General features: G+C 71.6%; 53 protein-coding genes. 5 read left to right on the top strand and 48 right to left on the bottom strand.

Annotated elements, in window-relative coordinates; genetic code table 11:
- Window positions 1–20 precede the first annotated feature (20 nt).
- The 13 genes from metK to pyrR all read right to left on the bottom strand — a co-directional run bounded on the left by metK (window position 21) and on the right by pyrR (window position 14,349).
- Entirely contained in the window at window positions 21–1,229 is a 1,209-nt protein-coding gene (gene metK / locus ABTY59_RS27445) for a methionine adenosyltransferase (protein WP_352021714.1), read from the bottom strand.
- A 266-nt stretch (window positions 1,230–1,495) separates the two neighbouring features.
- Window positions 1,496–2,707: a bifunctional phosphopantothenoylcysteine decarboxylase/phosphopantothenate--cysteine ligase CoaBC gene (gene coaBC / locus ABTY59_RS27440; protein WP_352021713.1), complete on the bottom strand. Its 1,212-nt coding sequence runs from the start codon at window positions 2,705–2,707 to the stop codon at window positions 1,496–1,498.
- Between the two features lie 108 nt (window positions 2,708–2,815).
- Window positions 2,816–3,088, bottom strand: coding sequence for a DNA-directed RNA polymerase subunit omega (gene rpoZ / locus ABTY59_RS27435; RefSeq protein ID WP_046907460.1), 273 nt, complete (start codon window positions 3,086–3,088; stop codon window positions 2,816–2,818).
- A gap of 28 nt (window positions 3,089–3,116) precedes the next feature.
- Window positions 3,117–3,680, bottom strand: a complete 564-nt coding sequence (gene gmk, locus ABTY59_RS27430) for a guanylate kinase (RefSeq protein ID WP_352021712.1) — start codon at window positions 3,678–3,680, stop codon at window positions 3,117–3,119.
- 73 nt (window positions 3,681–3,753) lie between these two features.
- A complete protein-coding gene (locus ABTY59_RS27425; RefSeq protein ID WP_030204477.1) occupies window positions 3,754–4,077 on the bottom strand; it encodes an integration host factor in 324 nt (107 codons plus the stop codon).
- Window positions 4,078–4,374: 297 nt separating this feature from the next.
- Window positions 4,375–5,211: an orotidine-5'-phosphate decarboxylase gene (gene pyrF, locus ABTY59_RS27420; RefSeq protein WP_352021711.1), complete on the bottom strand. Its 837-nt coding sequence runs from the start codon at window positions 5,209–5,211 to the stop codon at window positions 4,375–4,377.
- On the bottom strand, window positions 5,208–6,317 hold the full coding sequence (locus ABTY59_RS27415; RefSeq protein ID WP_352021710.1) for a quinone-dependent dihydroorotate dehydrogenase: 1,110 nt from the start codon (window positions 6,315–6,317) through the stop codon (window positions 5,208–5,210). The genes pyrF and ABTY59_RS27415 overlap by 4 nt, the downstream gene beginning before the upstream one ends.
- A gap of 77 nt (window positions 6,318–6,394) precedes the next feature.
- Window positions 6,395–9,703 (bottom strand): carbamoyl-phosphate synthase large subunit, encoded by a 3,309-nt coding sequence (carB, locus tag ABTY59_RS27410; protein ID WP_352021709.1) that lies wholly within the window; start codon window positions 9,701–9,703, stop codon window positions 6,395–6,397.
- Window positions 9,696–10,853, bottom strand: a complete 1,158-nt coding sequence (carA, locus tag ABTY59_RS27405; protein ID WP_352021708.1) for a glutamine-hydrolyzing carbamoyl-phosphate synthase small subunit — start codon at window positions 10,851–10,853, stop codon at window positions 9,696–9,698. The genes carB and carA overlap by 8 nt, the downstream gene beginning before the upstream one ends.
- Window positions 10,850–11,431 (bottom strand): PH-like domain-containing protein, encoded by a 582-nt coding sequence (locus ABTY59_RS27400; RefSeq protein WP_352021707.1) that lies wholly within the window; start codon window positions 11,429–11,431, stop codon window positions 10,850–10,852. The genes carA and ABTY59_RS27400 overlap by 4 nt, the downstream gene beginning before the upstream one ends.
- Window positions 11,428–12,714: a dihydroorotase gene (locus ABTY59_RS27395; protein WP_352021706.1), complete on the bottom strand. Its 1,287-nt coding sequence runs from the start codon at window positions 12,712–12,714 to the stop codon at window positions 11,428–11,430. The genes ABTY59_RS27400 and ABTY59_RS27395 overlap by 4 nt, the downstream gene beginning before the upstream one ends.
- Before the next feature lie 2 nt (window positions 12,715–12,716).
- Window positions 12,717–13,697: an aspartate carbamoyltransferase catalytic subunit gene (locus ABTY59_RS27390; RefSeq protein WP_352021705.1), complete on the bottom strand. Its 981-nt coding sequence runs from the start codon at window positions 13,695–13,697 to the stop codon at window positions 12,717–12,719.
- An 85-nt stretch (window positions 13,698–13,782) separates the two neighbouring features.
- The gene (gene pyrR, locus ABTY59_RS27385) at window positions 13,783–14,349 is read right to left on the bottom strand and encodes a bifunctional pyr operon transcriptional regulator/uracil phosphoribosyltransferase PyrR (RefSeq protein WP_352021704.1); all 567 of its coding nucleotides are present in this window, start codon (window positions 14,347–14,349) and stop codon (window positions 13,783–13,785) included.
- 245 nt (window positions 14,350–14,594) lie between these two features.
- On the opposite strand from pyrR, the gene bldD reads away from it, so the two are divergent.
- Complete coding sequence (gene bldD / locus ABTY59_RS27380; RefSeq protein ID WP_017242229.1) at window positions 14,595–15,095, top strand: transcriptional regulator BldD; 501 nt, start codon at window positions 14,595–14,597, stop codon at window positions 15,093–15,095.
- Between the two features lie 152 nt (window positions 15,096–15,247).
- Here bldD and nusB read toward each other — a convergent pair whose 3' ends face one another.
- From nusB to ABTY59_RS27310, 14 genes are all read right to left on the bottom strand, one after another.
- Complete coding sequence (gene nusB, locus ABTY59_RS27375) at window positions 15,248–15,685, bottom strand: transcription antitermination factor NusB (protein WP_352021703.1); 438 nt, start codon at window positions 15,683–15,685, stop codon at window positions 15,248–15,250.
- Window positions 15,686–15,687: 2 nt separating this feature from the next.
- Window positions 15,688–16,254: an elongation factor P gene (gene efp / locus ABTY59_RS27370; protein WP_352021702.1), complete on the bottom strand. Its 567-nt coding sequence runs from the start codon at window positions 16,252–16,254 to the stop codon at window positions 15,688–15,690.
- Between the two features lie 46 nt (window positions 16,255–16,300).
- Window positions 16,301–17,413, bottom strand: coding sequence for an aminopeptidase P family protein (locus ABTY59_RS27365; RefSeq protein WP_352021701.1), 1,113 nt, complete (start codon window positions 17,411–17,413; stop codon window positions 16,301–16,303).
- 60 nt (window positions 17,414–17,473) lie between these two features.
- Window positions 17,474–18,511, bottom strand: a complete 1,038-nt coding sequence (locus ABTY59_RS27360) for an AAA family ATPase (protein ID WP_352021700.1) — start codon at window positions 18,509–18,511, stop codon at window positions 17,474–17,476.
- A gap of 172 nt (window positions 18,512–18,683) precedes the next feature.
- Window positions 18,684–19,130 (bottom strand): type II 3-dehydroquinate dehydratase, encoded by a 447-nt coding sequence (gene aroQ, locus ABTY59_RS27355; RefSeq protein ID WP_352021699.1) that lies wholly within the window; start codon window positions 19,128–19,130, stop codon window positions 18,684–18,686.
- Complete coding sequence (gene aroB, locus ABTY59_RS27350) at window positions 19,127–20,224, bottom strand: 3-dehydroquinate synthase (protein WP_352021698.1); 1,098 nt, start codon at window positions 20,222–20,224, stop codon at window positions 19,127–19,129. Before aroB ends, aroQ begins: the two co-directional genes overlap by 4 nt.
- Window positions 20,221–20,739 carry a shikimate kinase gene (locus tag ABTY59_RS27345; RefSeq protein ID WP_352021697.1) on the bottom strand — a complete coding sequence of 173 codons (519 nt, stop codon included), beginning with the start codon at window positions 20,737–20,739 and terminating at the stop codon, window positions 20,221–20,223. Before ABTY59_RS27345 ends, aroB begins: the two co-directional genes overlap by 4 nt.
- Window positions 20,736–21,920, bottom strand: coding sequence for a chorismate synthase (gene aroC / locus ABTY59_RS27340; RefSeq protein WP_352021696.1), 1,185 nt, complete (start codon window positions 21,918–21,920; stop codon window positions 20,736–20,738). Before aroC ends, ABTY59_RS27345 begins: the two co-directional genes overlap by 4 nt.
- A gap of 236 nt (window positions 21,921–22,156) precedes the next feature.
- Window positions 22,157–22,999 (bottom strand): shikimate dehydrogenase, encoded by an 843-nt coding sequence (locus tag ABTY59_RS27335; protein ID WP_352021695.1) that lies wholly within the window; start codon window positions 22,997–22,999, stop codon window positions 22,157–22,159.
- Window positions 22,980–24,740 (bottom strand): endolytic transglycosylase MltG, encoded by a 1,761-nt coding sequence (gene mltG, locus ABTY59_RS27330; protein ID WP_352021694.1) that lies wholly within the window; start codon window positions 24,738–24,740, stop codon window positions 22,980–22,982. The genes ABTY59_RS27335 and mltG overlap by 20 nt, the downstream gene beginning before the upstream one ends.
- Before the next feature lie 102 nt (window positions 24,741–24,842).
- Window positions 24,843–25,307 (bottom strand): Holliday junction resolvase RuvX, encoded by a 465-nt coding sequence (gene ruvX / locus ABTY59_RS27325; RefSeq protein ID WP_030693079.1) that lies wholly within the window; start codon window positions 25,305–25,307, stop codon window positions 24,843–24,845.
- Between the two features lie 2 nt (window positions 25,308–25,309).
- Window positions 25,310–27,979 carry an alanine--tRNA ligase gene (alaS, locus tag ABTY59_RS27320; protein ID WP_352021693.1) on the bottom strand — a complete coding sequence of 890 codons (2,670 nt, stop codon included), beginning with the start codon at window positions 27,977–27,979 and terminating at the stop codon, window positions 25,310–25,312.
- A complete protein-coding gene (locus tag ABTY59_RS27315) occupies window positions 27,979–28,332 on the bottom strand; it encodes a hypothetical protein (protein WP_352021692.1) in 354 nt (117 codons plus the stop codon). Before ABTY59_RS27315 ends, alaS begins: the two co-directional genes overlap by 1 nt.
- A gap of 6 nt (window positions 28,333–28,338) precedes the next feature.
- Window positions 28,339–28,776: a DUF948 domain-containing protein gene (locus ABTY59_RS27310; RefSeq protein WP_352021691.1), complete on the bottom strand. Its 438-nt coding sequence runs from the start codon at window positions 28,774–28,776 to the stop codon at window positions 28,339–28,341.
- Between the two features lie 157 nt (window positions 28,777–28,933).
- On the opposite strand from ABTY59_RS27310, the gene ABTY59_RS27305 reads away from it, so the two are divergent.
- Window positions 28,934–31,246, top strand: coding sequence for an ATP-binding protein (locus tag ABTY59_RS27305; protein WP_352021690.1), 2,313 nt, complete (start codon window positions 28,934–28,936; stop codon window positions 31,244–31,246).
- A 34-nt stretch (window positions 31,247–31,280) separates the two neighbouring features.
- Here ABTY59_RS27305 and rpsD read toward each other — a convergent pair whose 3' ends face one another.
- The 5 genes from rpsD to ABTY59_RS27280 form a co-directional block, all read right to left on the bottom strand.
- On the bottom strand, window positions 31,281–31,895 hold the full coding sequence (rpsD, locus tag ABTY59_RS27300; protein WP_015032311.1) for a 30S ribosomal protein S4: 615 nt from the start codon (window positions 31,893–31,895) through the stop codon (window positions 31,281–31,283).
- A gap of 339 nt (window positions 31,896–32,234) precedes the next feature.
- Window positions 32,235–33,590, bottom strand: a complete 1,356-nt coding sequence (locus tag ABTY59_RS27295; RefSeq protein ID WP_352021689.1) for a replication-associated recombination protein A — start codon at window positions 33,588–33,590, stop codon at window positions 32,235–32,237.
- Between the two features lie 42 nt (window positions 33,591–33,632).
- Window positions 33,633–34,259 (bottom strand): vitamin K epoxide reductase family protein, encoded by a 627-nt coding sequence (locus tag ABTY59_RS27290; RefSeq protein ID WP_352021688.1) that lies wholly within the window; start codon window positions 34,257–34,259, stop codon window positions 33,633–33,635.
- 132 nt (window positions 34,260–34,391) lie between these two features.
- The gene (hisS, locus tag ABTY59_RS27285) at window positions 34,392–35,654 is read right to left on the bottom strand and encodes a histidine--tRNA ligase (protein ID WP_352021687.1); all 1,263 of its coding nucleotides are present in this window, start codon (window positions 35,652–35,654) and stop codon (window positions 34,392–34,394) included.
- Between the two features lie 8 nt (window positions 35,655–35,662).
- Entirely contained in the window at window positions 35,663–36,370 is a 708-nt protein-coding gene (locus ABTY59_RS27280) for an MBL fold metallo-hydrolase (RefSeq protein WP_352021686.1), read from the bottom strand.
- Window positions 36,371–36,534: 164 nt separating this feature from the next.
- Here ABTY59_RS27280 and ABTY59_RS27275 point away from each other — a divergent pair, with 164 nt between their 5' ends.
- Together ABTY59_RS27275 and ABTY59_RS27270 are read left to right on the top strand one after the other, a co-directional pair.
- A complete protein-coding gene (locus tag ABTY59_RS27275; RefSeq protein WP_352021685.1) occupies window positions 36,535–37,329 on the top strand; it encodes a peptidylprolyl isomerase in 795 nt (264 codons plus the stop codon).
- A gap of 199 nt (window positions 37,330–37,528) precedes the next feature.
- Window positions 37,529–38,758 carry a DUF349 domain-containing protein gene (locus tag ABTY59_RS27270; protein ID WP_352021684.1) on the top strand — a complete coding sequence of 410 codons (1,230 nt, stop codon included), beginning with the start codon at window positions 37,529–37,531 and terminating at the stop codon, window positions 38,756–38,758.
- A 69-nt stretch (window positions 38,759–38,827) separates the two neighbouring features.
- Here ABTY59_RS27270 and ABTY59_RS27265 read toward each other — a convergent pair whose 3' ends face one another.
- From ABTY59_RS27265 to pgsA, 16 genes are all read right to left on the bottom strand, one after another.
- On the bottom strand, window positions 38,828–41,290 hold the full coding sequence (locus ABTY59_RS27265) for a RelA/SpoT family protein (RefSeq protein WP_352021683.1): 2,463 nt from the start codon (window positions 41,288–41,290) through the stop codon (window positions 38,828–38,830).
- Between the two features lie 202 nt (window positions 41,291–41,492).
- On the bottom strand, window positions 41,493–42,044 hold the full coding sequence (locus ABTY59_RS27260; protein WP_352021682.1) for an adenine phosphoribosyltransferase: 552 nt from the start codon (window positions 42,042–42,044) through the stop codon (window positions 41,493–41,495).
- A complete protein-coding gene (gene secF / locus ABTY59_RS27255) occupies window positions 42,041–43,108 on the bottom strand; it encodes a protein translocase subunit SecF (protein WP_352021681.1) in 1,068 nt (355 codons plus the stop codon). Before secF ends, ABTY59_RS27260 begins: the two co-directional genes overlap by 4 nt.
- Window position 43,109: 1 nt before the next feature.
- Window positions 43,110–44,864: a protein translocase subunit SecD gene (gene secD / locus ABTY59_RS27250; protein WP_352021680.1), complete on the bottom strand. Its 1,755-nt coding sequence runs from the start codon at window positions 44,862–44,864 to the stop codon at window positions 43,110–43,112.
- Between the two features lie 144 nt (window positions 44,865–45,008).
- Complete coding sequence (yajC, locus tag ABTY59_RS27245) at window positions 45,009–45,488, bottom strand: preprotein translocase subunit YajC (protein WP_352021679.1); 480 nt, start codon at window positions 45,486–45,488, stop codon at window positions 45,009–45,011.
- A 165-nt stretch (window positions 45,489–45,653) separates the two neighbouring features.
- A complete protein-coding gene (gene ruvB / locus ABTY59_RS27240) occupies window positions 45,654–46,745 on the bottom strand; it encodes a Holliday junction branch migration DNA helicase RuvB (RefSeq protein WP_352021678.1) in 1,092 nt (363 codons plus the stop codon).
- Window positions 46,746–46,774: 29 nt separating this feature from the next.
- Window positions 46,775–47,407 carry a Holliday junction branch migration protein RuvA gene (gene ruvA, locus ABTY59_RS27235; protein ID WP_352021677.1) on the bottom strand — a complete coding sequence of 211 codons (633 nt, stop codon included), beginning with the start codon at window positions 47,405–47,407 and terminating at the stop codon, window positions 46,775–46,777.
- Window positions 47,404–47,955 carry a crossover junction endodeoxyribonuclease RuvC gene (gene ruvC, locus ABTY59_RS27230; protein WP_352021676.1) on the bottom strand — a complete coding sequence of 184 codons (552 nt, stop codon included), beginning with the start codon at window positions 47,953–47,955 and terminating at the stop codon, window positions 47,404–47,406. Before ruvC ends, ruvA begins: the two co-directional genes overlap by 4 nt.
- 108 nt (window positions 47,956–48,063) lie before the next feature.
- On the bottom strand, window positions 48,064–48,816 hold the full coding sequence (locus tag ABTY59_RS27225) for a YebC/PmpR family DNA-binding transcriptional regulator (RefSeq protein ID WP_352021675.1): 753 nt from the start codon (window positions 48,814–48,816) through the stop codon (window positions 48,064–48,066).
- Between the two features lie 63 nt (window positions 48,817–48,879).
- Window positions 48,880–49,467 (bottom strand): pyridoxal 5'-phosphate synthase glutaminase subunit PdxT, encoded by a 588-nt coding sequence (gene pdxT, locus ABTY59_RS27220; protein WP_352021674.1) that lies wholly within the window; start codon window positions 49,465–49,467, stop codon window positions 48,880–48,882.
- 6 nt (window positions 49,468–49,473) lie between these two features.
- A complete protein-coding gene (gene pdxS, locus ABTY59_RS27215) occupies window positions 49,474–50,388 on the bottom strand; it encodes a pyridoxal 5'-phosphate synthase lyase subunit PdxS (protein ID WP_184932491.1) in 915 nt (304 codons plus the stop codon).
- Between the two features lie 114 nt (window positions 50,389–50,502).
- On the bottom strand, window positions 50,503–51,045 hold the full coding sequence (locus tag ABTY59_RS27210; RefSeq protein WP_352021673.1) for a hypothetical protein: 543 nt from the start codon (window positions 51,043–51,045) through the stop codon (window positions 50,503–50,505).
- Window positions 51,046–51,056: 11 nt separating this feature from the next.
- Window positions 51,057–51,692: an N-acyl homoserine lactonase family protein gene (locus ABTY59_RS27205; RefSeq protein WP_352021672.1), complete on the bottom strand. Its 636-nt coding sequence runs from the start codon at window positions 51,690–51,692 to the stop codon at window positions 51,057–51,059.
- A gap of 73 nt (window positions 51,693–51,765) precedes the next feature.
- Window positions 51,766–52,920, bottom strand: coding sequence for a glycosyltransferase family 4 protein (locus tag ABTY59_RS27200; protein ID WP_352021671.1), 1,155 nt, complete (start codon window positions 52,918–52,920; stop codon window positions 51,766–51,768).
- Window positions 52,917–53,831, bottom strand: coding sequence for a phosphatidylinositol mannoside acyltransferase (locus tag ABTY59_RS27195; protein WP_352021670.1), 915 nt, complete (start codon window positions 53,829–53,831; stop codon window positions 52,917–52,919). Before ABTY59_RS27195 ends, ABTY59_RS27200 begins: the two co-directional genes overlap by 4 nt.
- Window positions 53,828–54,490: a phosphatidylinositol phosphate synthase gene (gene pgsA, locus ABTY59_RS27190; RefSeq protein WP_352021669.1), complete on the bottom strand. Its 663-nt coding sequence runs from the start codon at window positions 54,488–54,490 to the stop codon at window positions 53,828–53,830. Before pgsA ends, ABTY59_RS27195 begins: the two co-directional genes overlap by 4 nt.
- 269 nt (window positions 54,491–54,759) lie before the next feature.
- On the opposite strand from pgsA, the gene ABTY59_RS27185 reads away from it, so the two are divergent.
- Complete coding sequence (locus ABTY59_RS27185; RefSeq protein WP_352021668.1) at window positions 54,760–56,976, top strand: elongation factor G-like protein EF-G2; 2,217 nt, start codon at window positions 54,760–54,762, stop codon at window positions 56,974–56,976.
- Window positions 56,977–57,114: the final 138 nt, after the last annotated feature.

Here is a 57,114-nt window from a genome sequence, read left to right as displayed (position 1 = left end):
CCGTCGCCTGGGGCCTGGGACTACAGGCCGGCGGCCTGCTTCAGGGCGTCCACGCGGTCCGTGCGCTCCCAGGTGAAGTCCGGCAGCTCACGGCCGAAGTGGCCGTACGCGGCGGTCTGGGAGTAGATCGGGCGGAGCAGGTCGAGGTCGCGGATGATCGCGGCCGGGCGGAGGTCGAAGACCTCGGCGATGGCGTTCTCGATCTTCTCGTTCTCGACGGTGTTCGTGCCGAAGGTCTCGACGAAGAGACCGACGGGCTCGGCCTTGCCGATCGCGTAGGCGACCTGGACCTCGCAGCGCGCGGCGAGGCCGGCGGCGACGACGTTCTTGGCGACCCAGCGCATGGCGTAGGCGGCCGAGCGGTCGACCTTGGACGGGTCCTTGCCGGAGAAGGCGCCGCCGCCGTGACGGGCCATGCCGCCGTACGTGTCGATGATGATCTTGCGGCCGGTGAGGCCGGCGTCGCCCATCGGGCCGCCGATCTCGAAGCGGCCGGTCGGGTTGACCAGCAGGCGGTAGCCGTCGGTGTCGAGCTTGATGCCGTCCTCGACGAGCTGCTTCAGGACGTGCTCGACGACGAACTCGCGGATGTCGGGCGCGAGCAGCGACTCGAGGTCGATGTCCGAGGCGTGCTGCGAGGAGACGACGACCGTGTCGAGGCGGACGGCCTTGTCGCCGTCGTACTCGATGGTGACCTGGGTCTTGCCGTCGGGGCGCAGGTACGGGATGGTCCCGTTCTTGCGGACCTCGGTGAGGCGGCGGGAGAGGCGGTGCGCGATGTGGATCGGCAGCGGCATCAGCTCGGGGGTCTCGTCCGACGCGTAGCCGAACATCAGGCCCTGGTCGCCGGCGCCCTGCTTGTCGAGCTCGTCCTCGTCGCCCTCGACCCGGGACTCGTACGCGGTGTCCACGCCCTGGGCGATGTCCGGGGACTGCGATCCGATGGACACCGACACGCCGCAGGAGGCGCCGTCGAAGCCCTTCTTGGAGGAGTCGTAACCGATCTCCAGGATCTTGTTCCGGACGAGGGTGGGGATGTCCGCCCACGCCTTGGTGGTGACCTCACCGGCGACGTGCACCAGGCCGGTGGTGATCAGCGTCTCGACGGCGACGCGCGAGGTGGGGTCCTCGCGCAGCAGGGCGTCGAGAATGGTGTCGCTGATCTGGTCAGCGATCTTGTCGGGGTGGCCCTCGGTGACGGACTCCGAGGTGAACAGACGACGGGACACAACGCTCCCTGGGGTTGCAGCGGCTGCTGGCTACTCGTGACGCGGACCGGCAGGGGGCTGCGCCCCGCGACGTTCCACGAACAGTCTATCGGTCGTGGTCGGACAATGGACCAGGTGTCTCGCCTGGCGAATGCCAGTGGACCGCCGGAACCGGCCGCCGGCAAGGCGGGGCTGCCCACTCGGGTGGGGCGCAAATCACTCCCGAGGCGGCGTTTCGCGTGTCCGAGGAGTGAGATCGCGCCACCGTACCCGGCGGTCCTGATGCGTCAGGTCGTGGTGCGCAGCCGCGGCAGGACCAGGTCCCAGACCGTCTCGGCGAGCGCTTCCTTCGGCCCGTACGGCACGGGGGTCTCGGCGCCGTCCGAGGCGAGGACGACGGCCTCGTTCTCCTCCGACCCGAAGGTCTTGCGCTCCCCCACCTCGTTGACGACGAGCAGGTCGCAGCCCTTCCGGCGGAGCTTCGCCCGCCCGTTGGCGAGCACGTCGTCGGTCTCGGCGGCGAACCCGACGACCACCTGGCCGGGCAGGGCGCGGTCGGCGGCCAGCTCGGCGAGGACGTCGGGGTTGCGGACGAGTTCGATGGTGGGCGCGCCCCCGTCGTCCGTCTTCTTGATCTTTCCGGGGGCGTAGGCGGCCGGGCGGAAGTCGGCGACGGCGGCGGCCATCACGACGGCGTCGGCGTCGGCGGCGGCCTTGAGCACGGCCTCGCGGAGCTGGACCGCGGTGCCGACGTGGACCACGTCGACCCCGGCCGGGTCGGCGATGCCGGTGTTCGCCTCGACGAGGGTGACCCGGGCGCCCCGGGCGGCGGCGGCCTTCGCGAGGGCGTAGCCCTGCTTCCCGGAGGATCGGTTGCCGAGGTAGCGGACGGGGTCGAGGGGCTCGCGGGTGCCGCCGGCGCTCACGACCACATGGCGGCCGGCGAGGTCGGGGGCGGCCGTGCCGCGCGCCAGGATCCTCTTGCAGATCTCGAAGATCTCCGCCGGGTCCGGGAAGCGGCCCTTGCCGGTGTCGACGCCGGTGAGGCGGCCGACGGCCGGCTCGATGACGACGGCGCCGCGGCGGCGCAGGGTGGCCACGTTCTCCTGGGTCGCCGGGTGCTCCCACATCTCGGTGTGCATCGCGGGGGCGAAGACGACCGGACAGCGCGCGGTGAGCAGCGTGTTGGTGAGGAGGTCGTCGGCGAGGCCGTGGGCTGCCTTGGCGAGCATGTCGGCGGTGGCGGGCGCGACGACGACGAGGGCGGCGGCCTGGCCGATCCGCACGTGCGGGACCTCGTGGACGGAGTCCCAGACCTCGGTGGAGACCGGGTTCCCGGAGAGCGCGGACCAGGTCGCCGCGCCGACGAAGTGCAGTGCCGAGTCGGTGGGCACGACGCGCACGTCGTGGCCCGACTCGGTGAGCCGGCGGAGCAGCTCGCACGCCTTGTAGGCGGCGATGCCGCCGCTCACGCCCAGGACGACCTTCGGCTCGGACACGACTTCCACGACTCCCCGCGCTCGGATGCGTACGACTCCATGAGACACCACAGGCCCGGCGGATGTTCCGCCGGGCCTGTGGTGACAAGCATTACAACGTGGGTTGCTCTACTGCGCGGGGTCCGCGATCTTCTCCGAGGTCAGCAGGCCCGCGTTGATCTCGCGCAGCGCGATCGAGAGCGGCTTCTCGTGGACGTGGGTGTCGACCAGCGGACCCACGTACTCCAGCAGGCCCTCGCCGAGCTGGGAGTAGTACGCGTTGATCTGACGCGCGCGCTTGGCCGCGTAGATCACGAGGCTGTACTTCGAGTCCGTGGCCTCGAGCAGCTCGTCGATCGGCGGGTTGATGATGCCCTCGGGCGCGGTGATGGAAGAGGACACGCTCTACCTTCCGAAGATGGAAAAAAGATCAGACAACGTGCATCAACGTTAGCAGCTCGCGTGCGACGTCCTCGACGGAGGTGTTGACGAGGGTGGTGTCGAACTCCGACTCGGCGGCCAGCTCGACCTTCGCGGCCGCGAGACGGCGCTCGATGACCTCGGGCGACTCGGTGCCGCGGCCGGTGAGCCGGCGGACCAGCTCGTCCCAGCTCGGCGGGGCGAGGAAGACCAGCTGGGACTCCGGCATGGAGTCCTTGACCTGGCGGGCGCCCTGGAGGTCGATCTCCAGGAGCACGGGCTCGCCCGCGTCCAGCCGCTCGAGGACGGCGCCGCGCGGGGTGCCGTAGCGGTTGCCCGCGAACTCGGCCCACTCGAGGAGCTCACCGTTGGCGATCAGCTTGTCGAACTCGTCGTCCGTGACGAAGAAGTAGTGGACGCCGTGCTTCTCGCCGGGGCGGGGCTTGCGTGTCGTCGCCGACACCGAGAGCCAGACCTCGGGGTGGACCTTGCGCATATGAGCGACGACCGTGCTCTTGCCGACCCCTGAGGGGCCGGAGAGCACGGTCAGCCGCGGACGTACCTCTGCTGCCATGCAGCGATTATTCCAGCTTTACCGGCATGCCCGGGACGCGTGCCCCGGATCGGAAGCCGGACCGGCACCCGGATCAGGCGCCGGTGCTGCCGAACTCGCGCTCCAGGGAGGCGATCTGGTTGGAGCCGAGACCGCGCACCCGGCGGCTCTCGGAGATGCCGAGCCGCTCCATGATCTGCTTGGCACGGACCTTGCCGACGCCGGGCAGGGACTCAAGGAGCGCGGAGACCTTCATCTTGCCGATGACGTCGTTCTCCTGGCCCGTCTTGATGACCTCGTGGAGGGAAGCGCCGGAGTGCTTGAGTCGATTCTTGACCTCGGCCCGCTCCCGGCGAGCCGCGGCGGCCTTTTCGAGCGCGGCTGCGCGCTGTTCAGGGGTAAGGGGCGGAAGAGCCACGCCTACGTCACCTCGGATGTCGATCTGTCGGATACGGACCGGTGAGGAACCTGGACGCCCCACACCAGTGGAGCAACGATCAACGGAGTGGCCGTTGAACGCCTGCTCTGCCCCGGAGACTAGCGGCCGATCCCGCTCCAGTCAGCGAGAACAGAGGAAAAGTCCTGGTCAGCATCGACCGACCAGGACTTTTCCGGCATAACGACCCGGTTTTGAGCCAAGATTTCGTCAAGTGGTGAGACGGCTCACCTTCGGGCGGCCCCGCCCCTCCGACCTGCGGATTGTCCGGGAGACCCGTCAGCCGGCGACGGCGGCGCGGATCTCGTCCGCGTACCGGTGAGCCGAGTCCCGCAGGGCGGCCACGTCCGGGCCGTTCCTGAGGACCCCGCGGCTGACGTTCGGGACGACGTTGCCGACCGCCGGGCCGAAGACGGCCGGGAGGTCGGCGGGGGTCGCGCCCTGGGCTCCGATGCCGGGGGCGAGGAGCGGCCCGTTGATGTCCAGGTCGAAGGAGGACAGGTCGCCGAGGGTGGCACCGACGACCGCGCCGAACGAGCCCATCGGGGTCTCCCCCGCGTTCTCCTCGGCGAGGTGGGCGAGCATCGTCGCGCCGATCGTGCGGCCGTCCTCGCGGACCGCGCGCTGGACCTCCGCACCCTCCGGGTTGGAGGTGAGGGCCAGCACGAAGAGGCCGGCGCCGGACTCCCGCGCCAGGTCGACGGCCGGCTTCAGGGCGCCGTAGCCGAGGTACGGGGAGACCGTCAGCGCGTCGGAGAAGAGCGGGGAGTCCTTGCGCAGGAAGGTCTCCGCGTAGGCGGCCATCGTGGACCCGATGTCGCCGCGCTTGGCGTCCATCACGACCAGGCCGCCCGCCGCCCGCAGATCGGCGGTGGCGCGCTCCAGGACGGCGATGCCGCGCGAGCCGAAGCGCTCGAAGAAGGCCGACTGCGGCTTGAAGACGGCCACGGTCTCGGCGAGGGCCTCGACGACGGTGAAGGTGAAGCGCTCCAGACCGGCGATGTCGTCGGCCAGGCCCCAGGAGTCGAGCAGGGCGGCGTGCGGGTCGATGCCGACGCAGAGCGGACCGCGCTCGTCCATGGCGGAGCGCAGGCGGGTGCCGAAGGAGAGAGTCACGAGGAGGCCTTTCGGTTGTCGGCGCCGACCGCCTCGGCGAGGGTGGCGTACGGGGAGGCCGCGAGGCGCGCGGCGAGGCCCTTGTGGATCGCGCGGGCGTAGAACGGCCCCTCGTAGATGAAGGCGCTGTAGCCCTGGATCAGGGTGGCGCCGGCGAGGATGCGCTGCCAGGCGTCCTCGGCGTTCTCGATGCCGCCGACGCCCACCAGGACCAGGCGGTCGCCCACGCGCGCGTGGAGGCGGCGCAGGACGGCCAGGGAGCGCTCCTTGACGGGTGCGCCGGACAGGCCGCCGGTCTCCTTGATCAGGGCGGGGTCCGACTTCAGGCCGAGGCCCTCGCGCGCGATGGTGGTGTTCGTGGCGATGATGCCGTCGAGGCCGAGCTCCAGGGCCAGGTCGGCGACCGCGTCGACGTCCTCGTCGGCCAGGTCGGGGGCGATCTTGACCAGGAGGGGGACCCGGCGGCCCGTCACCGCGCGGTCGGCGGCCTCGCGGACGGCCGTGAGGAGCGGGCGCAGGGACTCGGTGGCCTGGAGGTTGCGCAGGCCGGGGGTGTTCGGGGAGGAGACGTTGACGACGAGGTAGTCGGCGTGGGCGGCGAGGCGCTCGGTGGACTTCACGTAGTCGGCGGCGGCCTCGGCCTCGGGGACGACCTTGGTCTTGCCGATGTTGACGCCGACGGTGGTCCGGAAGACCGCCCTGCGGGCGCCCAGACGGGCGGCGACGGCGGCGGAGCCCTCGTTGTTGAAGCCCATGCGGTTGATCAGGGCGCGGTCCGGGACGAGCCGGAAGAGCCGCTTCTTGGGGTTGCCGGGCTGGGCCTCGCCGGTGACGGTGCCGATCTCGACGTGGTCGAAGCCGAGCATCGACATGCCGTCGACGGCGACGGCGTTCTTGTCGAAGCCGGCGGCGAGCCCGAAGGGGCCGTGCATCCGCAGGCCCAGGGCCTCGGTGCGCAGCTCCTCGTACCGGGGCGCGAGGACGGCGGCGACGAAGGTGCGGAGCACGGGGATGCGGGCGGCGAGGCGGATCCAGCGGAAGGCCAGGTAGTGGGCCTGCTCGGGGTCCATCCGCTTGAAGACCAGGGTGAAGAAGAACTTGTACATGTGTCTGTCGTCCAGGTGTGCTCATGACGAGGGGGACACCGCAGGTCCTGCCGGTGTCCCCCTCCTCGTACGGGCTGCTAGTCGCGGGCCGCGGTCAGGTGCTCCGCGTGCTCCTGGAGCGAGCGGACCCCCACGTCGCCGCGGTTGAGCGCGTCGATGCCCTGGACGGCCGCGGCGAGCGCCTGGACCGTGGTGAGGCACGGGACGCTGCGCGCCACCGCGGCCGTACGGATCTCGTAGCCGTCGAGGCGGCCGCCGGTGCCGTACGGGGTGTTGACGATCAGGTCGACCTGGCCGTCGTGGATGAGCTGGACGATGGTCTTCTCGCCGTCCGGGCCCTCGCCCTCGCTGAGCTTGCGGACGACCGTGGCGTTGATGCCGTTGCGCTTGAGGACCTCGGCGGTGCCGGAGGTGGCGAGCAGCTCGAAGCCGTGGGCGACGAGCTCGCGGGCCGGGAAGATCATCGAGCGCTTGTCGCGGTTGGCGACCGAGATGAACGCGCGGCCCTTGGTGGGCAGCGGGCCGTAGGCGCCGGCCTGCGACTTGGCGTAGGCCGTGCCGAAGACCGCGTCGATGCCCATGACCTCGCCGGTGGAGCGCATCTCCGGGCCGAGGACGGTGTCGACGCCGCGGCCGTGCACGTCGCGGAAGCGCGACCACGGCATGACGGCCTCCTTGACGGAGATCGGCGCGTCGAGCGGCAGGGTGCCGCCGTCGCCGTTCCTCGGCAGCAGGCCCTCGGCGCGCAGCTCGGCGATGGTGGCGCCCAGGGAGATGCGGGCGGCGGCCTTCGCGAGCGGCACGGCGGTCGCCTTCGAGGTGAAGGGGACGGTCCGGGAGGCGCGCGGGTTGGCCTCCAGGACGTAGAGGATGTCACCGGCCATGGCGAACTGGATGTTGATCAGGCCGCGGACGCCGACGCCCTTGGCGATGGCCTCCGTGGAGGCGCGCAGGCGCTTGATGTCGAAGCCGCCGAGGGTGATCGGGGGCAGGGCGCAGGCCGAGTCGCCGGAGTGGATGCCGGCCTCCTCGATGTGCTCCATGACGCCGCCGAGGTAGAGCTCCTCGCCGTCGTAGAGCGCGTCGACGTCGATCTCGATGGCGTCGTCGAGGAAGCGGTCGACCAGGACCGGCCGGGTGGGGCTGATCTCGGTGGACTCGGCGATGTACGACTCCAGGCGGGCCTCGTCGTACACGATCTCCATGCCGCGGCCGCCGAGCACGTACGACGGGCGTACGAGGACGGGGTAGCCGATCTCGTCGGCGATGGCCTTGGCGCCGGCGAAGGTGGTCGCGGTGCCGTGCTTCGGCGCGGGGAGCCCGGCCTCGGCGAGGACGCGGCCGAAGGCGCCGCGGTCCTCGGCGGCGTGGATGGCCTCCGGCGAGGTGCCGACGACGGGCACGCCGTTGTCCTTGAGCGCCTGCGACAGGCCCAGCGGGGTCTGGCCGCCGAGCTGGACGACGACACCGGCGACGGGTCCGGCGAGGGTCTCGGCGTGGACGATCTCCAGCACGTCTTCGAGCGTCAGCGGCTCGAAGTACAGGCGGTCGGAGGTGTCGTAGTCCGTGGAGACGGTCTCCGGGTTGCAGTTGACCATCACGGTCTCGTAGCCGGCGTCGCTCAGGGCGAAGGAGGCGTGGACGCAGGAGTAGTCGAACTCGATGCCCTGGCCGATGCGGTTCGGGCCGGAGCCCAGGATGATCACCGCGGGCTTCTCGCGCGGGGCGACCTCGCTCTCCTCGTCGTACGAGGAGTAGAAGTACGGGGTCTTGGCGGCGAACTCGGCGGCGCAGGTGTCGACCGTCTTGTAGACCGGGCGGACGCCGAGGGCGTGCCGGACCTCGCGGACGACGTCCTCGCGCAGGCCGCGGATCTCGGCGATCTGGGCGTCGGAGAAGCCGTGGCGCTTGGCCTCGGCGAGGATCTCGGGTTCGAGCTTCTCGGCGGCGGCCAGCTCGTCGGCGATCTCCTTGATCAGGAAGAGCTGGTCGACGAACCACGGGTCGATCCGCGTGGCGTCGAAGACCTCCTGCGGCGTGGCGCCGGCGCGGATGGCCTGCATGACGGTGTTGACGCGGCCGTCGGTCGGGCGGACCGCGTCGCGGAGCAGCTCGGCCTTGTCGCCGGGCTCGCCGACGAAGGTGAACTGCGAGCCCTTCTTCTCCAGGGAGCGCAGGGCCTTCTGGAGGGCCTCGGTGAAGTTGCGGCCGATCGCCATGGCCTCGCCGACCGACTTCATGGTCGTGGTCAGCGTGGAGTCGGCGGAGGGGAACTTCTCGAAGGCGAAGCGCGGGGCCTTGACGACGACGTAGTCGAGCGTGGGCTCGAAGGACGCCGGGGTCTTCTCCGTGATGTCGTTCGGGATCTCGTCCAGCGTGTAGCCGACGGCGAGACGGGCGGCGATCTTGGCGATCGGGAAGCCGGTCGCCTTGGAGGCGAGCGCCGAGGAGCGGGAGACGCGCGGGTTCATCTCGATGACGATGATCCGGCCGTCGACCGGGTCGATCGCGAACTGGATGTTGCAGCCGCCGGTGTCGACGCCGACCTCGCGGATGATCGCGATGCCGATGTCGCGGAGGCGCTGGTACTCGCGGTCGGTGAGGGTCATCGCCGGGGCGACGGTGATGGAGTCACCGGTGTGGACGCCCATCGGGTCGAAGTTCTCGATGGAGCAGACGACCACGACGTTGTCGTTCTTGTCGCGCATGAGCTCCAGCTCGTACTCCTTCCAGCCGAGGATGGACTCCTCCAGGAGCACCTCGGTGGTCGGGGAGAGCGTGAGGCCCTGGCCGGCGATGCGGCGCAGCTCCTCCTCGTCGTGGGCGAAGCCGGAGCCGGCGCCGCCCATGGTGAAGGAGGGGCGGACGACGACGGGGTAGCCGCCGAGCGTCTCGACGCCCTTGAGGACGTCGTCCATGGAGTGGCAGATGACCGAGCGGGCGGACTCGCCGTAGCCGATCTTGGCCTTGACGGCCTCGACGACGCCCTTGAAGAGGTCGCGGTCCTCGCCCTTGTTGATGGCCTCGACGTTGGCGCCGATGAGCTCGACGCCGTACTTCTCCAGGACGCCCTGCTCGTGCATGGAGATCGCGGTGTTGAGCGCGGTCTGGCCGCCGAGGGTGGGCAGGAGGGCGTCGGGGCGCTCCTTGGCGATGATCTTCTCGACGAACTCGGGGGTGATCGGCTCGACGTACGTGGCGTCGGCGATCTCCGGGTCGGTCATGATCGTGGCCGGGTTGGAGTTGACCAGGATCACCCGCAGGCCCTCGGCCTTGAGGATGCGGCAGGCCTGGGTGCCTGAGTAGTCGAACTCGGCGGCCTGGCCGATGACGATCGGGCCGGAGCCGATGACCAGGACGGACTGGATATCGGTGCGCTTAGGCACGCTCGGCCTCCATCAGGGATACGAAGCGGTCGAAGAGGTACGCGGCGTCGTGCGGGCCCGCGGCCGCCTCGGGGTGGTACTGGACGGAGAAGGCCGGCTGGTCGAGCAGCTGGAGGCCTTCGACGACCTGGTCGTTCAGGCAGACGTGGGAGACCTCGGCACGCCCGTAGGGGGTGTCCGAGACCTTGTCGAGGGGCGCGTCGACGGCGAAGCCGTGGTTGTGCGCGGTGACCTCGACCTTGCCGGTGGTGCGGTCCTGGACCGGCTGGTTGATGCCGCGGTGGCCGTACTTCAGCTTGTAGGTGCCGAAGCCGAGGGCGCGGCCCAGGATCTGGTTGCCGAAGCAGATGCCGAACAGGGGCGTCTTGCGCTCCAGGACGGCCTGCATGACGGCGACGGGGCCGTCGGCGGTGGCCGGGTCGCCCGGGCCGTTGGAGAAGAAGACACCGTCCGGGTTCACGGCGTAGATGTCCTCGGCGGTGGCGGTGGCGGGGAGGACGTGGACCTCGATGCCGCGCTCGGCCATCCGGTGCGGGGTCATGCCCTTGATGCCGAGGTCGACGGCGGCGACGGTGAACTTCTTCTCGCCGATCGCGGGGACGACGTAGGTCTCCTTGGTGGCGACCTCGGCGGAGAGGTTCGCGCCCTTCATCTGCGGCTGCGCCTGGACCTTGGCCAGGAGGGCGGCCTCGTCGGCCAGCGCGTCGCCGGAGAAGATGCCGACGCGCATGGCGCCGCGCTCGCGCAGGTGGCGGGTGAGGGCGCGGGTGTCGATGCCGGAGATGCCGACGACGCCCTGGCGCTCCAGCTCCTCGTCCAGCGAGCGCTGGGAGCGCCAGTTGGAGGAGACGCGTGCGGGGTCGCGGACGACGTAGCCGGAGACCCAGATGCGGCCGGACTCGGGGTCCTCGTCGTTGACGCCGGTGTTGCCGACGTGCGGGGCGGTCATGACCACGACCTGGCGGTGGTACGACGGGTCGGTGAGGGTCTCCTGGTAGCCGGTCATGCCGGTGGAGAAGACGGCCTCGCCGAAGGTCTCCCCCACGGCCCCGTAGGCGCGGCCGCGGAAGGCGCGGCCGTCCTCCAGGACGAGTACGGCGGGAGCGGCCTTCTGCCTCTGAGAGGCGACTCCCTGGATGGAGGTCGTCATCGTGCGATGCCTTCCGTCGTGGTGGTTACGGCGTTCATGGAGTTGATGGCCTCGACCCAGGCCGTGTGCTCGGCCGCGCGGTCGGAGCGGAAGCCGGAGTCGAGCTGCTTGCCGCCGTGCTCCCAGGTGACGACCAGGAGCCCGCCCTCGGTGAGGACCTTGCCGGCGATGCCCTTGTCGAGGCGGGCCTCGCGCAGGGCGGCGGCCGGCACGAAGAAGTCGTTCGCCCCGGGGCGTACGACCTCGATCCCGGCGTCGGTGAGGGTGAGCTCGACGCGGCTGCGGGTGCCGAGGCCGTGGGCGACGATCCGGTCGAGCCACTGCCCGGCGGTGGTGGAGCCGTGGTAGCGCCCGCTGAGGGTCAGTCTCGCCTCACCGGCGTCCTGGGGCGCGGTGGGCAGCTCGGGGAGGTCCGACTGGAGGCTGCCGCGCCATTTCCATCCCTGGCGCATGAGCCAGTACACGAAGGCGACGAAGAGCAGCAGTCCGGCGACCCAGCCGAGCCGTCCGGCCCAGTCGGTCACCTCCGCCGATTTCTGCTCGGCAGCCTCTGCGGCGATTGCGATGAGTGGTGTCACGCCAGCTTCCCGTCCACGACCGTTGCCCGGCCCCGCAGGAAGGTGTGGGTGACGCGTCCCGGCAGCTCACGACCCTCGTAGGGGGTGTTGCGGCTGCGGGAGGCGAAGTCCGCGGGGTCCACGACACCACGGTAAGCCGGATCGACCAGCGTCAGGTTCGCGGGCTCACCAGCCGAGACGGGTCGTCCGTGGCCCTTGGCCTGGCCGATGCGGGCCGGGGCGAAGGACATCCGCTCGGCGACGCCGGCCCAGTCGAGGAGGCCGGTCTCGACCATCGTCTGCTGGACGACGGAGAGGGCGGTCTCCAGGCCGACCATGCCCATGGCGGCCGCGGCCCACTCGCAGTCCTTGTCCTCGTGCGGGTGCGGGGCGTGGTCGGTGGCGACGATGTCGATGGTGCCGTCGGCGAGCGCCTCGCGGAGGGCGAGGACGTCCTTCTCGGTGCGCAGCGGCGGGTTGACCTTGTAGACCGGGTTGTACGAGCGGACCAGCTCGTCCGTGAGGAGGAGGTGGTGGGGGGTGACCTCGGCGGTGACGTCGATGCCGCGGGACTTGGCCCAGCGGACGATCTCGACGGAGCCGGCGGTGGAGAGGTGGCAGATGTGGACGCGGGAGCCGACGTGCTCGGCGAGGAGGACGTCGCGGGCGATGATCGACTCCTCGGCGACGGCGGGCCAGCCGCCGAGGCCCAGCTCCGCGGAGACGACGCCCTCGTTCATCTGGGCGCCCTCGGTGAGGCGGGGCTCCTGGGCGTGCTGGGCGACGACGCCGCCGAAGGCCTTCACGTACTCCAGGGCGCGGCGCATGATCACGGCGTCGTCGACGCACTTGCCGTCGTCGGAGAAGACGGTGACGCCGGCGGCGGAGTCGTGCATGGCGCCGAGCTCGGCGAGCTTCTTGCCCTCCAGGCCGACGGTGACGGCGCCGATGGGCTGGACGTCGCAGTAACCGGCCTCCTGGCCGAGGCGGTACACCTGCTCGACGACGCCGGCGGTGTCGGCGACCGGGTGGGTGTTGGCCATGGCGAAGACGGCGGTGTAGCCGCCGGAGGCGGCGGCGCGGGTGCCGGTGAGGACGGTCTCGGAGTCCTCGCGGCCGGGCTCGCGGAGGTGGGTGTGGAGGTCGACGAGGCCGGGCAGCAGGATCCGGCCGTCGGCCTCGATCACGGTCGCGCCCTCGGCCGAGAGGCCCGTGCCGACCTGGGTGATGGTCTCGCCGTCGATGAGGACGTCCTGGACGTCGCCGCCGAGGACCTTCGCACCGCGGATCAGGGTCTTGCTCATGGTCACTTGTTCTCCTCGGTGCGGGTGTGGCTGACGGCGGACTCGTTGCCGCCCAGAAGCAGGTAGAGGACGGCCATCCGGACGGAGACGCCGTTGGCGACCTGCTCGACGACCGTGCAGCGGTCGGAGTCGGCGACCTCGGCGGTGATCTCCATGCCGCGGACCATCGGGCCGGGGTGCATGACGATGGCGTGTTCGGGCATCTTCGCCATCCGCTCGCCGTCGAGCCCGTAGCGGCGCGAGTACTCGCGCTCGGTCGGGAAGAAGGCGGCGTTCATCCGCTCGCGCTGCACACGCAGCATCATCACCGCGTCGGACTTCGGCAGCACGCTGTCGAGGTCGTACGAGATGTCGCAGGGCCAGGTCTCGACGCCGACGGGGACCAGGGTGGGCGGGGCCACCAGGGTGACCTCGGCTCCGAGGGTGTGGAGCAGGTCGACGTTGGAGCGGGCGACCCGGCTGTGCAGGACGTCGCCCACCAGGGTGATGCGCTTGCCGGCGAGGTCCTGGCCGAGGCCGGCGTCGCGGCCGACGAGGCGGCGGCGCATGGTGAAGGCGTCCAGGAGGGCCTGGGTGGGGTGCTGGTGGGTGCCGTCGCCGGCGTTGATGACGGGGGCGTCGATCCAGCCGGAGGTGGCGAGCCGGTAGGGCGCGCCGGAGGCGCTGTGCCGGATGACGACGGCGTCGACGCCCATGGCCTCCAGGGTCTGCGCGGTGTCCTTGAGGGACTCGCCCTTGGAGACGCTGGAGCCCTTGGCCGCGAAGTTGATCACGTCGGCGGAGAGGCGCTTCTCGGCGGCCTCGAAGGAGATCCGGGTCCGGGTGGAGTCCTCGAAGAAGAGGTTGCAGACGGTCCGGCCGCGGAGGGTCGGGAGCTTCTTGATGGGCCGGTCGGCCACCCGGGCCATCTCCTCGGCGGTGTCGAGGATCTGGACGGCGTCGTCGCGGGTGAGGTCGGCGGCCGAGATGAGGTGACGCATCATCGGGTTTTCTCTCCGTGGTGGGGAGGTGTGAGGGCATGCGGGGGCGCAGGAGTGTGCCCCGGCCCCGGCGGGGAAGCCGGTCCGGCTAGGAGGCGGGCTTGGAGCCGAGCAGGACGGTGTCGCGACCGTCTTCCTCGGCGAGCTGCACCTTGACCGTCTCCCGCAGCGACGTGGGGAGGTTCTTGCCGACGTAGTCGGCGCGGATCGGAAGTTCGCGGTGGCCGCGGTCGACGAGGACCGCGAGCTGGACGGCGCGCGGGCGGCCGATGTCGCCGAGGGCGTCGAGGGCGGCGCGGATGGTGCGGCCGGAGAAGAGGACGTCGTCGACGAGGACGACGAGGCGGCCGTCGATGCCGTCACCGGGGATCTCGGTGCGGCCGATGGCGCGGGCCGGCTTCAGCCGCAGGTCGTCCCGGTACATGGTGATGTCGAGGGAACCGACCGGGATCTTGGCGCCGGTGATCGATTCGAGCTTCTCGGCGAGCCGGCGGGCGAGGAAGACGCCGCGGGTGGGGATGCCGAGGAGGACCACGTCGTCGGCGCCCTTGGCGCGCTCGACGATCTCGTGGGCGATGCGGGTGAGAACCCGGGCGATGTCGGGGCCTTCGAGAACGGGCCGCGCGTCGTCGCCGTACTGCTGCTGAGTGTCCATGAAAAACGGACCTCCTTCTCCGCCTCACGGGACGGCTCTTAAAGGACGTCGGAATTGCGCCGTTCACTCTACCAGGGGTGGGCACGACTTTCCCGTGCACCCCTGCCGCCCCTCCGGACGCCGTCCCCCGGGAGGGGGCGGTACGGACCATTCGGCTTGACGGGTAGGTGTAACGCTGCGTAACCTCACAGTGAGTTACCAGCCGCGCGGCGCAGCCGCATGTCGTCACAGCGTCCGGGAGCGTTATGTCCAGCGAATACGCAAAGCAGCTCGGGGCCAAACTCCGTGCCATCCGCACCCAGCAGGGTCTGTCCCTCCACGGGGTGGAGGAGAAGTCCCAGGGCCGCTGGAAGGCGGTCGTGGTCGGCTCGTACGAGCGCGGAGACCGCGCGGTGACCGTGCAGCGTCTTGCCGAGCTGGCCGACTTCTACGGCGTGCCGGTGCAGGAGCTCCTGCCGGGCACGACCCCCGGCGGGGCCGCCGAGCCGCCGCCGAAGCTGGTCCTCGACCTGGAGCGCCTGGCCCACGTCCCGCAGGAGAAGGCGGGCCCGCTCCAGCGCTACGCGGCGACGATCCAGTCGCAGCGCGGCGACTACAACGGCAAGGTGCTGTCGATCCGCCAGGACGACCTGCGCACGCTCGCCGTCATCTACGACCAGTCCCCCTCGGTCCTCACGGAGCAGCTGATCAGCTGGGGCGTCCTGGACGCCGACGCGCGCCGCGCGGTCGCCCACGAGGACAACTGAGGCCTTAGCAGGGCACAGCAGAAACGTACCGCCGGGCCCGTGGACGTCATCCGACGTCCACGGGCCCGGCGCTTTTCGCGCCGAGCGGCCGGCGTCACGCGAAGGGGCCCGCAGCACCGAGTGCTGTGGGCCCCTTCGCGTGACGTGCGGGACTAGGCGTCCGCGTCCCGCCGCAGGCGCGGCTTCAGGTCCTTGAAGCGACCGAGAAGACCGTTGACGAAGGTCGGGGACTCGTCGGTGGAGAACTCCTTGGCGAGCTGCACCGCCTCGTCGATCGCGACCGCGTCGGGCGTGCCGTCCTCCCAGAGCAGCTCGTACGCGCCGAGGCGCACGATGTTCCGGTCGGCGACGGGCATCCGGTCGAGGTCCCAGTCCACCGCGTAGGTCGCGATGAGCTCGTCGATCCGCGCCTCGTGGGCCGCGTACCCCTCGACCAGCTGCATGGTGAAGTCGTTGACCGGCGGCTGGCGGTCGTCGGACCGCGCGTGCCGGACCTGGTCCGCGAGAACCTCCTGGACGGAGGCGCCACGCTGGTCCGCCTCGAAGAGGATCTGGAAGGCGCGCTTGCGTGCCTTGCTCCGAGCGGCCACGGTTACTTGTTCACCCGGCCGAGGTAGCTGCTGTCGCGGGTGTCGACCTTGACCTTCTCACCGGTGGTGATGAAGAGCGGGACCTGGATCTCGTGGCCGGTCTCCAGCGTGGCGGGCTTGGTGCCGCCGGTGGAGCGGTCGCCCTGGACGCCCGGGTCGGTGTGCTGGATGACCAGCTCGACCGCGGCCGGGAGCTCGACGTAGAGCACCTCGCCCTCGTGCTGGGCGACGGAGGCCGTGAAGCCCTCGATCAGGAAGTTGGCGGCGTCGCCGACGTTCTTCCGGTCGATGTGCAGCTGGTCGTACGTCTCCATGTCCATGAAGACGAAGTACTCGCCGTCCATGTAGGAGAACTGCATGTCGCGGCGGTCGATGGTGGCCGTGTCGACCTTCGTACCGGCGTTGAAGGTCTTGTCGACGACCTTGCCGGAGAGCACGTGCTTGAGCTTGGTGCGCACGAAAGCCGGGCCCTTGCCGGGCTTGACGTGCTGGAACTCGACGACGGACCAGAGCTGGCCCCCGTCGAGCTTGAGCACCATGCCGTTCTTGAGGTCGTTCGTGGAAGCCACGGTTGCGGAATCTCCTGGACTGACGTGACCGGGAGGCGTACGCGCCTTACAGCGCGAGCAGCTCCTTGGTCGTGATGGTGAGTAGCTCGGGTCCGCCGTCCGCCTCCTGGCGCACGACGAGCGTGTCATCGATCCGGACGCCGCCCCGGCCCGGGAGGTGGACCCCCGGTTCGACGGTGACCGGCACACAAGCGTCCAGTTTACCCATGGCCGAGGGTGACAGCTGCGGGTCCTCGTCGATTTCGAGCCCCACCCCGTGCCCGGTGAGGGGCACGGCGGCCTCCGCGTGCCCCGCGGCGTCCAGGATCTGGCGGGCCGCCCGGTCCACGTCGCGGTACTCGGCGCCGGGTGCGAGGGACTCGCGTCCGGCCCGCTGAGCGGCGAAGACGAGCTCGTACAGCTCGATCTGCCAGTCGGCGGGGGTGGTGCCGATGACGAAGGTGCGCCCGATCTCGCAGCGGTACCCGCGGTAGTCGGCGCCGAGGCAGACGGAGAGGAAATCACCCTCCTCGACCCGGCGGTCGGTGGGCCGGTGGCCCCGGCGCCCGGAGTGCGGCCCGGTGCCCACCGAGGTCGGGAAGGCGGCCCCGTCGGCGCCGTGGTCGACGAGCCGCCGCTCCAGCTCCAGGGCGAGGTGCCGCTCGGTGCGCCCCACGAGGATCGACTCCAGGAGTTCGCCGAGGGCCTGGTCGGCGATCTCCGCCGCGATCCGCAGGCAGGCGATCTCGTCCTCGTCCTTGACGATCCTGAGCTGCTCCACCGCACAGGACAGGTCGGCGAGGCGCAGTGCGGAGGCGACGGAGCCCATGGCCCGGTGCCGGGCGACCGTCAGATGGTGCTCCTCGACCGCGAGGGCGTCGGCACCGGCCCGGCGCGCGAGGTCGACGGCGGCGACGGCGGGATCGCCTCCGCCGGCCGGCAGCACCTGCTGCCGGAGCAGCTCGTCGAGCCGCCCGTCGGCCGGTTCGCCGCCGGGCGCGACCGGGCAGAGCAGCACGTCCGCGTCCGGCTCGGGGCCGACGAGCAGGACGGCGCCGGGCGGCGAACCACCCGCGAGATAGCGGACGTTGGAGGGGCGGGAGACCAGGGCCGCCGGGCTGCCCGCGGCCGCGCACCGGTCGCGCAGCCGTACACGGCGGTCCGCATACACCTCTGACATGCTCCGAGCCTACGAGCGTCCCGGCGGGCCGTCCTGTTCAGAACGGCCGTCCGGGCGGGCTCACCAGGTGGGCGGGCTCGCGATCGCGCGGGCCAGGACGTCGTCGAGCACGCGCGCGGTGGTCTCGACGTCGTACGTGGAGTTGTCGATGATCGGCAGGCCCGAGCCGTACCAGCCGGCCATCCGGCCGTGGATGGCGGCGACCTCCTCGTCCGAGAGGCGCCGGTTGCCGCTGCGCTCGGCGTTGCGCTCCAGGACGACCTCCAGGCCGGGCAGCAGCACGACGGGCAGCAGACCGGGGCCGACGTGGCGCTTCCAGCCGCCGAGGCCGACGACGGGCCGGTCCGGGAAGACGGCGTCGTCGACGATGCAGGAGATGCCGTTGGCGAGGAAGTTCCGGGCGGCGAAGCCGCAGGTGCGGCGGGCGAGCCGGTACTGCGCCTCGGAGTGCTCGTTCCAGCCGGACTGCGGGTCGGCGAAGCCCGAGCAGACCCACTCGCGGACGTCGTCGAGGCTGATGTGGGCGGTGGGCACGCGGCGGCGCTGCGCCCAGTGCCGGGCGACGGTCGTCTTGCCCGCGCCCGCGGGGCCGATGAGGAGCACGGCGAGGGTCGCCGCGCCGGTCCCGGCCCCGTGCTCCACGGGCGGAGCGAGCGGCGCGCTCACGGGCGGCAGCGGGACGTGCCCGGTGAGGTCCGCGCGGGGCGGCGCGGCGGACGGGTGGCGCGGGGCCGCGGGGTGCTGCCCCGAGGCGGGCTGCGGGGCTCCCGGGTGCGGCGGGCCGGCCGGGTGCGGCGGCGCGGGGTGCTGGGGGGCCGCCGGCGGCTGTGGTGCGCCGCCGGGGGTGCCCCAGCCCGGCGGGGCGTGCGGGGGCCGGGGCGCGCCGCCCTGGACGGTCGGGTGCACACCGAGCCGGGGTCCCGACGCGGGCCCCTGGTAGGGGGCGCCGGGCGGAACGGGAGGAACGGGCGGCTGCCCACCGGACTCCCCGGCACCGGGAGCGAGGCCGGACCCGGGTCCCTGCGCGGCCGGTCCCGGGCCGGCCGGCCCTGCCGACCGCTCCGGCGGTGGCAGCGGACCCCCCACTGCGTGCTGCATCCGGTGCCACTCCGTCTCGTACGCCTGTCTGATCCCCGGACCGGTGTGTCCGTGGACGGCGGAACGTTACCGCCCCCGGCCCCCACGCGGGGAACGACCGGGGACGCCCCCTGGTGCCCTGTCCGGCACCGGCACGCCGTGTCAGGCCCTTGTCAGCCCTTCCCGGCCCGTGTCAGCCGACGAGTTCCTCGGCGAGCGCCCGCAGCGCCAGCCGGTAGGAACCGATCCCGAAGCCCGCGACCGTCCCGGTCGCCACGGCCGCGACGACCGAGGTGTGCCGGAACTCCTCGCGGGCGTACGGGTTCGAGATGTGCACCTCGATCAGCGGGGCGGTGCGCTGCGCGGCGGCGTCCCGCATCCCGTACGAGTAGTGGGTGAACGCGCCGGGGTTGATCACCACCGGGATCGAGCCGTCCGCCGCCTCGTGGAGCCAGCGGATCATCTCGCCCTCGTCGTTGGTCTCCCGGACCTCGACGTCGAAGCCGAGCTCGGCTCCGAGGGTCCGGCAGGACTCGACGAGCCCCTTGTACGAGGTGGCGCCGTAGATGTCGGGCTCGCGGGAGCCGAGACGGCCCAGGTTGGGGCCGTTCAGCACCAGCACCGGACGCGTCTCGCTCACGCCGACACCTCGCCGTAGGCCGCGATCAGGACGGCCGGGTCGGGGCCTTCGAGGACGGTCGGCTTGCCGATGCCGTCGAGCACGATGAAGCGCAGCAGGTCACCGCGGGACTTCTTGTCGACCCGCATGGTCTCCAGGAGCTTCGGCCACTGGTCGCCGCGGTAGGTGAGCGGCAGGCCGACGGACTCCAGGATGGCCCGGTGCCGGTCGGCGGTGGCGTCGTCGAGGCGGCCGGCGAGGCGGCCCAGCTCGGCGGCGAAGACCATGCCGACGGAGACGGCAGCGCCGTGGCGCCACTTGTAGCGCTCGTTCTTCTCGATGGCGTGGGCCAGGGTGTGGCCGTAGTTGAGGATCTCGCGGCGGCCGGACTCCTTGAGGTCGCCGGAGACGACCTCGGCCTTGACCTTGATCGAGCGGACCAGCAGCTCGGCGGTGTGCGGACCGGCGGGCGTGCGGGCCGCCTGCGGGTCCTCCTCGATGAGGTCGAGGATCACCGGGTCGACGATGAAGCCGGCCTTGATGATCTCGGCGAGTCCGCTGACGTAGTCGTGCACCGGCAGCGAGTCGAGCGCCGCGAGGTCGCACAGGACCCCGGCGGGCGGGTGGAAGGCGCCGACGAGGTTCTTGCCCTCGGCGGTGTTGATGCCCGTCTTGCCGCCGACGGCCGCGTCGACCATGGCCAGGACGGTGGTCGGCACGGCGATCCAGCGCACCCCGCGCAGCCAGGTCGCGGCCACGAAGCCCGCGAGGTCGGTGGTGGCGCCGCCGCCGACGCCGACGACGACGTCGCTGCGGGTGAAGCCGGTCTGGCCCAGCGCCTTCCAGCAGTAGGCGGCGACCTCGGCGGTCTTCGCCTCCTCGGCGTTCGGCACCTGGATGGCGACCGCCTCGTACCCCTGCTCGGCGAGGTCGGCGCGGAGCGCCTCGCCGGTGCCGGCGAGCGCCTCCGGGTGGATCACGGCGACCCGCTTGGCCTGGGTGCCGATCAGGCCGGGAAGCTCACCGAGCAGCTGCCGCCCGACCAGTACCTCGTACGGATCGGTGCCCGCGGAACCGCCGACCTGGATCCGGGTCACCTGGTCCTGCTCCGTCATACGTCCTTCAACTCCAGTGCGTCGAGGACCGCCTGGGCGACCTCTTCGGGGGTGCGCTCGTCCGTGCCGACGACGACCCGGGCGACTTCGGTGTACAGATGGCGGCGCGCCTCCATCAGCTCGCGCCACTGCCGGCGCGGGTTGACGGCCAGCAGCGGCCGCGCGGTGTTCAGGCCGACGCGGCGGACCGCCTCCTCGACGTCCATCGAGAGGTACGCGACGGGCAGCCCGGCGAGCAGGGCGCGGGTCCCGGCGTCCAGGATCGCGCCACCGCCGAGGGCGAGGACGCCCTCGTGCTCGGCGACGGCCGCGGCGACCGCGGCCTTCTCCAGGGCGCGGAAGTGCTCCTCGCCGTCCTCGACGAAGATGTCGGAGATCTCGCGTCCCTCGGCGGCGACGATGTCGGCGTCGGTGTCCCGGTAGGGCGCGCCGAGCCGTTCGGCCAGGAGCGCGCCCACCGTGGACTTGCCGGAGCCCATGGGCCCGACGAGGACGACCAGGGGTCCCCCGGTCACCGGATGGCGAGGTTGTCGAGGTACGACCGCACGTTGCGGCGGGTCTCGGGCACGCTGTCGCCGCCGAACTTCTCGACGACCGCGTCCGCGAGGACGAGCGCGACCATCGCCTCGGCGACGATGCCGGCGGCGGGGACGGCGCACACGTCGGAGCGCTGGTGGTGGGCGGCCGCGGCCTCGCCGGTGGCGACGTCGATCGTGGCCAGGGCGCGCGGGACGGTCGCGATCGGCTTCATCGCGGCGCGGACGCGCAGCAGCTCGCCGGTGGTCAGACCGCCCTCGGTGCCGCCGGAGCGGCCGGAGGTGCGCTTGATGCCGTCCTCGGTGCGCACGATCTCGTCGTGGGCCTGGGAGCCGGGCACCCGGGCGAGGTCGAAGCCGTCGCCGACCTCGACGCCCTTGATGGCCTGGATGCCCATGAGCGCGGCGGCGAGTCGGGCGTCGAGGCGCCGGTCCCAGTGGACGTGCGAGCCGAGTCCGACGGGCACCCCGTAGGCGAGGACCTCGACGACGCCGCCGAGGGTGTCGCCGTCCTTGTGGGCCTGGTCGATCTCCGCGACCATCGCCTTCGACGCGTCGGCGTCGAGGCAGCGGACCGGGTCGGCGTCGAGCCTCTCGACGTCGGCGGGGGTCGGGTAGACGCCGTAGGGGGCCTTCGCGGCGGCCAGTTCGACCACGTGCGAGACGATCTCGATGCCGGCGGCCTCCTTGAGGAAGGACCGGGCGACGGCGCCGAGGGCGACACGGGCGGCGGTCTCGCGGGCGCTGGCGCGCTCCAGGATCGGCCGGGCCTCGTCGAAGCCGTACTTCTGCATGCCGGCGAGGTCGGCGTGGCCGGGGCGGGGCCGGGTCAGGGGCGCGTTGCGGCCCGTCTCCTTGAGCTCCGAGGGGTCGACCGGGTCGGCCGACATGACCTTCTCCCACTTGGGCCACTCGGTGTTGCCGACCATGACGGCGATCGGGGAGCCGAGGGAGAGTCCGTGCCGGACGCCGCCGAGGAAGGTGATCTCGTCCTGCTCGAACTTCATGCGGGCGCCACGCCCATAGCCGAGGCGTCGCCGCGCGAGGTGGTCCGCCACCAGCTCAGTGGTGACCGGGACGCCGGCGGGAAGACCCTCCAGCGTCGCGACCAGCGCGGGTCCGTGGGATTCCCCAGCGGTCAGCCAACGCAACCTGCTCAACGATGCTCCTCATGCTCGCGCCTGGGCACTGCAACGACGCGGCCGGGTGCGCGGCCCTGGCCCGCCACCCTGATCCTCCCACGTCCGGGGGACGAACCCGGCCTCCGGTCCAGCTGTCGGACGCGGCGCGAGCCGACCGGGCGCCGGGAGGGCGTCCCGTCGATCGGGCCGGACACGCCTGGGGCCTGTCTTTCGGATCATGCCGGGCTCGCGGGGCCTGGCACGCGCGACAGGCCCTAGCGGGCCGCCAGCGCCCGCTCCCCCGCCGCGCGCATGGCCGCGAGCGGGGCCCTGGGCACGCCCGTCATCTGCTCGACCTGGAGGACGGCCTGGTGGACGAGGAGGTCGAGGCCGCCGACGACCTTGCCGCCGCGCTCGGCCCAGGCGGCCGCGAGCGGGGTCGGCCAGGGGTCGTAGAGGACGTCGAACAGGGTGCCGACCCGGTCCGGTACGGCGGTCGCCAGGGCGTTCGTGGTGCCGGCGGGGGTGGTCGCGACGACGAGCGGCGCGCCGAAGGCCTCCGCCGCCCGCTCCCAGTCGGCGGTACGGACGTCCACGCCGAGCCGCTCGCCCCAGCCGCGCATCTCCTCGGCCCGCGCCTCGCTGCGTACGTACGCGGTGACGGGACCGGCGCAGATCCGGGCGAGGGCGGCGAGCGCGGAGGAGGCGGTGGCGCCGGCGCCGAGGACGGCTGCCGACTCCACCTTCTCGACGCCGCGCTCGCGCAGGGCGGCGACCATGCCGGGGATGTCGGTGTTGTCGCCGACCCGGCGGCCGTCCTCCCGGAGGACGACGGTGTTGACGGCCTCCACGGAGGCGGCCGTGTCGCTGATCTCGTCGAGCAGCGGGATGATCGCCCGCTTGAGCGGCATGGTCAGCGAGAGCCCGGCCCAGCTGCCGTCCAGCTCCCCGACGAAGCCGGCCAGCCCGGCCTCGTCGACCTCGAAGCGGTCGTACGCCCACCCGTCGAGCCCGAGCTCGGCGTACGCGGCCCGGTGCAGGACCGGGGAGAGCGAGTGGGCGATGGGCGAACCGAGGACGGCCGCGCGGCGGCGCGTCTCACTGGCCCGTGTTGGCATTGAACTTGTCCCTCAACTTGTTGTGCTCGGCCAGGGTCTTCGCGAACTCGGTCTTGTTCATGCCGTCGGTGGCGACGAAGTAGATCCAGCCGTCGTTCGTGGGGTTGAGCATGGCGGCGAGCGCCTCGTTGCCCGGGTTGCTGATCGGCCCCGGCGGCAGCCCCTTGTGCTTGTACGTGTTGTACGGGTCCGTGTTGCTGTGGGCCTCTTGCTCGGAGATCTTGATCTCGCTCTGACCCTTGAGGTAGTTCAGGGTCGAGTCGAACTGGAGCAGCTGGAACGTCTCGCGGTTGTCGGGCTGGAGGCGGTTGTAGACGACCTCCGCCATCTTGCGGAAGTCCTCGTGAGTCTTGCCCTCCGCCTGGACCAGGCTCGCAACCGTGACGAGTTCCCACGGTCCCTTGAGGCCGTGCGCCTTCGCCTTCGACTCCAAGTCCAGCTTCGTGTACTCCTGGTTGGCGCGGCTGACCATCCTGCGCAGCACGTCCTCGGGCTTGTTGCCCTTGGCCACCGGGTAGCTCGCCGGGAAGAGGAAGCCTTCCAGCGGGTCCTTGACGTTCTTGTGGTTCTTCGCCCAGTCCGGCAGGCCGAGGGAGTCCGCCTTCGCCTTCGCGATGCCCTGCGTCGTCCCGGGAGCGAGACCGAGACGCTCGTCGAGCTTGTCGTAGACCCAGGCATTTCGTTTGCCCTCGGGAATGATGAGGTTCGCCTGGCTCGCCGGGTCCAGCATCAGCGTCACCGCGCTGTCCGCCGACATCTCCGTCTTCAGCGTGTAGGCGCCCGCCTGGATCGAGAGACCACGGGGGTTCTTCTGCTGCGCCGAGACGAAGGCGTCGACGCTCTTGACCACGCCGGCCTTCTTGAGGATGTTGCCGATCTCGTAGCCGCCGGCGTCCTTGGGGATCTCGACCTGCACGACTCCGGTGCCGCTGCCCGCATAGTCGGGTGCCGCGCCGAACTGGCCCTGCCAGAACTTGTAGCCGAAGTAGCCGATGCCGCCCACGCCGCCGACCAGGACGGCCGCGACGACCAGGCAGGCCACGCCGTTCTTGCCTTTGCGTTTCTTCGCTTTGCTGCGGCGCTCGCGGTCGTCGTCGCGGGAGCCGCGGCCGCGCCTCGGCTCCTCGTCGTGGTCGTCGTCCTCGTCGTCACCGCCGGTGAAGAAGGGGTGGTTCTCCTCCTCCGGCTCCGCGGGGTGCGCCTCTTCCTCGGGCGCCCAGTCGACGACCGGCTCCGGCGGGTTCTGCCGGCGGCCGGGCGGCTGGGGCGGCGGGTAGGCCTCGGGGGTCCCGTAGAGGTCGGGGTTCTGGCCGCCGTACGGATCGGCCGGGGGCGCGCCGTAGGCCATCGCCGCCTGGCCGCTCTCCCAGCCGCCGTCGTACTGCTGTCCGAGCTGCCCGGGCGTGTCGTAACCGCCCGGGTACCCCGTCCCGTACTGCTGGGGCTGCTGCTGGTACTGCTGATGCTGGTACTGGGGATCGACGTACTGCTGCTGGGGCTGCTGGTACTGCTGCTGCTGGTACTGCTGCTGCGCCTGCTGCTGGTACGGGTCGCCCCCGTAGCCCTGGTCGACGTGACCGCCCTGGCCGTACGGGTCCGCGTAGCCCTGGTCCCCGTGGCCGTACTGGCTCGCCTGCTGCGGATGCGGGTACTGCTGCTGGCCCTCCCACCCCTGGTCCCCGTAGAGCGGGTCCCCGGGGTGCCACGGTTCGGAGCCAGGGCCCCGGCCATACTCAGTCATCGATCCCCAAAACAGCCGCGAGGCTTCCGGACGGTCCGCCTCTACGTAGTGCGGCAGCTGTTCGAACACCGCCGCATCGCGCGGAACGTTACCGTATCGCGATCAGATGACCACTTCGACGCCCTCACCGGGCGGATTACCTGATACCCGTTCGGACTCAAGAGCGTTCTGAAGGATGATCACAGCGGCGGCCTGGTCGATGACGGACCGCCCCTTCTTCGCCTTCACGCCCGAGGCCCGCAGGCCCTGGGTCGCGGTGACGGTGGTCATCCGCTCGTCGACCAGCCGGACGGGGACCGGGGCGATGCCCTTCGCCATCTCCCGGGCGAAGGCCCGGACCTTGGTCGCGGCCGGGCCCTCCCGCCCGCTGAGCGAGCGGGGCAGACCCACGACGACCTCGATGGGCTCGTACTCCTCGACGATCTGGCGGAGCCGCCGGTGGGCGGCCGGGACGTCACGTCCCGGCACGGTCTCCACCGGCGTCGCGAGGACCCCGTCGGGGTCGCACGAGGCGACCCCGATCCGGGCGTCCCCGACGTCGACCGCGAGTCGGCGGCCGCGGCGCATCGTCACGCCGTCTCCACCACGAGGCGCTCGACGGCGGCGATGGCCTCGCCGACGGCCTCCGGGTTCTGGCCGCCGCCCTGGGCGACGTCCGGCTTGCCGCCGCCACCGCCGCCGAGGGTCTTGGCGGCCGTGCGGACCAGGTCGCCGGCCTTGAGACCACGCTCGCGGGCGGCCTCGTTGGTGGCGATGACCGTCAGCGGCTTGCCGTTGACGGTGGTGAACAGGGCCACGACGGCCGGGCGGCCGCCGGAGATGCGGCCCCGCACGTCCAGGACGAGCTTGCGGAGGTCGTCGGCGCCGGTGCCGTCCGGGACCTGCCCGGTGACGAGGGCGACGCCGCGGATGTCGCGGGCCGAGTCGACGAGACCGGCGGCGGCCTGGAGGACCTTCTCCGCGCGGAACTTCTCGATCTCCTTCTCGGCGTCCTTCAGCTTGCCGAGCATGGAGGAGATCTTCTCCGGCAGCTCCTCCGGGCGGCCCTTGACGAGCTCCTGGAGCTGGGCGACGACCGTGTGCTCGCGGGCGAGGAAGTTGTACGCGTCGACACCCACGAGGGCCTCGATGCGGCGCACGCCGGAGCCGATGGAGGACTCGCCGAGCAGCTTCACCAGGCCCAGCTGGGCGGTGTTGCCGACGTGCGTGCCGCCGCACAGCTCCTTGGAGAAGTCGCCGATGGTGACGACGCGGACCTGCTCGCCGTACTTCTCGCCGAACTCGGCGATGGCGCCCTGGCGCTTGGCCTCGTTGATCGGCATGACCTCGGCGTGGACCTCGAGCTCGCGCGAGAGGACCTCGTTGATCTTCTGCTCGACGTCGGTGAGGACCGCGCCCGGGACGGCGTTCGGCGAACCGAAGTCGAAGCGGAAGCGACCCGGCTGGTTCTCGGAACCGGCCTGGGCGGCCGTCGGGCCGAGAGCGTCGCGCAGCGCCTGGTGGGTCAGATGCGTGGCGGAGTGGGCGCGGGCGATGGCCCGGCGGCGCTTGACGTCGATCGTGGCGTAGGCGGTGGAGCCCACGGTCACCTCGCCGACCTGCACGGAGCCCTTGTGGACGGAGACGCCCGGGACCGGCTGCTGGACGTCGCGGACCTCGATGACGGCACCGCTGTGCAGCTTGATCCGGCCCTGGTCGGCGATCTGACCGCCGCCCTCGGCGTAGAACGGGGTGCGGTCGAGGACGACCTCGACCTCGTCGCCCTCGGAGGCGGCCGGCGAGGAGACGCCGTTCACCAGGAGGCCGACGACCGTGGACTCGCCCTCGGTGTTCGTGTAGCCGGTGAACTCGGTGGCGCCGTTGCTGTCGGCGATCTCCCGGTACGAGGTCATGTCCGCGTGGCCGGTCTTCTTGGCCTTGGCGTCGGCCTTGGCGCGGTCCCGCTGCTCCTTCATCAGGCGGCGGAAGCCGTCCTCGTCCACGGAGAGGCCCTGCTCGGCGGCCATCTCCAGGGTGAGGTCGATCGGGAAGCCCCAGGTGTCGTGGAGCAGGAAGGCCTTCTCACCGGCGAGGACCGAGCCGCCGGCGGCCTTGGTCTCGGTGACGGCGGTGTCGAGGATGTTGGTGCCGCCCTTGAGGGCCTTCAGGAAGGCGGCCTCTTCGGCGAGGGCGACGGTCTCGATGCGCTTGCGGTCGGTGACCAGCTCGGGGTACTGCTCGCCCATCGTGTCGATCACGGTGTCGACGAGGTCCTGGACGACCGGGCCGGTGGCGCCGAGCAGGCGCATGTTGCGGACGGCGCGGCGCATGATGCGGCGGAGCACGTAGCCGCGGCCCTCGTTGCCGGGGGTGACGCCGTCGCCGATGAGCATCACGGAGGTGCGCATGTGGTCGGCGACCACGCGCAGCGAGACGTCGCTGTCGTGGGCCTTGCCGTAGTCGACGCCGGTCAGCTCGGTGGCCTTGTCGATGACGACCTTGAGGGTGTCCGTCTCGTACATGTTCTGGACGCCCTGGAGGATCATCGCCAGGCGCTCCAGGCCGAGGCCCGTGTCGATGTTCTTCGACGGCAGCTCGCCGAGGATCGGGAAGTCGTCCTTGCCGGAGCCCTCACCGCGCTCGTACTGCATGAAGACCAGGTTCCAGATCTCCACGTACCGCTCGTCGTTGACGGCCGGGCCGCCCTCGACGCCGAAGTCGGGGCCGCGGTCGTAGTTGATCTCGGAGCACGGGCCGCAGGGTCCGGGGACGCCCATGGACCAGTAGTTGTCCTTCTTGCCGAGGCGCTGGATGCGCTCGGCCGGGACGCCGACGACGTCGCGCCAGATCCGCTCGGCCTCGTCGTCCTCCAGGTAGACGGTGATCCAGAGCTTCTCCGGCTCCAGCCCGTAGCCGCCGTGCTCCACCGGGGTGGTCAGCAGCTCCCAGGCGAGCTTGATGGCGCCTTCCTTGAAGTAGTCGCCGAAGGAGAAGTTGCCGCACATCTGGAAGAACGTGCCGTGGCGGGTGGTCTTGCCGACCTCCTCGATGTCCGGCGTGCGCACGCACTTCTGCACGCTGGAGGCGCGCGTGAAGGGCGGCTTGACCTCACCCAGGAAGTAGGGCTTGAACGGCACCATGCCGGCCGGGACGAGCAGCAGAGTCGGGTCGTCCGCGATGAGCGACGCCGAAGGGACGACGGTGTGCCCGCGCTCCTCGAAGAAGCTCAGCCAGCGGCGGCGGATTTCAGCCGACTCCATCAGTGGTCCTCATTCCGGTTGTACGAACTCGAAGGCATCTTGGAAAACGAAGAGGTGGTCGGGTTCCCGACCGGGCCGAGCGCGGCCCTGCGGCGCGGCTCCGGCAGCTCCCGGACCGGGTCCACGGGGGCTTCCAGGCCGAGCGCCTCGCCCAGCTCGGCCTCGCGCTGGACCATGCCCGCCCGGACGTCGAGGGCGAAGTCCCTGAGGCGGTGGCCGGTCTCGATCGCCTTGTCGGCGGCCTGGGCCGCGAGGCTCTCGGGGGTCAGCTGCTTCAGCTTGCGGTTGACCTTGGTGGTGGCCCACACGCCGGCGGCTGCGCCGGCCGTGAACCAGAACGTGCGGCGGAACATCGCGGCTCAGCCCTTCTGCTTCCGGCGTCGCGAGGACGGCACGGTACGGCCGACGATCACGGTACGGCGAACGGAGGCGCGCGGCGCGTCCTCCGCCTCACGGCCCCGGCCGAGCGCCTTGCGGACGCCGTAACCGAAGGCGGCCACCTTGACGAGCGGGCCGCCGAAGGTGGAGGCGACGGTCGTGGACAGCGCGGAGGCGTTGGAGGTGACCTCCTGGACGTCCGAGGCGATGGCGTCGACCCGGTCGAGCTGGGTCTGCGCCGAGCGCACGGTCGCGGAGGCGTCGGCCAGCAGGGGAACGGCCTGCTCGGTCACGTCCGCCACCAGCCGGGTGGTCGCCCTGAGCGTCTGCGCCAGCCTCACCAGCACCACGGCGAGGAAGGAGACGAGGATCGCCCAGAACACGGCCACCAGGATCCCGGCAACCTCTCCACCGGTCACGCTGCACCGCTCTCTGCTGTCGTTGGGCCTTGTGAAAGTCGTCCCCCGACCCTATCGCGCCACAGCTGTCCTGCCGTACCGCATTACCGCTCGTGGGACGGGAGTTACGGGAACCCGATTGTACGGAGCGCGCGCGGGTGAGTACGCTCCGTGTCCCATGCGACGGAGCAATCTCCCGGCGGAGCTGAACCGGTTCGTCGGACGGGACGTCGAGCGGGCCGCACTCGCGGCGCTCCTTGAGGCATCCCGCCTGGTCACGGTCGTGGGCGTCGGCGGCGTCGGCAAGACACGGCTGGCGCTGCGCGCTGCCCAGGACGCGCAGAAACGCTACGGCGAGGGCGTCGGGCTGGCCGAGCTCGCCCCGCTGCGCGATCCCGACCTGGTGGCGTACGCCCTGGTCGAGGCGCTCGGTCTCACCGACCACACGACGAGGCCCCCGCGCGAGGTGCTGGTCGAGCACCTCGCGGAGCGGCGGATGCTCCTGGTCGTGGACGGTTTCGAGCACCTGGTGGAGAGCTGTGCGCCGTTGGTGCGCGAGCTCCTCGCCCAGGCGCCGGGCCTGACCGTGCTTGCGGTCGGCCGACGGCCGTTGCGGGTGGCGGGCGAGGCGGTGTTCCCGCTGGCCCCGATGGACGAGGCGGACGCGGTGGAGCTGCTCGCCGAGCGCGCGGCGGAGGCGGGCGCGCCGGTCGCGGTCCCGCTCCCCGGGCCCCCGGGCCCGTCGGCGCCCCCGTCTCCCGGCGTCCCGGGCCGGCCGGCGCTCCCGCTTCCGGGGCACCCGGCGAGCCTGCTCCCCCGCGGCCCGGGGTTCCCGGCGTCCCTCGCGCCCGGCCCCTGGGAGCCGTCGGGCGCCCGGTCCGGGGCCGAGGCCGTAAGGGAGCTGTGCCGGCGGCTCGACGGCATTCCGCTCGCCCTGGAACTGGCGGCCGGCCGTCTCCCGCTCCTCTCCGTCGAGCAGATGCTGCTCCGTCTCGACGACCGCTTCCGGCTCCTGACGGACGGCGAGCGCGGGGTGCTCCCCCGCCATCAGACGCTGCGCACGGCGATCGGCTGGAGCCACGAGCTGTGCACCCCGGAGGAGCGGCTGCTGTGGGCGCGGCTCTCGGTGTTCGCCGGCTCCTTCGACCTGGAGGCGGTGGAGTACGTGTGCGGGGGCCCCGAGCTGCCGCCGGACCGGGTCCTCGACCACCTCGGGGGCCTGCTCGCGCAGTCCCTGGTGTCGCGGGAGGACACCCCGGCGGGGCCCGCGTACCGGCTCCTGGACACGGTCGCCGCGTACGGGGCGGAGTGGCTGGCGGCGCTCGGCGACACGGAGCGGATGCGCCGGCGGCACCGCGACTGGTACATGGGGCTCGCCACCTGGTGCGAGCTGGAGTGGTTCAGCCCCCGCCAGGCGGACGTGGCGGCCCGCACCGACGCGGCGCTGCCCAATCTGCGGGCGGCGCTCGACCTGTGCCTGGAGCTGCCGGAGGACGCCCACCTCGCCCAGCACCTGGCGGGCACGCTGTGGTTCGCGTGGGTCGGCTGCGGGCGGCTTTCGGAGGGCCGGCACTGGCTGGAGCGGGCGCTCGCGCTGGAGTCCGGTCACGAGGAGGCGCGGCTCAAGGCGCTGTGGGTGCTCGGGTACGTGTCGGTGCTCCAGGGGGACGGCACGGCGGCGGTGGCCGCGCTCCACGAGTGCGGGGAGCGCGCCAGGTCCACGGGCAACGCGCTGGCGGAGGCGTACGCGACGCACCGGATGGGCTGTCTCGCGCTGCTCTCGGACGATCTGCCGCGGGCCGAGGCGCTGATCGGGCGGGCGCTCGACGCCTACCGGGAGCTCGGCGAGCTGAACAGCAACGTGCTGATGGGCCAGGTCGAGGTGGCGATGGCGCAGGCCTTCCGGGGCGACCTGGAGGGCGCGGTCGCGATCTGCCGGGAGGTGCGGGAGGTCTGCGAGGAGCGCGGGGAGCTCTGGACCAGGGCCTACGCCCTCTACGTCCTGGGGTACTCGGCGTGGACCCGGGACGCGTACGGGGAGGCGCGGGAGCTGCTCACCGAGTGCGTCTCGATCAACCACACCTTCCGCGACCTGGTCGGCCTCGTCCTGGCGATCGAGCTGCTCGCGCTGGTGACGGTGAGCGAGGGGGATCCGGTCGAGGCGGCGGTCCTCCAGGGGGCCACGGTGCCGGTGTGGGACACGGTGGGCATCCGGCTCTTCGGTTCGGAGGCGTTCGACGGGCCGAGGGCGCTGTGCGAGCAGCGGGCGGAGGAGGCGCTGGGCGCCGAGGCCTTCGACGTCGCGGTCCGGGAGGGCCGGAACCTCCCGCTCGACGCGGTGGTGGAGCGGGCGCTCGCCGGACGCCGGGATCCCGGCGTCGGCGGCGCGGCGGCCCCGCGCCCGTTCCGTACGGCCAGGGCGGCGCGGGTCCCGGGAACGCGGAAGCCCGCCGGCTCCCCCACCGGAAAGGGCGGGGAAGCGGCGGGCTGAGGACCGCGGAAGCGGTACTACTGCCGTGCCGTGATCAGCGGGCGTAGTACTCGACGACCAGCTGCTCGTCGCAGATGACCGGGATTTCCTTGCGGTTCGGGTCGCGGTCGAGGCGGAAGGCCAGGGCCTTCAGGTTGACCTGCAGGTAGCGCGGGGTCTCGCCATCGGCGGCGAAGCCACCCTCACGGGCCATCTCGAACAGCGGCTTGGTGCGGCTGCGCTCGCGGACCATGACGACGTCGTCCGGACGGACACGGAACGACGGCTTGTCGACCTTGCCACCGTTGACCTGGATGTGACCGTGCACGACCATCTGGCGGGCCTGGTAGATGGTGCGGGCGATGCCCGAACGCAGGACCAGGGCGTCGAGGCGACGCTCGAGCTCGACGACCAGCGCCTCGCCCGTCTTGCCCTCGGCCTTCTTGGCGCGGTCGTAGGCGCGCGCCATCTGGCGCTCGCTGATGTCGTACTGGGCGCGCAGACGCTGCTTCTCGAGCAGACGGACCTTGTAGTCCGAGTTCTGCTTGCGGCCACGGCCGTGCTCGCCCGGCGGGTAGGGGCGGGCCTCGAAGTACTTGACGGCCTTCGGGGTCAGCGCGATGCCGAGGGCACGCGACTTCTTGACCTTGGGACGGGACTGGTTCGGCATGAACCAACCTCTCTATCTGTACGAATACGGCTTCACCAGGGTTAGGGGAGGTCGCATCCGCAGCCGGGAAACCCGCCTGGTCCGTACGGGACGGACCGGCCGGGCAGCCGCTCCCAGGTCTGGGCACATACGTGCAGCACGCGAACGACCCACCGCCGTTCCCGGGAATCCGGGTGGTGATGGGTGGCACGCGACACCTTCGAAGGTGCGCGACGCTCCTGGAAACCCCGCCCGGGGGCCGGGTCTCCTGCTGACTGTCCCGTTCTGGTGTGCCGACCGGAGCCGGACACGGGACGCAGCGATCCGGACCAGTGTACCGGGTCCGGGGAGCGCCGGATGTCAGCCCCCGTCGCCCCTCAGCCGCTCGCGCACCCGCTCCACCACGTCCGCGTACCTGGCCTCGGCGCCGTAGCGCGTGGGGTCGTAGTAGCGGCGGCCGTGGACCGTGTCCGGGGCGTACTGCTGGGCCGCGATCCCGCCCGGCACGTCGTGCGGATACACGTACCCCTGGGCGTGGCCCAGCTTGGCCGCGCCCTTGTAGTGGCCGTCGCGCAGATGCGGCGGGACCGAGCCCGCGAGGCCGCCCCGGACGTCGGCGAGGGCGGCGCCGATCGCGGTCGTCGCGGCGTTCGACTTCGGGGCCAGGGCCAGGGCGATGGTCGCGTGGCTCAGGGTGAGGGCCGCCTCGGGGAAGCCGATCATGGCGACGGCCTGGGCGGCGGCGACCGCGAGCGGCAGGGCATGGGGGTCGGCGAGGCCGATGTCCTCGCTCGCGGAGATCATCAGCCGGCGGGCGATGAAGCGCGGGTCCTCCCCCGCCTCGATCATCCGCGCCAGGTAGTGCAGGGCCGCGTCCACGTCCGAGCCCCGGATCGACTTGATGAGCGCGCTGGCCACGTCGTAGTGCTGGTCGCCGTCCCGGTCGTACTTCACGGCCGCCCGGTCCACCGTCTCCTCGACGGTCTCCAGGGTGATCTCCGCCTCGCCCTTGGCGATCGCCGCGCCGGCCGCCGCCTCCAGGGCAGTCAGCGCCCGCCGAGCGTCGCCGCCCGCGACGCGCAGGAGGTGCGCCTCGGCGTCCTCCGGCAGGGTCACCGCCCCGCCGAGGCCCCGCTCGCCGGTGAGCGCGCGGGCCATCAGGCCCTTGAGGTCCTCGTCGGTCAGGGGCTCCAGGGTGAGGAGCAGGGAGCGGGAGAGGAGCGGGGAGATCACCGAGAAGTACGGGTTCTCGGTGGTGGCGGCGATCAGCGTCACCCAGCGGTTCTCGACGGCCGGCAGGAGCGAGTCCTGCTGGGCCTTGGAGAAGCGGTGGATCTCGTCGAGGAAGAGGACCGTCTCCTTGCCGAAGCCGCCCACGGCGCGCCGGGCCCCGTCGATGACGGCCCGGACCTCCTTGACGCCCGCGGTGATCGCGGAGAGCTCCACGAAGCGCTTGTCGGTGGCCTTCGAGACGACGTACGCCAGGGTGGTCTTCCCGATGCCCGGCGGGCCCCAGAGGATCACGGAGGAGGCGCCGGCGGGGCCGCCGTCGCCGTCCCCGACGAGCCGGCGCAGCGGCGAGCCGGGCTTGAGCAGGTGCTGCTGGCCCACCACCTCGTCGAGGGTGCGGGGGCGCATCCGGACGGCCAGCGGGCTGCCGGCGGGGTCCTTCTCCTGGCGTTCTTCGGCTGCTGCGGTAAAGAGGTCGGGCTCCACAGTGATGAAGCCTAGGTCACCGCACCGACAGTCCGGCCTCCGTCAGCTGGTCCAGAAGTCCCACCAGCGGGTCAGGATCAGCATGCCGATGATCCCGATGTGCAGGACGGGCAGGATCCACGTGAACTCGTCGAAGAAGGTCTTCAGGCCGCCGGGGGCGGGGATCACGCCGAGGCGCACGTTGTGCGAGGTCACGTACCAGAACATGACGATGGTGGCGACCCAGGCCAGGCAGCACCACAGGCAGAGCGAGTTGATCTCGTACAGCGACTGGTACATCAGCCAGGTGCAGAAGCCGACGCCGAAGAGGGTGCCGGCGTTGAGGCCGAGCCAGTACCAGCGGCGGTAGCGGGCTCCGGCGAGCAGGCCCACGCCGATCGCGATCACCATGGCGTAGGTGACGAGGCCGAGCATCGGGTTCGGGAAGCCGAAGACCGAGGCCTGCTCGCTCTTCATGATGTTGCCGCAGGAGACGATCGGGTTGAGGCTGCATCCCGGGGTGAAGTTCGGGTCCTCCAGCAGCTTGAACTTGTCGATGGTGATGACCCAGGCGGCGAGCAGTCCGGCCGCTCCGGTGATCACGAGGAGCCAGGAGAAGGCCCGGCTCGCCCCGATCGTGCCGCCGCCGTCCCGGCCGGAGCCGACCTCGTCCACCGCTGCCTTCGCCATGTCACCTGTTCCCTCGCTCGACCGGCCTTGTGGGCAGGGTCATTCTGCAACACGGACCTGTCGTCCGGCCGTTCGCGGGAGATAAGGAAGGGCCCGGACCGGGGTGCGGTCCGGGCCCTTCCGTACGGCGGATCAGGCCAGCTTGGCCCGTACGGCGTCGACGAGCCCGTCCGGGGTGACGGCCTGCTGCTCGCCGGACTCCATGTCCTTGAGCTGGACGACGCCCTCGGCGAGGTCGCGCTCACCGGCGACGACGGCCAGGCGGGCGCCCGAGCGGTTGGCGTCCTTCATGGCGCCCTTGAGGCCCTTGCCCCCGAAGGAGAAGTCGGCGGCGACACCGGCCCGGCGCAGCTCCGTGACCTTGCCGAAGAGGAGGCGGCGGGCCTCCTCGCCGAGGGCGACGGCGAAGACGCTGGTGGCGGCGGGGATGTCGAGCTCGACGCCCTCCGCCTCCAGGGCGAGGACCGTGCGGTCCACGCCGAGGGCCCAGCCCACCGACGGCAGCGCGGGGCCGCCGATCATCTCGGAGAGGCCGTCGTAGCGGCCGCCGCCACCGACCGCCGACTGCGAGCCGAGTCCGCCGTGGACGAACTCGAAGGTGGTGCGGGTGTAGTAGTCGAGGCCGCGGACCAGCTTGGGGTCGTCCTCGAAGACGACGCCCGCCGCGGTGATCAGGGCGCGCACCTCCTCGTGGTACGCCTTGCACGCGTCGCACAGGTAGTCGCGCAGGAGCGGCGCGTCGACGAGCTGCTTCTGGACGTCGGCGCGCTTGTCGTCGAGGACGCGCAGCGGGTTGATCTCGGCGCGGCGCAGGGTGTCCTCGTCGAGGTCGAGGCCCCGCAGGAAGGTCTGGAGGGCCTCCCGGTAGACGGGGCGGCACTCCTTGTCGCCGAGCGAGTTCAGCAGGATCCGGAAGTTGCGCAGGCCGAGCGAGCGGTAGGCCTCGTCGGCCAGGATGATCAGCTCGGCGTCGAGCGCCGGGTCCTCGGCGCCGATGGCCTCGGCGCCGACCTGCGAGAAGTGCCTGTACCGGCCCTTCTGCGGGCGCTCGTAGCGGTAGTAGGAGCCGGAGTACCAGAGCTTGACCGGCAGGTTGCCCTGCTTGTGGAGGTTCGCCTCCAGGGCGGCGCGCAGCACGGACGCGGTGCCCTCGGGACGCAGGGCGAGCTTGTCGCCGCCCTTGGTCTCGAAGGCGTACATCTCCTTGCTGACGATGTCGGTGGACTCGCCGACGCCCCGGGCGAAGAGGTTCACGTCCTCGAAGCCGGGGGTCTCGACGTAGCCGTAGCCGGACTTCCGCAGGGGTCCGGAGATCGCGTCGCGGACCGCCAGGTACTGGGCGGAGTAGGGCGGGATCAGGTCGTACGTGCCCTTGGGGGCCTTGAAGGTGCTCACGTGAGTCGTCACATTCCTCGTCGGGGAGCGTCCGTGCTCCCGAGGCCGGCCGCCACGTCCCGCAGATAGGGGTTCGTGGCGCGCTCCTGGCCGATGGTCGTCTGGGGACCGTGCCCCGACAGCACCACGGTCGAGTTGTCGAGCGGCAGGCACACACGGGCCAGCGAAGCGAGCATCTCGTCCATGTCACCGCCGGGGAGGTCGGTGCGTCCGATGGAGCCGGCGAACAGCAGATCCCCGGAGAAGAACACGGAGGGGATCTCCGTGGTCTCGGGCATCCGGAAGGTCACCGACCCCTTGGTATGACCGGGCGCGTGGGCGACGGAGAAGTCGAGACCGGCGAGCTTCAGCTCGGCGCCGTCGGTGAGCTCGCGCACGTCGTCGGGCTCTCCCACGGTCAGCTCGCCCATGAGGGGCATCCCGATGGAGCGGCCGAGGGCCTTCTCCGGGTCGCTCATCATGTAGCGGTCGGACGGGTGGATCCACGCGGGGACGTCATGGGCGCCGCAGACCGGAACGACGGATGCGACGTGGTCGATGTGTCCATGGGTGAGGACGACGGCGACGGGCTTGAGCCGATGCTTCTTCAGCGTCTCCTCGACACCCTGGGTGGCCTGGTGGCCCGGGTCGATGATCACGCACTCCTCGCCTGCGGCGGGGGCGACCAGGTAGCAGTTGGTCCCCCAGGCCCCGGCGGGGAACCCGGCAATCAGCACGTTCGTCCTTAGTTGTCGTCCGGCACGGAGGCGCGCGGCTCGTGGAAATCACGGAATGCGGCAGATCAGAGCCTACCGGCGGTGCCGGTTCCACAGCCAACCCGTATACGGTACGGGCACATCCGACCAGGACAGGAACAGTCGAGCGACAAGGAGCGGACCCGGTGGTCACCAGCGATCAGCGGCGGCGGCAGCTTGCCAGGGAGAAGTACGCGCGGCAGCAGCAGCGGCGGGAGGAGAGCCGGCGCAAGGCGAAGCGCCGCAACACCGTCATCGCGGCCTCCCTCGCGGTGGTGCTGGCCGCGGGCGGCGCCGTCTACGCCTCCGTCGAGCTGACGGGCGACTCCTCGAAGGGGTCGAACGACGCGGCGAGCGACACCCCCACCACCCCGGCGCCCACGGCGAGCGAGTCGGCGAGCCCGGAGCCGAAGCTGGCGGTGGACCAGAAGGCCGCGTACGCCATGGCCCTGAAGACGAACGAGGGCGAGATCACCATCACCATGGAGGCGGCGAAGACCCCGCACACGGTGAACTCGTTCAAGCACCTCGCCGACAAGAAGTACTTCGACGGGACCAAGTGCCACCGCCTCACCACGCAGGGCATCTACGTGCTCCAGTGCGGCGACCCGAAGGGCGACGGCACCGGCGGCCCCGGCTACACGATCCCCGACGAGAACCTGACCGCCCTCGGCAAGGCCGGCGCGGACGGCACGGTGACGTTCCCGGCGGGCACGGTCGCCATGGCCAACACCGGGCAGCCGGGCACGGGCGGCTCGCAGTTCTTCCTCGTCTACAAGGACACCAAGCTGCCGCCGACCTACACCCCCTTCGGGAAGATCGACGCGGCCGGCCTGAAGGCGGTCCAGGACGTGGCGAAGGCCGGTGTCGAGGGCGGTGCCACGGACGGCCCCCCGAAGAAGGCCGTCACCATCGAGAAGGCGACCGTCACGAAGAAGTGAGCCCGCTCGTCCGCATGCGCGCGTGACCGTGGAATCTCGGTCGCGCTGAGTGCGGACAGCCGGGCCGCGGTTCGCCTAGATTGGCGTTGTGCAGCGTGGGCCGTCGGCCGCGCTGCGATGGCGGGCGAGGCCCGCCGGGAAACTGTGGACGATGCCCGGGGGGTACGACCCCGCGACGGCATCATGGTGAGGAGGCGCTGTGAGCAGCGACCCGTGGGGCCGCGTCGACGAGACGGGCACCGTGTACGTGCGGACGGCCGAGGGCGAGAAGGTCGTCGGATCGTGGCAGGCCGGCACCCCTGAGGAGGCCCTGGCCTACTTCGAGCGCAAGTACGAGGGCTTGGTGGTCGAGATCGGCCTCCTCGAGAAGCGGGTGAGGACCACCGACCTCTCGGCGAAGGACGCCACCGCGGCGATCGAGCACATCCGGCAGCAGGTCGACGAGCACCACGCCGTCGGCGACCTGGCCGCGCTCGCGACCCGCCTGGACAAGCTCGTCGCGACGGTCGACTCGCGCCGCGAGGAGCGCAAGGCCCAGAAGGCCAAGCAGACCGACGAGGCGCGCACCGCCAAGGAGAAGCTCGTCACCGAGGCCGAGGAGCTGGCCCAGAGCGAGCAGTGGCGCTCCGCGGGCGAGCGGCTGCGGGCGCTCGTGGACACCTGGAAGGGCCTTCCCCGGCTCGACCGCAAGTCCGACGACGAACTGTGGCACCGCTTCTCGCACGCCCGCTCGGCGTTCTCGAAGCGCCGCAAGGCCCACTTCGCGTCGCTGGACGCCCAGCGCGAGGACGCCCGCAAGGCGAAGGAGCGTCTCGTCGCCGAGGCGGAGTCGCTGTCGAACTCCACCGACTGGGGCAACACGGCGGCCCGCTACCGCGAGCTGATGGCGGAGTGGAAGGCGGCGGGCCGCGCCCAGCGCGAGCACGAGGACGACCTGTGGAACCGCTTCCGCGGTGCCCAGGACGTCTTCTTCGCGGCGCGCGGCGAGGTCTTCGCCGAGCGGGACGCGGAGCAGGGCGAGAACCTCAAGCTGAAGGAGGAGCTCGCGACCGAGGCCGAGAAGCTGCTGCCGGTGACGGACCTGAAGGCGGCGCGCGCGGCCTTCCGCTCCCTCAACGAGCGCTGGGAGGCCATCGGCCACGTCCCGCGTGACGCCCGTCCCAAGGTCGAGGGCCGGATGCACACGGTGGAGCGGGCGATCCAGGAGGCCGAGGAGGCCGAGTGGCGCCGGACGAACCCGGAGGCGCGCGCGCGTGCCGCGGGTCTGACCGGTCAGCTCCAGGACGCCGTGGAGAAGCTGCGCAAGCAGATCGACGCGGCCCGTGCCGCCGGCAACGACGCCAAGGCCGACAAGCTCTCCCGTGAGCTGGAGGGCCGCCAGGCCCTGCTCGACCAGGCGCTGAAGGGCCTGGAGGAGTTCGGCGGCTGACGCCGTCGCTCGTTCTCGCGTACGAGGAAGGCCCCCGGCAGGCGCCGGGGGCCTTCCTCGTGGCTGCGGTTAGGGCCTGCGGGCCGAGGTCACGCGGTAGACGTCGTAGACGCCCTCGACGCCCCGCACGGCCTTCAGGACGTGACCCAGGTGCTTGGGGTCGCCCATCTCGAAGGTGAAGCGGGAGGTGGCCACCCGGTCGCGGGAGGTCTGGACGGCCGCCGAGAGGATGTTGACGTGCTGGTCCGAGAGGACCCGGGTGACGTCCGAGAGGAGCCGGGAGCGGTCCAGCGCCTCGACCTGGATGGCGACCAGGAAGACCGAGGACTGGGTCGGGGCCCACTCGACCTCCAGGATCCGCTCCGGCTCGCGGGACAGCGAGTCCACGTTGACGCAGTCGCTGCGGTGAACCGATACGCCGCTGCCCCGGGTGACGAACCCGATGATCGGGTCGCCGGGCACGGGCGTGCAGCAGCGGGCCAGCTTCACCCAGACGTCCTCGACGCCCTTGACGACGACACCGGGGTCCGCGTTGGAGCGCCGCTTGGAGCGGCCGCGCGTCGGCGGGGCGACCTCCTCGATGTCCTCGGTGGCCGCCTCCTCGCCGCCGAGCGCCTGGACCAGCTTCTGCACGATGGACTGGGCGGTGACATGGCCCTCGCCGATCGCCGCGTACAGCGAGGAGATGTCGGTGTACCGCATCTCGTGGGCGAGGGTGACGAGGGAGTCGCCGGTCAGGATCCGCTGGATCGGCAGGTTCTGCTTGCGCATGGCCCGCGCGATGGCGTCCTTGCCCTGCTCGATGGCCTCGTCGCGGCGCTCCTTGGAGAACCAGGCGCGGATCTTGTTCCGGGCGCGCGGCGACTTGACGAAGCCCAGCCAGTCGCGGGAGGGTCCGGCGCCGGCGGCCTTGGAGGTGAAGACCTCGACCAGGTCGCCGTTGTCGAGGGTCGATTCGAGCGGGACGAGCCGACCGTTGACCCGCGCCCCTATCGTGCGGTGGCCGACCTCGGTGTGGACGGCGTACGAGAAGTCGACGGGGGTGGCCCCGGCGGGCAGCGCGATGACGTCACCCTTCGGGGTGAAGACGAAGACCTCGTTGCGGGAGAGGTCGAAGCGCAGGGACTCCAGGAACTCGCTGGGGTCCTCGGTCTCCTTCTGCCAGTCCAGGAGCTGGCGCAGCCACGCCATGTCGTTGAGGTGGTCGTCCTTGCCGGCCTTCTTCGGCACGTCGGCGCGCACCTTGGAGGCGCCCGCGACGGCCTCCTGCTTGTACTTCCAGTGCGCGGCGATGCCGTACTCGGCGCGCCGGTGCATGTCGAAGGTCCGGATCTGCAGCTCGACGGGCTTGCCGTTGGGCCCGATGACCGTCGTGTGCAGCGACTGGTACATGTTGAACTTCGGCATCGCGATGTAGTCCTTGAACCGGCCGGGGACCGGATTCCATCGCGCGTGGACGGTGCCGAGGGCCGCGTAGCAGTCGCGGACGGTGTCCACGAGGACGCGGATGCCGACCAGGTCGTAGATCTCCGCGAAGTCACGGCCGCGGACGATCATCTTCTGGTAGACGCTGTAGTAGTGCTTGGGGCGGCCGGTGACGGTCGCCTTGATGCGGGCGGCGCGCAGGTCGGTCTGGACCTCGTCGGTCACTATGGCGAGGTACTCGTCCCGCTTGGGGGCGCGCTCGGCGACGAGCCGGACGATCTCGTCGTACATCTTGGGGTAGAGGATCGCGAAGGCGAGGTCCTCCAGCTCCCACTTGATGGTGTTCATGCCCAGGCGGTGGGCCAGGGGCGCGTAGATCTCGAGGGTCTCGCGGGCCTTCTTCTCCTGCTTCTCCCGCTTGAGGTAGCGCATGGTGCGCATGTTGTGCAGGCGGTCGGCGAGCTTGATGACCAGGACGCGCGGGTCCTTGGCCATGGCGACGACCATCTTGCGGACGGTCTCGGCCTGGGCGGCCTCGCCGAACCTGACCTTGTCGAGCTTGGTGACGCCGTCGACGAGGAGCGTGACCTGGTCGCCGAAGTCGCGGCGCAGGTCCTCCAGGCCGTACTCGGTGTCCTCGACGGTGTCGTGGAGCAGCCCGGCCATCAGGGTCGCCGGGTCCATGCCGAGCTCGGCGAGGATCGTGGTGACGGCGAGCGGGTGCGTGATGTACGGGTCGCCGCTCTTGCGCTTCTGGCCGCGGTGCCAGCGCTCGGCGACCTGGTAGGCCCGCTCGACCTGGCGGAGTGTCGCCGTCTCGATCTTGGGGTCGTTGGAGCGGACGATCCGCAGCAGCGGTTCGAGGACCGGGTTGTACGGGGAGGAGCGCTGGACGCCGAGCCGGGCGAGGCGCGCGCGGACGCGGTTCGACGAGCCGCCGGAGCGAGCGGGCGCGGGCCGCTCGGGGGCGGGGGGCGCGGGGGCGGGCGCAGCAGGCTTGGGCCTGGTCTCCGCCGGCTTGTTCTGGGGCGTGTCCGTCCCCGGCGCGGCCTTCTCGGCCTTCGGGTCGGGCTGCGCGGCGGAGAGTGACTGGGCCTCGTCTGGCAAGAGCGCTCCTCATGCGTCTCCGGGTCCCCCGGTCAGGCCCGGAAAGGCCATCGTATCGAGCCAACAGTGGCCGTGCTCACGCGGCCGGGTTTCGGACGGCTCCCGGGCGGGCAGCGTTTCGGGCCCTGGGGACGTACGGGAGAACGCGGAGGGGCGCCCCGGGGATTCCCCCGGAGCGCCCCTGTCGGGGTGAACCCCGATGTCAGACCGTGATCAGCGCCGTGAGCGGTGCGCCGGCCAGGGCCGGCTCCAGCCGGGCACGGCCCGGGAGGAAGCCCAGCTCCATGAGGACGGCGACGCCCGCGACCTCGGCGCCCGCGCGGCGGATCAGCTCGATGGAGGCCTCGGCCGTGCCGCCGGTGGCGAGGACGTCGTCGATGACCATGACGCGGTCGCCCGCGGCCAGGTCCTCGGCGTGCACCTCGATCTCGGCGGTGCCGTACTCCAGCTCGTACGCCTGGCGGAGCGTGGCCCCGGGGAGCTTGCCGGCCTTGCGGACCGGGACGAAGCCCAGGCCCGCGCGGACGGCCACCGGGGCGGCCAGGATGAAGCCGCGCGCCTCGAGGCCGACGATCTTCGTCGCGCCGTGCGCGGTGCACAGCCCGGCGAGGGCGTCGGTGAGCGCCGTGAACGCGTCCGGGTCCGCCAGCAGCGGCGTGATGTCCTTGAACAGCACGCCCGGCTTCGGGTAGTCGGGCACGTCACGGATGCGGCTGAGCAGGAGCTCGGTGACGCCCTGCGCCTCGGCGGTCATCCTCGGCGCTCCTGGGCGCCTCGGCGGCCCGTCCGGGGGCCGACGACGGCGGCCTCGGCGAGGCCGTCCTCCGCGTCCTGCTCCTCGCCCTTGGCCGCCGCGCTCGCGCGCTTGGCCAGAATGCGCTTCTTGAGGGCCTTGATCGACGGCTCGCGCTCCTTGAGGTCCGCCACGAGCGGGGTGGCGATGAAGATCGAGGAGTACGCGCCGGCGGCGAGACCGACGAACAGCGACAGCGAGATGTCGTTGAGCATGCCGGCGCCGAGGACGCCGCCGCCGATGAAGAGCAGGCCGGCGACCGGCAGCAGCGCGACGACGGTGGTGTTGATCGAACGGACCAGGGTGCCGTTGATCGAGCGGTTGGCCAGCTCGCTGTAGGTGAAGCGGGTCTGCTTCGTGATGTCCTTCGTCTGCTCCTTGAGGGAGTCGAAGACGACGACGGTGTCGTACAGCGAGTAGCCGAGGATCGTCAGCAGACCGATGACCGTACCCACGGTGACCTCGAAGCCGACCAGCGAGTAGATGCCCACCGTGATCGTGAGGTCGTGGATGAGGGCGACGAGCGCCGCGACCGCCATTCTCCACTCGAAGGCGATGGCCAGGTAGATCACCACGAGGATCATGAAGACCCCGAGGCCGGTCCAGGCCTTGGTGGCGATCTGCTCACCCCAGCTGGGGCCGACCAGCTCGGCCGCGATCTTGTCCTCGGGGACCTTCAGGTCCTCGGCGAGCTCGGCGCGGACCTTGTCGGACTGCGCGGTGTCCAGGCCGCCGACCTGGATGCGCAGGGAGCCGTTGCCGAGCTTCTGGACGATCGCGTCGTGGCCGGAGGCCTCTTCCGCGTACTCCTGGGCCTGGCTGACGGAGACGTCCGACTTCGGGGTGGTGAAGACGGCGCCGCCCTGGAACTCGATGCCCATGTTGAGGCCGCGGACGGCCAGGGCGACGATGGCGGTGATGGTGATCAGGATGGACAGGCCATACCAGATCTTGCGGTTGCCGATGAAGTCGTAACCGACCTCACCGCGGTGGAGCCGGGCGCCGAGATCGCCGAGCTTCGACATCTCACGCCTCCTTCGCGTCGACGGGGGCGTGGGCACGGCGGGTGCGGCGCAGCGGCGGCTTGGCGCCGAGGCGCTTCGGGTCCAGACCGGACCAGGCGTGGCCGTTGCCGAAGAACTTGGTCCGGGCGAGCAGCGTCATGACCGGCTTGGTGAAGAGGAACACCACGACGATGTCGAGCAGGGTGGTGAGGCCCAGCGTGAACGCGAAGCCCTGGACCTTGCCGACGGTGACGATGAACAGCACGGCCGCGGCCAGGAACGACACGAAGTCGGAGACCAGGATGGTGCGGCGGGCGCGCGGCCAGGCGCGCTCGACGGCCGGGCGGAGCGTGCGGCCCTCGCGGAGTTCGTCGCGGATGCGCTCGAAGTACACGATGAACGAGTCCGCGGTGATGCCGATGGCCACGATGGCGCCGCAGACGGCCGGCAGGTTCAGCGCGAAGCCGATGGCCGGGCCGAGCAGGGCCATGAGCACATAGGTGAGCAGCGCCGAGACACCGAGGCTGAGGATCGCGATGAGCGACAGGCCCCGGTAGTAGACGACCAGGTAGATGATGACGAGACCGAGGCCGATGGCGCCGGCGATGAGACCGGCCTGCAGCTGGTCACCGCCGAGCGCGGCGGTGACGGTGTCGACGCTCTGGGTCTGGAAGGTGAGCGGCAGGGCGCCGTAGGACAGGATGTTGCCGAGGTCCTGGGCCGACTGCTGGTTGAAGTTGCCGGAGATCTCCGCGCTGGCGCTGAGGGTCTGCCGCACCGAGGGAGCGGAGACGACCTCGCCGTCGAGGACGATCGCGAAGCGGTTCTGCGGGTCCTGCTGCTGCGACAGCTTGCCGGTGATCGACTGGAACTTCTTCGAACCGGCGTCCGTGAAGTCCATGGTGACGATCCACATACCGCGCTGCGGGTCGAGCACGCCCTTGGCGTCGTCGACGTCCTTGCCGTCGACCTCGGCCGGGCCGAGCAGGTACTTCGACCACACGCCCGGGGCGTCCTCGCCACAGGCCACGGTGGGCTCGGACGGCAAGACCCCCTGGCCGGCGGCGGCGCGCTGCTTGGGGTCGAGGCAGTTCAGGGCGGTGAACTTCTTCTCGAGCGCCGCGGTGGCCGCGTCGGGCGTCGGGGTCGCCTGCGGGGACTTGGTGGCGTTCGGCTTCGCGGAGGACGAGGCGCTCGCGGTGGCCGTGGGGCTCGGGGCCTTGAGGGCCTCGGTGAGCGCGCGGCCCTGCGAGGAGGCGGTGGCGGTCGGCGTGGCCGACTTCTCACCGGCCTTCGTGCCGGCGGAGGCCGAAGCGGACGGCTTCGGCGACGCCGAGGAGCTGGCGTTCGGCGCCGGCTGGGGCGAGCCGCTCGTCACGGTGAGAACGGGCCGGAAGTAGAGCTGGGCGGTGGTACCGACCTGCTCGCGGGCCTGCTTCTCGTTGGTCCCGCGGGGGATGTTGACGATGATGTTCTCGTCACCCTGCGTCTGGACCTCGGCCTCGGAGACACCCAGACCGTTGACACGGCGCTCGATGATGCCGACCGCCGTGTTCATGTTGGTCTCGTTGACCGCCGACTCCTGGCCGGGTTCGGCCTTGGCCTTGAGCGTGATCGACGTACCGCCGGCGAGGTCGATGCCCAGGCGCGGGGTGGTGTGCCCCGACCAGAACATGCCGCCGGTGAGCGCGACCATGGCGATCAGGATGAGTGCCAGGGCGCGGCCCGGACGGCTCTGTCCCCCCGCCGGCCTTCGGCCCTTCTTCGGTGCTGCCACCTGTCGTATCTCCCTGTCCAACCGCCTCACGCCGGGTATGCGCGAGACGGCCACGAAGTGTGTGTGGGGACCTGCCCCCGCAGACCCGTAACCGTTCCGGGGACCGCGCACGCCCGTGGGCGTGCGCGGTGCACCCGGCCGCGACTACTTCGCGTCGGTCTCGCCGTCGGTCTTGCCGTCCTTCGGACCCTCGGCGCCGGCCTCGGCGGCGTCCGACTTCTTCGTGAGGTCGGCCTTCGGCGCGTCCTCGACGCTCTCGGCGTCCTTGTCCGTGACCTCGGCGGCCTCGGTCAGCGAGGAGGCGTCGTCCGGGACGACGGTGTCGGTGTCCGACTCCTCGTCGTCACCGTGGACGATCCGGTTGTACTCGGAGTCCTCGAGGACCGCGCCGATCGCGTTCTTGGCGTAGACGGCGTGCACGCCCGGGGCGACCTCGAGGAGAACGGTCTCGTCGCCGATCTCCTTGACGGTGGCGTACATCCCCCCGATCGTCCGTACGCCGGTGCCGGGCTGCATCTCGTTGCGCATCTGCGCCGCCGCCTGCTGCTTCTTCTTGGCAGAGCGGGTCATCAGGAACATGGCCCCGATGAGGACGATGAAGGGGAGGAGGGTCACGATGCTCACGGGACGGGTTTCCTTCGCACGGTCGCGGAGAACCCGCGGCCTGATCTTCGGGGGTGGGCGCGCCGACCGGAAAGGGCGGCACCGGCGGAGTCTAGGCGAGTCCGCATCGATGGAACAACGTCCAGCATCGCACCCTGGTTCCGGTCCGGGCGAGTGTCCGCACCGTCACGCCCCGAAGAGCCCCTGTTGTCCCATTCCCGTGCCGTACCCTGCGCTTCCCGGGCCCGCTGCCTGCGGCGGAGCCAGTCCGAGGTGGGTCCATGCCGCCGGAGTGGCGACCCGGCCACGAGGTGTGCGGGCCAGCAGGCCTTCGCGTACGAGGAAGGGTTCGGCGACCTCCTCGACGGTCTCCCGCTCCTCCCCCACGGCGACCGCGAGGGTGGACAGACCGACCGGTCCGCCGCCGAAGAGCTTGAGCAGGGCCTCCAGGACGGCGCGGTCGAGCCGGTCGAGGCCGCGGCTGTCCACCTCGTACACGCTGAGGGCCGCCTCGGAGACCTCCCGGGTGATCACACCGTCGGCCCTGACCTGGGCGTAGTCCCGGACCCGGCGGAGCAGACGGTTGGCGATGCGGGGCGTGCCGCGGGAGCGGCCGGCGATCTCGGCGGCGCCGTCGGGGTCGATCTCGACGTCGAGGAGTCCGGCGGAGCGGTGGATGACCCGCTGGAGCTCGGACGGGTCGTAGAACTCCATGTGGGCGGTGAAGCCGAAGCGGTCGCGCAGCGGGGGCGGCAGGAGTCCGGCCCGGGTGGTGGCGCCGACCAGGGTGAAGGGCGGCAGCTCCAGGGGGATGGCGGTGGCGCCGGGGCCCTTGCCGACGATGACGTCGACGCGGAAGTCCTCCATCGCCATGTAGAGCATCTCCTCGGCGGGCCGCGACATGCGGTGGATCTCGTCGAGGAAGAGGATCTCGCCCTCCTGGAGGGAGGAGAGGATCGCGGCGAGGTCGCCGGCGTGCTGGATGGCGGGGCCCGAGGTGATGCGGATCGGCGCGTTCATCTCGGCGGCGATGATCATCGAGAGGGTGGTCTTGCCGAGTCCGGGGGCGCCGGAGAGCAGCACGTGGTCGGCGGTGGCCCCGCGCTGGCGGGCGGCCTTGAGGACGAGGTCGAGCTGCTGGCGGACCTTCTCCTGGCCGACGAACTCGCTGAGGTCCTTGGGGCGCAGGGCCGCCTCGACGGCCTGGTCGTCGCCCTCGGCGGAGGCGTCGACGAGGCGCCCGTCCGGCTCGGCGGTGCTGTCGTCGTCCCAGTTCACGGTGATGGTCTTCCTCTTCGTACGGGAGGTCAGCGGGCGCGGTTCAGCGTCTGGAGGGCCGCGCGGAGGAGCTGGGGCACCGGGGCGGAACCGCCGGCGGCGATCGCGGCCTCGGCCTGCGGGGTGACGGCGCTGACGGCTTCCTCGGCCTCGCGGCTCGCGTAGCCGAGGCCGATCAGGGCGGCGGACAGCTGCTCGGTCCAGGGGGCGGGTCCGGTGGCGGCGGCGCGCTGGGCGCCGACGAGGCCGCTGCTGCCCAGGGGGGCGCCGAGCTTGTCCTTCAGTTCGAGGAGGAGCTTCTGGGCGCCCTTCTTGCCGATGCCGGGGACGGCCGTGAGGGCCTTCTCGTCGCCGGTGGAGACGGCGAGGCGCAGCGCGTCGGGGCTGTGCACCCCGAGCATGGCCTGGGCGAGGCGGGGGCCGACGCCGCTGGCGGTCTGGAGGAGCTCGAAGACCTGCCGCTCGTCGTCGTCGGCGAAGCCGTACAGCGTGAGGGAGTCCTCGCGGACGACGAGGGAGGTGGCGAGCCGGGCCTGCTCACCGAGGCGGAGGCCGGCGATGGTGCTCGGGGTGCACTGGACGGCCATGCCCACTCCCCCGACCTCGACGACGGCGGTCGTGGGGGCGAGGGCGGCGACCGGGCCGCTCACGAAGGCGATCATCGGGTACGGCCTTTCAGCGCGGTGACGGGCCGGGCGGCGGTGTGCTGGGCGACGGCCTGTTGCAGACGGTTCTGGGCGGGGGCCCGCCAGATGTGGCAGATGGCGAGGGCGAGGGCGTCGGCGGCGTCGGCCGGTTTGGGCGGTGCGGAGAGCCGCAGGAGCCGGGTCACCATGGCCCCGACCTGGGCCTTGTCGGCGCGGCCGCTGCCGGTGACGGCGGCCTTGACCTCGCTGGGGGTGTGCAGGGCGACGGGGATGCCGCGCCGGGAGGCGCAGAGCATGGCGACCGCGCTGGCCTGCGCGGTGCCCATCACCGTCCGCACGTTGTGCTGGCTGAACACCCGCTCCACGGCGACGAGTTCGGGAGAGAAGCGGTCGAGCCACTCCTCGATGCCGCGCTCGATACCGACGAGGCGCACACCGATGTCGGCGTCCGCGGCCGTGCGCACGACGCCGACGCCGAGCATGGTCAGCGGTCGGCCCGCGACCCCTTCGACGACGCCGACACCGCACCGGGTCAGCCCCGGGTCCACCCCCAGTACGCGCACGCCACCCTCCTATCGATCACCTATTCGTGCAGGTTATCGGGTGCCACTGACAACGCAGCGGGCCGACGGGGTGTGTCCCCGTCGGCCCGCTGCTCGGAAGGTCCGCGCTCAGGCGTCGACCTTCTCCATGACCTCGTCGCTGACGTCGAAGTTGGCGAAGACGTTCTGCACGTCGTCGCTGTCCTCCAGGGCGTCGATCAGCTTGAACATCTTGCGCGCGCCGTCCTCGTCGAGCTCGACCTGCATGGTCGGGACGAACTGGGACTCGGCCGAGTCGTAGTCGACACCGGCCGCCTGGAGGGCGGACCGGACCGCGACCAGGTCCGTGGACTCGCTGATGACCTCGAAGTTCTCGCCGAGGTCGTTGACCTCCTCGGCGCCCGCGTCGAGCACGACCTCCAGGACGTCGTCCTCGGACAGCTCGCCCTTGGGGAGCACGACGACGCCCTTGCGGTTGAACAGGTACGAGACCGAGCCCGGATCGGCCATGGAGCCGCCGTTGCGGGTCATGGCGACGCGGACGTCGGAGGCGGCGCGGTTGCGGTTGTCGGTGAGGCACTCGATGAGCACCGCGACGCCGTTCGGGCCGTAACCCTCGTACATGATCGTGTCGTAGTCGACGCCGCCGGCCTCGAGGCCGCCGCCGCGCTTGACCGCGGAGTCGATGTTCTTGTTCGGGACCGAGCTCTTCTTCGCCTTCTGGATGGCGTCGAACAGCGTCGGGTTGCCCTCGGGGTCGGCGCCGCCGGTCCGGGCCGCGACCTCGATGTTCTTGATCAGCTTCGCGAAGAGCTTGCCGCGCTTGGCGTCGATCACGGCCTTCTTGTGCTTCGTCGTAGCCCATTTAGAGTGGCCGGACATCTGCCTGTCTCCTTCGCGTAACCAACTTCTTGGACGAACCCCAGAGATCCTACCGGGATCGTGTCACCGTTCCGCGCGCACCATGGCCACGAACAGCTCGTGGATGCGGTGGTCGCCGGTGAGCTCGGGGTGGAAGGAGGTCGCGAGGACACGGCCCTGACGGACGGCGACGATGTGTCCGTCGTGCTCCGCGAGGACCTCGACCTGGGCGCCGACGGACTCCACCCACGGGGCGCGGATGAAGACGCCCTCGACGGGGGTGTCGATGCCGGCGACGGTGACGCCCGCCTCGAAGGACTCGTTCTGCCGCCCGAAGGCGTTGCGGCGGACGATCATGTCGATGCCGCCGAAGGTCTCCTGGCCCGAGCGCGGGTCGAGGATCTTGTCGGCGAGCATGATCAGGCCGGCGCAGGTGCCGTAGACGGGCAGGCCGCCGGCGATCCGCTCACGCAGCGGCTCCATCAGGCCGAAGAGCTCGGCCAGCTTGGAGATGGTGGTGGACTCGCCACCGGGAATGACCAGGCCGTCGACCTCGGCCAGCTCCTCGGGACGCCGGACCGGCCTGGCCACGGCGTCCGCCGCGGCCAGGGCGATCAGGTGCTCCCGTACGTCGCCCTGGAGGGCCAGGACACCGATGACGGGCGTGCTCATGGGTGCTTACCAGCCCCGGTTCGCGTAGCGCTCGGACTCGGGGAGGGTGTCGCAGTTGATGCCGACCATGGCCTCGCCCAGGTTGCGGGAGGCGTCCGCGATGACCTTCGGGTCGTCGTAGAAGGTGGTGGCCTTCACGATGGCCGCGGCGCGCTTGGCCGGGTCGCCCGACTTGAAGATGCCGGAGCCGACGAAGACGCCCTCGGCGCCGAGCTGGCGCATCAGCGCGGCGTCGGCGGGGGTGGCGACACCACCGGCGGAGAACAGCACGACCGGCAGCTTGCCGAGCTCGGCGACCTCCTTGACGAGCTCGTACGGGGCGCGCAGCTCCTTGGCGGCGGCGAACAGCTCGTTGTTGTCGAAGCCGCGCAGCTTGGCGATCTCGTTCTTGATCTGGCGCAGGTGACGGACGGCCTCGACGACGTTGCCGGTGCCGGCCTCGCCCTTGGAGCGGATCATGGCCGCGCCCTCGGCGATGCGGCGCAGGGCCTCGCCCAGGTTGGTGGCGCCACAGACGAAGGGGGTCGTGAAGGCCCACTTGTCGGAGTGGTTGATCTCGTCGGCCGGGGTCAGGACCTCGGACTCGTCGATGTAGTCGACGCCGAGGGACTGCAGGACCTGGGCCTCGACGAAGTGACCGATGCGGGACTTGGCCATCACCGGGATGGACACCGCGCCGATGATCTCCTCGATCATGTTCGGGTCGGACATGCGGGCGACGCCGCCGTCCTTGCGGATGTCCGCGGGGACCCGCTCCAGGGCCATGACGGCCACGGCGCCGGCGTCCTCGGCGATCTTCGCCTGCTCGGCGTTGACCACGTCCATGATCACGCCGCCCTTGAGCTGCTCGGCCATGCCGCGCTTGACGCGCGCGGTGCCGGTCTCGGGGGACTGGAAGGTGGTGGAAGGCGTGGTGGACACGGATACCTCACTCGTGACAACGGGGGTTGACGACAAGATGAGGAAACAGGCCACCTGCGGTCCACATCAAGGGCCAATGTGGACCCGGTGGATCGTTTTCCCAGGCTACGGAGGTCAGGCCGGGCGATCGGCAAGGGCCACAGGCGGCTCGTCGTCCATTTCGAAGGCGAGCGGAAAGGGCGCGTGGCCTGCGAGGCGAAACCAGCGGACCTTCCGGTGGCGGCGCAGGGCCCGGGCCGCCCGGACGGCGTCGTTGTGGAAGCGGCGGGCCATCGGGACGCGGCGGACGGCCTGCGCGAGCTCCCCCGCGGCCTCCTCGCCGCCCGGCGCCTGCCGTACGAGTTCCACCTGCTCCGGCTCGCCGAAGACGGCCCGCAGGGCCTGGCTCAGCTCGCTCTCGGCGACCTCCCGGTGGTCCTCCTCGGCCTGCCGGGCGGCGTGCGCGGCCTCGTACAGCACGATCGAGGCGGCCGGATCGAGGACGCCGGAGGTGGCCAGCTCCTGGGTGACCGAGGCGCGGCGCAGGAGCTGCGCGTCGAGGGCGGCGCGGGCGGCGTCGATGCGCGCGTGCAGCCGGTCGAGCCGCCCGGCGGTCCAGCTCAGATAGACGCCGATGAGGATCAGCGCGACGACGGTCCAGATCAGGGTTTCGGTCACGGGCGCACAGGCTACCGGGGCGGCGGCAGCACACCTTCCCAAAGGTCACGGTCATGGGCGAACAGGACACGCGCGGGACGGCCGGCGGCGAGGGCGCCGAGCCGGTCGAGCCAGGGGAGGTACGGGCTGCCGAACGCGTCGGCGACGTCGTACGCCTGACCCGCGAGGACCGTGACCCGGTCGCCGTGGTCGACGAGCAGCGACTGGTGGCCCTCGGTGTGGCCGGGCGTCGGCACGATCAGCAGACCGGGCGCGATCTCGTGCTCGCCGTCGAGCTCCTCGTACCGGACGCCGGGCAGGAGCGAGTCGATGGTGTACCCGCCGGCGCGGGCGCGGGCGAGTTCGGTGCGCTGGACGAGGACCGGTGTGGCGGGGAACAGCCGGTTGCCGCCGATGTGGTCGAAGTGCAGGTGGCAGTTGACGACGAGGTCGACGTCGTCCGGTCCCACGGGCAGCGGGTGCCGGACGGGCCGGTAATGGGCGTCGGTCTCCGGGGACCCGGTCCCCATGCCCGTGTCGAAGAGCACCCGCACGCCCGCGTGGCGCACGAGATACCCGAGAACGGGCTCCACGCGGGCGTGGGGGCCGCCCCATTCGTCGGCGGGGCGGGTGAAGTGACCGAGGTCGAGGCGGGTGATCGTCTCCATGGGAGCACCCTGTCGCGGGGCCCCCGTCGCGGGTGTGCGTTCCGCCCGGGGCGGAACGCACACCCGTACCGGACTACAGCCCCAGGCGGGCCCTCAGGCCGCCGACGCGTTCGTCCGTGTCGACCGCCGCCGCCCCGTCCGCCACCGTCTCGTAGACGGCGAGGATGTCCGCCCCGACCGTCCCCCAGTCGAAGCGCCGCACGTGGGCCGAGCCCCGCGCGCTCAGTTCCGCGCGGCGCGGCGCGTCCCCGAGGAGCGCGATCGCCGCGTCGGCGAGCGCGTCGGCGTCCTCGTTGGCGAAGAGCTCGCCCGCGGAGCCCTGGTCGAGGACCTGGGCGAAGGCGTCCAGGTCGGCGGCGAGGACCGGCGCGCCGGCCGACAGCGCCTCGACCAGGATGATGCCGAAGCTCTCACCGCCGGTGTTGGGCGCGACGTACACGTCGACGCTGCGCAGCAGCCTCGCCTTGTCCTCGTCGCTGACCATGCCGAGGAACTCCACCCGGGAGCGCATCTCGGCGGGCAGCGAGGCCACGGCCTCCTCCTCGTCGCCCCGCCCGGCGACGAGGAGCCGGGCCCCGGGCCGCTCGGTGAGGATCCGCGGGAGGGCCCGCATGAGGACGGGCAGGCCCTTGCGCGGCTCGTCGATGCGGCCGATGAAGCCGAGGGTCTCGCCCTGCCACTCCTTCTTCGGCTCGGCGCGGGCGAAGAAGTCGACGTCGACGCCGTTGGGGATGACGACGGCGTCTCCGCCCAGGTGCTCCACCAGCGTCCGCCGCGCGTACTCGCTGACCGCGATGCGGGCGCTGATCTTCTCCAGGGCGGGCTGGAGGATCGGGTACGCGGCGATCATGGCCCGTGAGCGCGGGTTCGAGGTGTGGAAGGTCGCGACGATCGGTCCCTGCGCCGCCCAGCAGGTGAGCAGCCCCAGGGAGGGCGAGGTCGGCTCGTGGATGTGGACGACGTCGAAGGTGCCGTCGTGCAGCCAGCGGCGGACCCGCGCGGCGGAGAGGAAGCCGAAGCTGAGCCGGGCCACCGAGCCGTTGTACGACACGGGCACGGCACGGCCCGCGGAGACCACGTACGGCGGCAGCGGGGTGTCGTCGTCGGCGGGGGCGAGGACGGAGACCTCGTGGCCGAGCCGGATCAGGTGCTCGGCGAGGTCGCGGATGTGGAACTGGACGCCGCCCGGCACGTCCCAGGAGTACGGGCAGACGATCCCGATCTTCACGCGCCCGGTTCCTCCCGCTCCTCCAGGTCCGAGAGCCACAGTCGTTGCAGCATGTGCCAGTCCTCCGGGTGGTCCGTGATGCCCGCGGCGAACGCGTCGGCGAGGGCCTGTGTCATCACGGACGTCTTCTCGGCCCGCGTGCCTGACTCGGGTACGTCGACGGGCGGGTGGATCTGCCCCTTCATGACCGGGGTGTCGTCGTACCAGAGGGTCACCGGCAGCAGCAGCGCGCCGGTCTGCTGGGCGAGTATCGCCGGTCCGGCCGGCATCCGCGCGGTGTCGCCGAAGAAGCCGACCTCGGTGCCGGAGGCGGACAGGTCGCGGTCGGCGACCAGGCAGACCAGGCCGCCGGCCCGCAGCCGTCGCGCGAGCGTGCCGAAGGCGGAGCCGCCGGTGTGCGGCAGGACCTCCATGCCGAGGGACTCGCGGTAGGCGACGAACCGGTCGTACAGCGACTCCGGCTTGAGGCGTTCCGCGACCGTCGTGAAGGGCACGCCGAGGGAGCGGGTCACCCACACGCCCGCGAGGTCCCAGTTGGCCAGGTGCGGCAGGGCGAGGATCACCCCGCGCCCGGCGGCGAGGCCGTCCTCCAGGTGGTGGCGGTCCTTGATGTCGATGGACCGCTCGACCCGCTCCTTGCTCCAGGTCGGCAGCCGGAACGACTCCATCCAGTACCGCATGTACGAGCGCATGCCGGCCTGCGACAGCTCGGCGAGCCGCTCGGGCGTGGCGTCCGGCACCACGCGCGCGAGGTTGGACTCCAGGCGCAGGACGCTCTTGCCGCGCCGCTTCCAGGCGAGGTCGGCGATCCGCCGGCCGAGGCCCGTCGCCACCGGCTCCGGCAGCTTCTTCACGGTCGCCCAGCCGGCTCCGTACAGCCCGTCGCTCAGGCGTTCCCTGAGGGTGCTCACGAGACCGCCCCGCCGCTCCCGGCCGCGGCGGCGTCCGCCTCGGCCGACTCCCGGCGCACGGTCACGACGCGCTGGCCCAGGGTCACGGCGCTGCCGACGGCCACGATCCACAGGGCGATCGGGAGGAGGATCTCGATCCCGGGCACGCCGAACGCGTGGAGCCCGGCGAGACCGGCGGCGACGAGCGAGATCACCAGGCGCTCGGCGCGCTCGACGAGGCCGTTCACGGCGACGGGCAGACCAATCGATTCGCCTCGGGCCTTGGTGTACGAGACGACCTGGCCGCTCGCCAGGCAGAAGATCGCCACGGCGCACAGGATGTTGTCGTCACCCTTGCCGGCGTACCAGAGCGCGAAGCCGCCGAAGATCGCGCCGTCGGCGACCCGGTCCAGCGTCGAGTCGAGGAACGCTCCCCATCGGCTGGAGATCCCCGCCTGCCGGGCCATGTTCCCGTCGACGAGGTCGGAGAAGACGAACAGGGTGATGACGATCGTGCCCCAGAAGAACTCGCCGCGGGGGAAGAAGACGAGGGCACCGGCCATCACCCCCGCCGTGCCGATGAGCGTGACGGCGTCGGGGCTGACGCCCCGGCGGAGCAGAAACGCGGCGAACGGTGTGAGGACACGCGTGAAAAAGGCACGCGCGTACTTGTTCAGCATGGCCTTCCCGAGGTTCGGTGGGCCGCGCGGCCCCTACGACCACCGGCTCACCCATCGTAGCCACGCGCGTCCCCGCACACGGGCGGGCACCCGTCCTGCCGCGTCGGCGTCCCTCCGGCAGCCGCCGACGTGTACGACGTATGGACGGGTCCTGGCGTCGGTGCAAAGCTCGAAGGACCACCGCGGGCACCGCAGGAGCCGTACCGCGACACACCACTCCCCCGCGCCCGCGTCCCGCCGCATGTGCGAGCAGTCGGGAGGAACACATCATGGGTGACAAGGCGAAGACGCCCGCCGGAGCCGCCGGCAGGGCTCCTACGGCCGACCGGCCCTCGGCCGTGCGGAACGTGGTGCTGGTCGGCCACAGCGGATCGGGCAAGACGACCCTCGTCGAGGCGCTGGCGCAGACCGCCGGGGCGGTCAACCGGGCCGGGCGGGTCGAGGACGGCGGCACCGTCTCCGACTACGACGAGATCGAGCACCGCCAGCAGCGTTCCGTACAGCTCTCCCTCGTCCCGGTCGGCTGGGACGGCTACAAGATCAATCTCCTCGACACCCCCGGGTACGCCGACTTCGTCGGGGAGCTGCGGGCCGGTCTGCGCGCGGCGGACGCGGCCCTCTTCGTCGTCTCGGCCGCCCAGGAGGCCGACGCCGTCGCCGCCTCCACACGGATGATCTGGGAGGAGTGCGCGGCGGTCGGCATGCCCCGCGCCATCGTCGTCACCCACCTCGACACCGCCCGTACCGACTTCACCGAGCTCACCGCCGTCTGCGCCGGGCTCTTCGGCCGGGACGACCCCGACGCGGTCCTCCCCCTCTACCTGCCGGTGCGCGGCGCCGAGGGCGCCGACGGGCACGCGCCCGTGACCGGGCTGGTCGGCCTGCTCTCGGAGCGGATCTTCGACTACTCCACGGGGGTGCGCCGGGAGGACCCGCCCGACGAAGGGCAGCGGGAGCTGATCGCCCGGGCCCGTGCGCGGCTCATCGAGGGGATCATCGCCGAGAGCGAGGACGAGACCCTCATGGACCGCTATCTCGGCGGCGAGGAGATCGACCTGAAGACCCTCGTCGACGACCTGGAGAAGGCCGTCGCCCGGGGTTCCTTCCATCCGGTGCTCGCGGCGGCCCCCGCCGCCGACGGCGGGACGCAGGGCCTCGGCACCCTGGAGCTCCTGGAGCTGATCACCGGCGGCTTCCCCTCCCCGCTGGAGCACGAGGCGCCCGCCGTCACCACCCCGGACGGCCGCTCCCGGCCGCAGATCACCTGCGACCCCGACGGGCCGCTGGTCGCCGAGGTCGTCAAGACGGCCGCCGACCCCTATGTGGGCCGGATCTCGCTGGTCCGGGTCTTCTCCGGCACGCTGCGCCCCGACGAGACCGTGCACGTCTCCGGGCACGGCCTCGTCGACCGGTCGCACGACGGTCACGAGCTGCACGAGGCGGACGAGCGGGTCGGTGGGCTCACCTCACCGTTCGGCCGGCAGCAGCGCCCGCTCGCGGAGTGCATCGCCGGCGACCTGGCCTGTGTCGCACGGCTCGGCCGCGCGGAGACCGGTGACACCGTCTCCGGCAAGGACGATCCGCTCCTGATGGAGCCGTGGACGATGCCGGAGCCGCTGCTGCCGCTGGCCGTCCAGGCCCATGGCAAGGCCGACGAGGACCGGCTCTCGCAGGGCCTCGCCCGGCTCGTCGCCGAGGACCCGACCCTGCGGCTCGAACAGAACCAGGACACCCGGCAGGTGGTGCTGTGGTGTCTGGGCGAGGCCCATCAGGACGTGGCCCTTGAGCGGCTGCGCGGACGGTACGGGGTGCAGGTCGACGCCGTGCCGTACAAGGTGGCGCTGCGCGAGACCTTCGGCGGCGCCGCGTCGGGTCGGGGCCGTCACGTGAAGCAGTCCGGCGGCCACGGCCAGTACGCGATCTGCGAGATCGACGTGGAGCCGCTGCCGCCGGGCAGCGGCGTCGAGTTCGTCGACAAGGTGGTGGGCGGGGCCGTGCCCCGCCAGTTCGTGTCCTCCGTGGAGAAGGGCGTGCGGGCGCAGGCCGCGCGGGGGCTCGCCACCGGCCATCCGCTCGTCGACATCCGGGTCACCCTGCGGGACGGCAAGGCCCACTCCGTGGACTCCTCCGACGCCGCCTTCCAGACGGCCGGGGCGCTGGCGCTGCGCGAGGCTGCCGCCGACGTGCCCGTCCACCTCCTGGAGCCGGTCGCCCAGGTCGAGGTCCTCGTCCCGGACGAGTACGTCGGCCCGGTCATGAGCGATCTGTCGGGGCGGCGCGGCCGGGTGGTCGGCACCGACCAGGCGGGGCCCGGCCGGACCGTGGTCAGGGCCGAGGTGCCGGAGATCGAGATCGGGCGGTACGCGATCGACCTGCGCTCGGTCTCGCACGGCACCGGGCGGTTCGACCGCACGTACGCCCGGCACGAGCCGATGCCGCCGCACCTGGCGGAGAGGATCCGCGAACAGGCGGAGAAGGGTTCCTAGTTGACGGAGGAACAGGGATCGACGTCCGCCCGGCGCGCGCCGGGCGGCGCGCACCGCGAGGTGCCCGCGTGGCGCATGCCGCTGTGGCCGGCCGTCCCGGTGGTCCTGATCAGCGTGCTCGCCTACGTCCAGTACATG

This window comes from Streptomyces sp. NPDC096079 (genome assembly GCF_040303145.1).
In the GTDB taxonomy this organism is placed as follows: domain Bacteria; phylum Actinomycetota; class Actinomycetes; order Streptomycetales; family Streptomycetaceae; genus Streptomyces.
This window is presented reverse-complemented; position numbering and strand designations above follow the sequence as displayed.

Excerpts from the sequence above, each read along its gene's own strand:
- ABTY59_RS27415 (WP_352021710.1), bottom strand. The coding sequence starts at position 6,317 with ATGTACAAGTTCTTCTTCACCCTGGTCTTCAAGCGGATGGACCCCGAG.
- rpsD (WP_015032311.1), bottom strand. The coding sequence starts at position 31,895 with ATGCCGAACCAGTCCCGTCCCAAGGTCAAGAAGTCGCGTGCCCTCGGC.
- ABTY59_RS27260 (WP_352021682.1), bottom strand. The coding sequence starts at position 42,044 with ATGACCGCCGAGGCGCAGGGCGTCACCGAGCTCCTGCTCAGCCGCATC.
- bldD (WP_017242229.1), top strand. The coding sequence starts at position 14,595 with ATGTCCAGCGAATACGCAAAGCAGCTCGGGGCCAAACTCCGTGCCATC.
- ABTY59_RS27395 (WP_352021706.1), bottom strand. The coding sequence starts at position 12,714 with ATGAGCAAGACCCTGATCCGCGGTGCGAAGGTCCTCGGCGGCGACGTC.
- ABTY59_RS27315 (WP_352021692.1), bottom strand. The coding sequence starts at position 28,332 with ATGTTCCGCCGCACGTTCTGGTTCACGGCCGGCGCAGCCGCCGGCGTG.
- pdxT (WP_352021674.1), bottom strand. The coding sequence starts at position 49,467 with ATGAGCACGCCCGTCATCGGTGTCCTGGCCCTCCAGGGCGACGTACGG.
- ABTY59_RS27360 (WP_352021700.1), bottom strand. The coding sequence starts at position 18,511 with ATGCAGCACGCAGTGGGGGGTCCGCTGCCACCGCCGGAGCGGTCGGCA.
- mltG (WP_352021694.1), bottom strand. The coding sequence starts at position 24,740 with ATGACTGAGTATGGCCGGGGCCCTGGCTCCGAACCGTGGCACCCCGGG.
- carA (WP_352021708.1), bottom strand. The coding sequence starts at position 10,853 with ATGACGACCTCCATCCAGGGAGTCGCCTCTCAGAGGCAGAAGGCCGCT.
- ABTY59_RS27335 (WP_352021695.1), bottom strand. The coding sequence starts at position 22,999 with ATGCCAACACGGGCCAGTGAGACGCGCCGCCGCGCGGCCGTCCTCGGT.
- pyrR (WP_352021704.1), bottom strand. The coding sequence starts at position 14,349 with ATGGACACTCAGCAGCAGTACGGCGACGACGCGCGGCCCGTTCTCGAA.
- gmk (WP_352021712.1), bottom strand. The coding sequence starts at position 3,680 with ATGGCAGCAGAGGTACGTCCGCGGCTGACCGTGCTCTCCGGCCCCTCA.
- pgsA (WP_352021669.1), bottom strand. The coding sequence starts at position 54,490 with ATGCTGAACAAGTACGCGCGTGCCTTTTTCACGCGTGTCCTCACACCG.
- ruvX (WP_030693079.1), bottom strand. The coding sequence starts at position 25,307 with ATGCGCCGCGGCCGCCGACTCGCGGTCGACGTCGGGGACGCCCGGATC.
- ABTY59_RS27305 (WP_352021690.1), top strand. The coding sequence starts at position 28,934 with ATGCGACGGAGCAATCTCCCGGCGGAGCTGAACCGGTTCGTCGGACGG.
- secF (WP_352021681.1), bottom strand. The coding sequence starts at position 43,108 with ATGTCGAAGCTCGGCGATCTCGGCGCCCGGCTCCACCGCGGTGAGGTC.
- ABTY59_RS27290 (WP_352021688.1), bottom strand. The coding sequence starts at position 34,259 with ATGGCGAAGGCAGCGGTGGACGAGGTCGGCTCCGGCCGGGACGGCGGC.
- alaS (WP_352021693.1), bottom strand. The coding sequence starts at position 27,979 with ATGGAGTCGGCTGAAATCCGCCGCCGCTGGCTGAGCTTCTTCGAGGAG.
- ABTY59_RS27225 (WP_352021675.1), bottom strand. The coding sequence starts at position 48,816 with ATGTCCGGCCACTCTAAATGGGCTACGACGAAGCACAAGAAGGCCGTG.
- ABTY59_RS27390 (WP_352021705.1), bottom strand. The coding sequence starts at position 13,697 with ATGATGCGTCACCTCATCTCGGCCGCCGACCTCACCCGCGACGACGCC.
- ABTY59_RS27365 (WP_352021701.1), bottom strand. The coding sequence starts at position 17,413 with ATGTCAGAGGTGTATGCGGACCGCCGTGTACGGCTGCGCGACCGGTGC.
- ABTY59_RS27185 (WP_352021668.1), top strand. The coding sequence starts at position 54,760 with ATGGGTGACAAGGCGAAGACGCCCGCCGGAGCCGCCGGCAGGGCTCCT.
- aroB (WP_352021698.1), bottom strand. The coding sequence starts at position 20,224 with ATGACGGAGCAGGACCAGGTGACCCGGATCCAGGTCGGCGGTTCCGCG.
- ruvA (WP_352021677.1), bottom strand. The coding sequence starts at position 47,407 with ATGATCGCCTTCGTGAGCGGCCCGGTCGCCGCCCTCGCCCCCACGACC.
- ABTY59_RS27205 (WP_352021672.1), bottom strand. The coding sequence starts at position 51,692 with ATGGAGACGATCACCCGCCTCGACCTCGGTCACTTCACCCGCCCCGCC.